Source organism: Allokutzneria sp. NRRL B-24872 (genome assembly GCF_002155965.1).
In the GTDB taxonomy this organism is placed as follows: Bacteria; Actinomycetota; Actinomycetes; order Mycobacteriales; family Pseudonocardiaceae; genus Allokutzneria.
This window is the reverse complement of record NZ_MUMH01000109.1, coordinates 1-52,217: the sequence shown is the minus strand read 5'-3', so window position 1 is coordinate 52,217 and position 52,217 is coordinate 1. Positions and strand designations below refer to the sequence as shown.

Genomic DNA, 52,217 nt, shown 5'->3' with positions numbered 1-52,217 from the left:
CGGGGCTGTCCTCGTCGGCGGCGATGGCCCCGGCGAGCCGGGAAACACCGCGCAGCACGGCGTCGGGCGTCACGGCGCGCACCATGCGGCGGAACCGGGGCCCGCGCGAGAGCCCCTTGCCGCCGATCACGTGCTGGAGGAACACCTCGCGGATCGCGCGCCGCGCCGGGCCAGGAGCGAGTTCGCCGACGTCGGGCAGGACGTTGTCGGTCGGAACGACGGTGCGCTTGGTGGCGTGCAGAGTCGCCAGAGCCTCCTGCCCCGCCTGGACGTTCCCCGCGAGGACGACGGGGCAGCGCAGGCGGTTCGCGGCGATGCGGTGCGCGTTGTGCAACAGCACGCGGGTCTCGCCACCGTCCGTGCCGCCGACGAGCAGCACGACGTCGGGGCGGCTCTCGCGGAGCGCGCGAATCCCGGAGCCGTCGAGCTCCCCGGCGGCGACGTGCACGACCTTCGCGCCAGCGGACAGGGCGACGCGGTAGCCCGCCTCGGCACTGACCATGCGTTCCTGGCCGACGACCGCGAGGCGCAGCCCACCACCCGCGGAGGAGCAGACCAGCGCCCCAGCGGGATCACCGCCGACGGCCTCCGCGACCGCCGTGATGCCGTTCATCACCTCGGGTGGCGTGGTGCGGTGCTGAGCGGTGCCGAGCAGGCTCCCGTCGTGGCCGATCAGCGCGCCCTTCGTCCACGTCGAGCCGACGTCGAGGCAGAGAACGGAATTCATGCCCGCCAACGTACTTGGTTGGCACTCCAACTCTGACTGGTTCAGGCTGTCCGCATGCACAGGACCATCGGCGGAGTCCCCGTGAGCGCGATCGGCCTCGGTGAGTGGCCGCTGTCGGACTCCGGCCGCCCCGGCAGGCAGACGGCGCTGGCGACGATCCGCGCCGCGCTGGAGGCGGGGGTGACGCTGATCGACACGGCGGACGCGTACTGCCTCGACCACACCGACTTCGGCCACGGCGAGGAGTTGGTGGCGGAGGCCGTCGCTGGCCGCGAGGACGTGCTGATCGCGACGAAGGCCGGGTGCACGCGGGAGCACGGCGGCTGGGGGCTGAACGGGTCGCCGGAGTACCTGAAGAAAGCCTGCGACGCGTCGTTGCGGCGGCTCGACGTTGAGGCGATCGGGCTCTACCAGCTGCACGCGCCCGATCCTTCGGTGCCGCTGAGCGAATCGGCTGGCGCGCTCGGCGAACTGCTCGACGCCGGGAAGGTGCGCACGGTCGGAATGTCCAATGTGGACACCGCGCAGATCCGAGAAGCCAACGAGGCGCTGGGCGGGCGATTGGCCAGCGTGCAGAACGAGTTCTCTCCGCGCGTGCGCTCGTCGCGACCGGAGCTGGAGCTGTGCGACGAGCTGGGCATCGCGTTCCTGCCGTACAGCCCGCTGGGCGGAGTCGGGGCGGCGGGCCGGATCGGCGGCGCCTTCGCCGAGGTCGCGAAGGCGCACGGGGTGAGCCCGCAACGGGTCTGCCTGGCCTGGGAGCTGGCGCAGTCGCCGGTGGTGATCCCGATCCCGGGCTCGCGCAGGCCGACGACCATCCGCGACTCGGCCGCCGCGGCGCACCTGCGGCTGACCGAAGATGAGTTGACCACGCTGGACAAGGAGTGACATTGCAGCAGCGCAGGATCGGCACGATCTCCGTCTCCGCGATCGGCCTCGGCGGCATGCCGCTGTCGATGCCGCCCTCCGGCAAGGCGATGCCGACGCGGGAGCAGGCCATCGCGACCGTGCACGCCGCGCTGGACGCGGGGATCACCTTCATCGACACCGCCGACGCGTACGCGGTGACGACGGCGGAGTTCGGGCACAACGAGGAGCTGATCGCGGCGGCGCTGAAGGGCCGCGACGACGTCTTGGTCGCCACCAAGGGCGGGCACACCCGCACGCCCGACGACGGCTTCGACCTCGATGGCAGCCCGGAGTACCTGAAGCGGGCCTGCGAGGGCTCGCTGCGCAGGCTCGGCGTCGAGGCGATCGGCCTCTACCAGCTGCACCGACCGGACCCGAAGGTGCCGATCGAGGAGTCCGTGAGCGCGCTCGCGGACCTGCTGGACGAGGGCAAGATCCAGCTGGCCGGGGTGTCGAACTTCAACCCCGACGAGATCCGCTCCGCCAACAAGATCCTCGGCGGCCGCCTGGCCAGCGTGCAGAACGAGTTCTCGCCGCGCTTCCGGTCGTCCCTGCCGGAGCTGGAGCTGTGCGACGAGCTGGGCATCGGGTTCCTGCCGTGGAGCCCGCTGGGCGGCATGGGCGGGGCGGCCGGCCTCGGCTCACAGCACGCGGCCTTCGCCGAGATCGCCGCCGAGCGCGGGGTCAGCGCGCAGCAGGTCTGCCTCGCCTGGGAGCTGGCGCAGTCGGAGCGGGTGATCCCGATCCCCGGGTCCTCGCGCCCGGAGACCGTCCGCTCCTCGGTCGAGGCGGTCCACCTCGTCCTCAGCGAGGAGGAGCTGGCCCGCCTCGACGCGTGATCACTTCTTCGGCTTGGCGCGCATGCGGCCGATGATGCCGGTGTCGTAGTCACCGCTGAGGAACTCGGGGTTCTCCAGCAGTTCGGCGTGGAAGGCCAGGTTGGACTTCGGACCGACGATCGTGAAGTCCGCGACGGCCTTCCGCGCCTTCTCCAGCGCGTCCGCGCGGTCGGCGCCGATGAGCACGAGCTTGGCCATCAGCGAGTCGTAGTTCGGCGTCACCACGGTGTCCGGGCCGTAGCCGGAGTCCACGCGCACGCCGTCGCCCTCGGGCTCGACCCACTCGGTGATCGCACCGGGGCCGGGGAAGAAGCGCTTGGAGTCCTCGGCGTTGATCCGCAGCTCGATCGCGTGCCCGGTGGACTTGAGCGCGTCCACGTCGAAGCCCGGCTCCAGGCCCGCGGCCACGCGCAGCTGCTCCTCGACGAGGTCCACGCCGAAGATCGCCTCGGTGATCGGGTGCTCGACCTGGAGGCGGGTGTTCATCTCCAGGAAGAAGAACTCCTTGGTGGCGGGGTCGAGCAGGAACTCGACGGTGCCCGCGTTGCGGTAGTCCACTGCCTCGGCGGCGCGCACGGCGGCGGCGCACATGGCGGCGCGCAGCGCGGCGTCCACGGCGGGCGACGGGGTCTCCTCGGCCACCTTCTGGTTGCGGCGCTGCACGGAGCAGTCCCGCTCGCCCAGCGCGATGACGCGGCCGTCGTTGAGCCCGAGGACCTGGACCTCGACGTGGCGCACGCTCGGGAAGAAGCGCTCGACGAACACGCGGCCGTCGCCGAAGGTGCGCTCGGCGAAGGCGGTGACCTTCTCGAACTCCGCGCGCAGAGCGTCCACGGCGGCGGCGGTGGCCATGCCCATGCCGCCACCACCGGCCGAGGCCTTGATCATCACCGGATAGCCGACGCGCTCGGCCTCGGCCACGGCTTCGTCCACTGAGGACACGGCGTCGGCGGAGCCGGGGGCGACCGGGACACCGGCGGCGGCCATGGCGGCACGCGCGGCGACCTTGTCGCCCATCGCGGAGATCGCGGCGGCGCCGGGGCCGACCCAGGCGATGCCCGCCTCCTGCACGGCGCGGGCGAAGTCGGTGTTCTCCGACAGGAAGCCGTAGCCGGGGTGCACGGCCTTGGCGCCGGTGGAGCGCGCGGCCGCGAGGACCTTCTCGGCGTTGCGGTAGGACTCGCCGATCGGGGCGCCGCCGAGCAGCACCGCCTCGTCGGCCTCGCGGACGAAGGGCAGGTTCGCATCGACGTCGGAGTGGACGGCGATGGTCCTGATGCCGAGCCTGCGAGCGGTGCGCAGGACCCGTCGGGCGATCTCACCGCGGTTGGCGACGAGAACGGATTCGAACATCGGTGCTCCTCGTGGGATCGATGAACAAGACGGCCGGGGCCGCCCACGCAGATTACGTGGACGACCCCGGCCGGTCGTTGTTCAGACCAGAGGTCAGGTCAGGAGTCGGACTTCTCCGACGCCGTCGTCTTCTCACCGAGCTGGACCTCGCGCGAGCGCAGCACCGAGTGGCGGGCGCCGTAGGCGAAGTACACGACCACGCCGAGCGCCATCCAGATCAGGAACCGGACCCAGGTCAGCGCCGTGAGGTTCAGCATCAGCCACAGGCAGGCGAGGATCGCCAGGATCGGCACCAGCGGGACCATCGGGGCGCGGAAGCCGCGCGGCAGCTCCGGGTGGGTCTTGCGCAGCACCAGCACACCGGCGGAGACCAGCACGAAGGCGAACAGCGTTCCGACGTTGACCATCTCTTCGAGGGTGCCGGTCGGGAAGAAGCCCGCCGCGATCGCCACGACGATGCCGACCAGAACCGTGGCGCGGACCGGGGTGCCGCGGTTGCCGGTGACGGCGAGACCGCGCGGGATCAGGCCGTCGCGGGACATCGCGAACAGCACCCGGCTCTGGCCGAGCAGCAGCACCATGACCACCGTGGTCAGGCCGGCGAGGGCACCGACCGCGATGATCTGCGACCAGTTGATCCCGAGCCAGTTGATGCCCGCGTCGGAGAAGGCCGTCGCCAGGTTCGCGCGGACCGCCTCGCCGTTGGGGCCGACCTTGTTCTTCAGCTCGGTGTACGGCCGGATACCGGTGATCACCAGCGAGACCGCCACGTAGAGCACGGTGACGATGGCCAGCGAGCCCAGGATGCCGCGCGGCACGTTGCGCTGCGGGTTCTTGGTCTCCTCCGCCGTGGTGGCCACGATGTCGAAGCCGATGAAGGCGAAGAACACCAGCGCCGCGCCCGCGAGCATGCCGTAGACGCCGAACTGCGAGGACTCCACGCCGGAGATCAGCGAGAACAGCGACTGCTCAAGACCGCTGCCGTGCCCGGAGGCCGCGGCCTCGGCGGCGGGCGGGATGAACGGCGAGTAGTTGTCGGTGTTGATGTAGCCGATGCCGACGGCGATCACCAGCAGCACCACGAACACCTTGATGGCGGTGATGACCTGGCTGACCCGCGAGGACATCTTGGTACCGAGGGCGAGCAGCACGCTGAGCGCGACCACGATCAGCACCGCGCCCCAGTCGAAGTCGAGCCCGCCGATCGACACGGTGGTCGAGGTGTTCAGGCCGAAGGAGCCCATCACCGTCTGGAGGTAGCTCGACCAGCCCTTGCCGACGACCGCTGCCGCGAGCGCGAACTCCAGGATCAGGTCCCAGCCGAGAATCCACGCCACGAACTCGCCGAAGGTCGCGTACGAGTACGTGTACGCGCTGCCCGCGACCGGCACCGTGGAGGCGAACTCCGCGTAGCAGACGGCCGCGAGACCGCAGGCGATCGCGGCGAGCACGAAGGACACCGTGACCGACGGTCCGGTCAGGTTGCCCGCTGTGCTCGCGGCGAGCGTGAAGATGCCGGCGCCGATGACCACCGCGACACCGAAGACCGTGAGGTCCCAGGCGCTGAGGTCCTTGCGTAGCCGCGTCTCCGGCTCATCGGTGTCCGCAATGGACTGTTCGATGGTTTTCTTGCGCCACAGACCAGACACGCCGGTCCTCCTTGACCCCTCGACGTGGGCGTCCCTCGACAGACACCCGCGATGTGCGGGCACACTGTACTGAGGGGTCAAGGCCCCATAGCTGATTCGGGTGAAGATTTAGGGAAGGCTTAGGAAAAGATCTTCACTTGGCGTTCTGGGCGGCCGCCGAGCGGTCGATGTCGGGCTCCAGGTAGATCAGCCGGGCCTCGGGAACCTTGGCCCGCACGCGGTGCTCCGCGTCGTTGATGGCGTCGGCCACGTCGTCGATGCTCCTGGTGCCGATCAGCGAGATCTTCGCGGCGATCAGCAGCTCGTCCGGGCCGACGTACTGGGTGCGGACGTGCAGCACGCGGTCGACCTTGCCGGCCTGCAGCTCCTCGATGATCACGTTGAGCACGTCGGGGTTGGCGCCCTCACCGATCAGCAGGCTCTTGGTCTCGCCGATCAGGATGACCGCGATGACGCCGAGCAGGACACCGATGCAGATGGTGCCGATGGCGTCCCACGTCGGGTCGCCGGTGGCGTAGGTCAGGCCGACACCGCCGAGCGCGAGGATGAGTCCGAAGAGCGCGCCCGCGTCCTCCAGCAGCACCACGGGCAGCTCAGGGGTCTTGGCGCGGCGGATGAACTGCCACCAGGTGGCGTCGCCCTTGATGGCACGGGATTCCACGATCGCGGTGCGGAAGCTGAAGGTCTCCAGGACGATCGCGACCACCAGGATGACCACCGCGACCATCGGCGAGTTCAGCGCCTCAGGAGCTTCCAGCTTGTGGATGCCCTCGTACAGCGCGAAGACCGAGCCCAGGGTGAACAGCAGCAGCGCCACGACGAAGGAGTAGAAGTACCGGTCGCGGCCGTACCCGAACGGGTGCTCCTTCGTGGCCTCGCGCCGCGCGGTCTTCTGGCCGACCAGCAGCAGGCCCTGGTTCGAGGTGTCCGCGACCGAGTGCACCGCCTCGGCCAGCATCGACGACGAGCCCGTGATGAAGAACCCGACGAACTTCGACACCGCGATGCCTGCGTTCGCCAGCAGTGCGGCCACGATCGCCTTGGTTCCGCCCCCAGCAGCCACTTCTGCTCCCCTGTTGTGGGTCCGAATTGTGGGTCCGAATTGTCGGGGTGACCTTAGGGCATGCGCCGAACGCCCGGTCAGTGTTCCCCTGAAGTGGCGCGGAAAACACGTGCGGCGGCCGCTCCGGCCGGGCCGATGTGCGCCTTGCCGTCGCTGGCCGACAGCCACGCGGACTCCCCGCGCTCCAGCACCAGCTCGTCGCCGTCGTGGGTGTGCAGGCGCACCGAGCCCTCCACGCAGATCACGATCTGCGGGCCCTCACCGCCCAAGGGGACGTCGCCGTTCGGCGCGTTGGCTGGCCAGTCCACACGCGACAGTTCGAACTCGGCGGCGGGCGTGCGGTAGACGGTCAGGTGCGGCTGCGCCTGCTCTCCGCGCAGCACCGGCATGTCACCGCACGAGAAGTCCAGCACCCGCAACAGTTCCGGCACGTCCACGTGCTTCGGGGTGAGCCCGCCGCGCAGGATGTTGTCGGAGTTGGCCAGGATCTCCACGGCGCTGCCCTGGAGGTAGGCGTGCAGGTTGCCCGCTGGCAGGTAGATCGCCTCGCCGGGTTCGAGCACCAGCCGGTTCATCAGCAGCGCGCACAGCACGCCCGCGTCGCCCGAGTGGCGCTCGCCCAGCTCCAGGATCGTCCGGCACTCCAAGGCGAACTCGCCGCGCTCGCGGAGGTGGCGCACGCAGGCGTCGAGCACCGGCGGCAGCAGCTCGTCCAGCGCGGTCTGCGGCAGCGTGATCCACGTGGTGAACAGGAACCGCAGGCCGTTCTCGGTGGGATCGGCGGCCAGCAGCTGTGCGTGCCCGCGCAGCTCCGGCACGTCCAGCGCGGCCAGCAGCCGCACGGTCCGCTCGGCCTCGCGGAACCCGGCGAGCGCGTGGAACTGCGACAGCGCGCACACCAGCTCGGGCTTGGCCGTGGGGTCGGGGTAGTTGCGGTTGGCCGCATCGCGCGGGACGCCAGCCCGCTCCTCGCGCTCGAAGCCCTCGGCGGCCTGCTCGGCGGAGGGGTGGGCCTGCAGGCTCAGCGGCTCCTCGGCCGCGAGCACCTTCATCAGGAACGGCAGCCGGCCGCTCCAGCGGTTCAGGCAGCCCTCGCCGAGCTGCCCGGTGGGGTCGGCGTTGACGGCCTCCAGCAGCGAGACCTCGGAGCCGTCCGGGCCGACCAGCCAGGACGGGTCGCCGGGGTGGGCGCCCATCCAGAGCTCGGCCTCCGGGTGGGGAGCGGGTACCGGCCGACCGAGCAGGTCCGCGATCACGGTGCGCGAGCCCCACGCGTACGGGCGCACCGCGTTGCGCAGTAGATCCACTCTTCCTCTCGCTCCCTACCTCGGCCGGGACCAGACTCTCAGAGCGCGGCCGGGGCCACGATCCCGGGGCCACCGAGGCGTCCGGCGGCGAGACCAAGGTAGAGGGAGGCGAGGTCGAAGCGCACTGCGAGCAACGCCGCACGCAGCGCCTCGTCCCCGGTGACCTCCTCGGCGGGCGCGATCACGTCGGCCCCGCGCAGCGACTCCGAGGCCGCCCGGCGCGCGGCGTCGGCGACCGGCCCCTGCGAGACGGCCAGCAGCAGCACGCGCGGCGGGACGCCCTCGTCGTCGTCCGGGTCGGCGAAGATGTCGGCCTGGCTGGTCGCGCTGACCGCGGCGCGGTGCAGCGCGGGCCGGATCACGGCCTGCGGGTAGCCCGCGACGTCCGCGACGACCCCCGAGAAGGAGGCCAGCGCGAGCGCCCCGTGCGCCGCGACGGCGGTGGCCGCGTGGTCGAGGCCCCACAGCAGCGGGGTCCGGTCGGCCAGCCGCAGCGCGAGGGACTTCGCCGGGTTGACGAAGGACTCGTGCATCGGGTGGTCGCGCTCGGCCTCGCGGTCGAGCTCGTCGGCCAGCGCCCCCAGGTCGGCGCGCAGCAGGCCGAGGGTGGAGAGGGTGATCAGCCCGGCGGCCAGCACCCTGGCGAAGCTCAGCGCCCCCGGCACCGGGATGCGCGGGGGCAGCAGCAGCGCCCGCCCGGCGGCGGCCTGGGCGACCGGGCCGTCCTCCGGGGCGGTGATGACCATGCGGGCGCCGCGCCTGGTGGCCAGCTCGACTGACTCGGCGAGCACGCGGTCACCGGGGTCGTCGGTGTGCGCGATCACCAGGTCCAGCGCGCCGACCCAGCCGGGCACGACGTCGGAGAGCACCACCGGCACCGGGCAGGCCGGGCCGAGCAGCGCGGCCAGCAGCTGAGCGCTCGCCGGCCCGACCCCCGGCCTGGTCAGCAGCACGAGGGCGCGCGGGCGATCGCGGCCGATCATCCGCTCGATGTCGCCCTCGGTCGCCGCCTCCTCGGTGGCGCGGACCTGGGCGCCCGCCATGGCGGCGGCGCGCAGCAGCCCGCCCCCGTCGACGGCCTGGAGCCTGCGCGGGTCGTCCAGCAGTGTGTCGTCGAGCAACACCGTCACGCCTTCGCCGAGTCCTCGGGGCCGCCCTCGGCCTCCTCGAGCAGCAGAACCGGGATGCCGTCGCGCACCGGGTAGCGCCGGGCGCACACGGTGCACGTCAGGTAGTCCGCCTCGGCGTCGTCCGGGGTCCCGGTGGCCAGGGCGCCGTGGTCATCGCCGGGGCACGCCAGGATCTCCAGCAGCTGGGCGTCGAGCTGTACGGCCATGTTCTCGTCTCCTCCAGCGGCTTCAGGCTCGGACGATCGCCAGAACGCGGTCGCGCAGCTCGGCGACGGCGTCGGCGGTCGGGGCCTCGATGTTCAGCCGCAGCAGCGGCTCGGTGTTGGACGCCCGCAGGTTGAACCAGGAGCCCTCGCCGAGGTCGACGGTCAGCCCGTCGAGCTCGTCGATCTCCACGCCGTCCCCGGCGAACGCCTCGCGCACGGCCTCCATCCGGCCCGCCTGGTCGGCGACGGTGGAGTTGATCTCGCCGGAGGCCGAGTAGCGGGAGTACTGCGCCATCAGCTCCGACAGCGGCTTGTCGGTCTCGCCCAGCGCGGCCAGCACGTGCAGCGCGGCCAGCATGCCGGAGTCGGCCCGCCAGAAGTCGCGGAAGTAGTAGTGCGCCGAGTGCTCGCCGCCGAAGATCGCGCCGGTCTCGGCCATCGTCTGCTTGATGAAGGAGTGCCCGACGCGGGTCCGCACGGCCTTGCCGCCGTGCTCGGTGACGATCTCCGGGACGCCCTTGGAGGTGATCAGGTTGTGGATGATCGTGCCGCCCGGGTCCTTGGCCAGCTCGCGCACGGCGACCAGCGCGGTGATCGCGCTCGGCGAGACCGGGGCGCCGTCGGCGTCCACCACGAAGCAGCGGTCGGCGTCGCCGTCGAAGGCCACACCGGCGTCGGCGCCGACCTCGCGGACCTTCGCCTGCAGGTCGACGATGTTCTTCGGGTCCAGCGGGTTGGCCTCGTGGTTGGGGAAGTTCCCGTCCAGCTCGAAGTACATCGGCAGGACCTCGACGGGCAGGCCGTCGAAGACCCTGGGCACCGTGTAGCCGCCCATGCCGTTGCCCGCGTCCACCACGATCTTCAGCGGGCGGATGCCGGAGAGGTCGACCAGCGTGCCGAGGAACTCGGCGTAGCCGTCGAGCATGTCGCGCTGGGACACGCTGCCCTTGGCGCCGAGGAAGCCGGGGACGCCGTCCTCGACCATCTGCCGGATCTCCGAGAGACCGCTGTCCTGGCCGACCGGCGAGGCGCCGGCGCGGCAGAGCTTGATCCCGTTGTACTTCGCCGGGTTGTGGCTCGCGGTGAACATCGCGCCGGGCAGCTCCAGCCGCCCCGAGGCGAAGTAGAGCATGTCGGTGCTGGCCAGGCCGATGTCGACCACGTCGACGCCCTGGCCGGTGACGCCCTCGGCGAAGGCGGCCGACAGCGACGGCGAGGAGTCGCGCATGTCGTAGCCGATCACCACCGCGGGCCCGCCGACGAAGCGGGCGAAGGCGGCGCCGAGGTCGCGGACGACGTCGACGTCGATCTGCTCTCCCACCACCCCGCGGATGTCGTATGCCTTCACGATGCCGGACAGGTCGCGCACGCCATCTCCAACTGGTCGGCTACGGGAGGATTTCCGTCAACGAACTGACGGCAGCAGCCTACCGGCGAGCGGTTGACGCTCCCCCGGCCACTCGGCACTCAGTGCTTCTGGTGCCCTATCGCTCGTCGTTGGGATCGGGCAGGACCCGGAGGTGGCCACGGCGTCCGGTGCCCACCGAGATCTCGGGGCGGTCGACCGGGCGGTCGGCCCGGCCCGCCTCGCGCACGGCCTCGGCCAGCGCGGTGAGATCGTCGACGGAGGGCTGCGGGACGGTGAACTCGCCCTCGTGCCGCACGACCTCCCAGCCGCGGGGGACCGTCAGGCGCATCGCGTGAACTTCGCACAGGTCGTAGCTGTGCGGTTCGGCGTAGGTGGCGAGCGGTCCGACCACGGCGGTGGAGTCGGTGTAGGCATAGGTGAGCGTGGCAACAGCCGGGTTGACACACCCGGTCCGCGAGCATTGCCTCACGCTGCGCACGATGGGGACGATAGCGCTTCACGGGGCGTGGCGTCGTCAGGCACGCTGATGACACACGGTGCTGCGGCCGACCGGCGTACTCTGCGGGCCGTGGTGACGGCTCACGGGGCACAGCGAGGAAACCGGCGACGGCGCGATCGGCACGGCCGGGGACTGCGGGGGCAGCTCTACCCCGCCAACCTGCCCGCGGCGCGCAGCCGCTCGGAGCGCTTCGACGCGGTGGTGCTGGAGGCCTTGGAGCCGATCGAGGCCCGTTGGCGCAACGAGCTGACCGAGCTCGACGTGGCCGTCGACGACGTCCCCGAAGTGCTCGGATCGGCCCCGGACGAGCTGTCCTGGGGCGAGGACGTGGTCGAGGACGGCAGCGTCCCGCTGGCCCGCCTGGTGCCCGCCGGGGTCGACAGCAGGGGTGTCCCGACCAGGGCCCGGATCGTGCTCTACCGCCGCCCGCTCGAAGCCCGCGCTCGCGACGGCGCCGACCTCTCCGACCTCGTCCACGACCTGCTGATCGAGCAGGTGGCCAGCTACCTCGGCCTCGATCCCGACATCGTCGACGGCGAGTGACCACCTAGGCATCCACCCCACACCCCACCGCGACCAAGATCACTCCGCTTTCCACCTGAATGACTCGTTCATGTGGTTGAACGTGCTGAACGAGTCATTCAGCGCGTTCAACCACACCAATGAGTCATTCAGCACGAAAGCGGGTGGGGAGGGCGGTGAGGAGGGCGAAGAGGGCAGCGAAGGCCTGGACGAGGAGCAGGACGTCCCGTGAACCGGTGGCAACCTCGACGCGGACGTCGACCTCGCGGCCGGGGAGGGTGAGCGCGACCTGACCGCCCCAGGCCCTGGTGAGGTTGGCGGGGTCGCCGTCGATCGACGCGCGCCAGCCGGGCTCGTCTAGGGCGGCGAGCACGAGCAGCCGCGCCTCCGCTCCCCGCGACACCCGCACGGCGACCGAGGGTGCTCCGCCGGGCACGGGGACCACGCCGAGGAGCTCCGACGGGGGCGGCGAGGTGGAGCGCGCGAGCACTCCGACGTCGGCGGGGAGCAGGACGGCGGGCGGCTGGACGCGGAGCAGGCGGAGCACGGGCCGGCCGTCGGAGCGCGCCGGAACGGTCGCCACGAGGTCGGCCGCGAACGCCTGGACGCGGCTCGCGGTCTCCGAGTCGGGCAGGACGACGAAGCGCACTCCGGCCGCCGCCGCGCGGGACACCGCGTCCCGCACCACGGGTTGGTCGAAGCTGGTGAAGCCGGCGGCCATCGCGGGGGTGCGCGGCCGAAGCTCAAGATCGCCGAAGCGCGGTGAGCGGCCCAGCACCAACGACGGCCGCTCGTCGACGATCAACTGCCAGGACGAGGTCGCGGCCAGCTCAGCGGCCTGGGCCTTGCCGAGCACCGCCTCCTCCCCCGCCCGCAACGGACCTTCGCGCCCCACGACGAGCGCGCCAACAGCGAGCCAGAGCAGCACCACGGGCGCGGCGAAGGCCAGCGGCCGCGCTCCGTGAGCCACTGCGGCGAGCAAGATCCACAGCAGCCCGCAGCCGACGAGGAGCAGCGGAGCGCCCGCGAAACCGGGCACGACCGCCACCACAACGGCGCCGAGCAGCACGAGCCCGACGCCTGGCAGCACCTCGCGGCGCGGGCACAGGACGACCGCGAGCAGGACCGCCGCGAGGAGCGCGAAGCCCACCCAGGGCGTGGCGCCGGGCCCGCCCGGGCTCAGCGCCGCGAGGGAGAGCGCGGAAGCCGACGGGCCACCGGGAAGCAGCACTTCGGGGTGTTGCACGACCACGGCGGGCCACGGCAGCAGCAAACCCAAGGGCAGCAACACGATCGCCGCCAACGTGAGCACGCGCCCACCCATGAGCACGAACGCGATCACCGCGACGACGAGCACCAGCACGTGGGTCAGCGGCGAGAACGCGCCGATCACCGCGATGCCGAGCGCAGTGCCCGAGGCGCGCGACAGCCAGGAGCCCGCCCCGGGCTGGCCAGCACCCACGACACCCGCGAGCACGAGCGGCAGGAACACGTGCACCACAACGACATCGAGCCTGCCCTGCGCCGTCGCGGCGGTCGCGGCGGGCAGCAGCGCGTAGCCCGCGGCAGCCACCGCGCGAACCCACCGCGCCACGCGAAGCCGCCGAGTCGCGAGGTACCCGGCGAGGCCGGACAGCGGCAGATCTCCGAGCAGCAGCACCGCGACGGCGACCGGCGGTCCTCCGAGCAGCGCGCCGAGCGAGCCCAGCACGGCGAGCGCGGGGGTCGCCGAAGCCGTGGTGCCGCCGCCGACCCCGTGCCAGCTCGCCAGGTAGTCCGACCACGTCTGCCCGAGATCACCGATCGGCAGCAGAGCGCCACCGGAGAGAACTCCGCCAAAACGGGCCGAGTGGATCGCCCAAGCGAGCAGGGCCAGAACGGCGACGAGCAGCACGGCCGGGGACAGCAGCACTTCGCGGACGACGCGAGCGCGATCGACCTCGACCACCACCAGCGCGGGAGCTTCGACGGAAGCGCGCGGCCGGGGGCTCGGCCGGAACGCGACGGGCTCGGGGACCTCCACGACGACGGCGCGCGCTGGGCGGCGCAGCCCGGCTGCCTGGCGTTTCGGCCGCCCGCCGCGCCCGAGTGCTCCTGCGGGGAGCGCGGACGGACCGGCCTGGGCCACCGGTGCCCAGGTCGGCAGGCGATCGGCGCGCGCGGGCAGCCTGCCGAGCGCGGCGTCGGCGCGCAGCCTGCTGCGCAGGAAGTGGATCAATCCGCCGCGGAAAGCGTTGCGCAGCCTGGTCAAGCGCGAGGTGAACAGTCCGCGAACATCGCGCGCGTCCGGATCTCGGTGAAAGCGTCGATCACGTCGAGCGGCGAGGAGCCCGGTTCGCCCGCTGAGCAGTCGCGCGGTCGCGCTCAGTTCCGCGCGCGCCTCGGAAAACCGCCGCAGCAAGGCGAATCCGATTCCGCGCAGCAGCCCGAGAATCGCCAACCGGGGCAGTCCGAGAAGGAACGACAACAGCGTGCCGTTGACCAGAACCGTGCGCAGACCGTGTTCCCGCCGTGCCCGCGTTGCGAGGAAACCGCGGGACAGTCCGGAATTCCGGTCGAGCGCGTCGAGCGAACGTTTGCCCTTCGACGCGGCGGCGGCGTGCCGGATTCGCGCGGCTGGCACGACGATCACCACGTACCCGGCGAGATTCGCCCGCCAGCCGAAATCGATGTCGTCACCGAACAGCGGCAACGCCTCGTCGAAGCCGTGCAGCTTCTGCCAGACCTCGCGGCGCACCAGCGCTCCGGCGGAGGACACGGCCAGTGCCTCGGTGTTCTGCTCGATCCAGACGCCGACCGTCCCGGGCTCGCCGTAGCGGCCCCAGTCCAGCTCGTCCGGCCCGAGTCCGGTCTGCCGGTGCCCGGAGGAGTCGGTGGAGACGCCCGCTTCGACCACCAGCCTGGGATCTGTCCACTCCAGACAGAGCGGGCCCAGCACGGCGGCGGACGGGGACACCTCGGCGACCGTCAGCAGCGCGGCGAGGCAGTCGGGTTCGGGCGCGCAGTCGTCGTGCAGCAGCCAGATCCACTGGCCGGGATCACCCCAGCGCTGCAACGCCGCGGTCACGGCGGCGGCGCTGGCGGCTCCGAACCCGGTCTCCCTCGGCAGCGTGAGAACGCCGTCGAGGGTCTTGTCGACACCGGTGCACGCGGCGCGCAGCGTTTCCGCTGTGCCGTCGACGGAACCGGTGTCCACGGCCAGGACGTGCCTCGGCCGCAGGGTGAGCGCGCGCAGTGCGGCGAGCGCGTCGTCGAGCCAGGGATCGGCGTCGTGGCAGACCAGGACGGCGAGCACCGGCGCGGTCCGCAGCAGCGGAGTACCGCGATCGACATGCGACAACCCCGCCACCGCATGGCCTCCCGCTGCCGAACGTGACCCCGAGCGCTTACGGGGTCACGTTACGGCGTCAGCACCGTCCGGCACTCAGGCGGTCAGCCCGTCCACCTGTTCGACGGCGAGGCTGCCGTCCATCAGGAGCACGTCTTCCGGCCGCTTCTTCAGCTTCCGCCGCTCGCGCTCGGACAAACCGCCCCAAATGCCGAAGCGTTCGTCGTGCGCGAGTGCGTATTCGAGGCATTCCGACCGGACGGCGCAGCCGCCGCAGATGCGCTTGGCCTCACGGGTGGAACCGCCCTTCTCGGGGAAGAACGCCTCCGGGTCCGTTTGCGCGCACAGCGCTTCTTCCTGCCAGTCGAACTCGTCATCGTCGCTCTCGAACAGGTCGGCGATGACCCCGATGCTCGTGGGCGCGGCTTCCCCCCGCGACCCCACGCGGTTTCCTTCGTCCTTCATCACGTCCGCCTCCTCGCCTTCCGCTCCCCGGTTGGCGGACCCATTCGCCCTCTCTCCCGGCGAATGACACCAATGTGATTACACCCGTGTGATGCAAGGGGGTCAAGCCAAGTACACACGACGGGGGACCCCCCATGCGGCTGGAAACGCCCACGCGGGCACGGGCAGACTGGCCGCGTGATCCGACAAGCGGTACGACCGAGCCCCCTGTTCCTGCTCATCCTGGCGATCACTGCTGTCGGCTGCTTCCTGTCTACTGTGGACAACCAGGTCGTCATGACCATCGGCATCGTGCTCACGGTTCTTGGGGGGTGGACGGCTTCTTTGTGCCTGCACGAGTTCGGGCACGCGTTCTTCGCCTACCGCGGGGGTGACCACTCGGTGGTGTTCAAGGGCTACCTGACCCTCGACCCGCGCCGCTACACCGATCCAGTGCTCAGCCTGCTGCTCCCGTTGCTCTTCCTGGCGATCGGCGGCATCCCGCTTCCCGGCGGCGCGGTCTGGATCAACCGGCACGCGCTGCGCGACAAGCGGGCTGAGTCCGCTGTTTCCCTTGCCGGGCCGCTGGCAAACCTGGTTCTCGGAATCGTTCTCGCACTGGCCGTGACGATCACCCAACCGGCACCGGGACTGGCCGCGGGGCTGTCCTACCTGGCGCTGCTGCAGGTGATGGCCTTCGTGCTGAACATCCTGCCGGTGCCCGGTCTCGACGGGTACGGCGCGCTCGAGCCCTACCTGCCCTACCGCTGGCAGGAGATGGGCGCGAAGGCCCGCCAGTGGGCGCCGCTGGTGCTGTTCGCGGTGCTGATCGGAATTCCGCCGATCGGCGCGGCGTTCCACAGCGTGTCCCAGGCCCTGTTCGGGCTCGTCGGCGGGAACGACCTCGCCGCGTTCCTGGGGCAGTACATGTTCATGTTCTGGCGTTGAGCCCGGCGCCGGGACCGCGCGTGCGAGGATGGCCCTTCGTGAAGGTCGTTGTGCTGGTCGGCGGTGTTGGCGGAGCCCGGTTCCTGCTGGGGGTGAAGGCCGCGCTCGGCATGCCCGCAGTCGGTGTCGCTGCCGGGGCGACCGAGTCCCCGCACCGGATCACGGCGCTGGTGAACACCGGCGACGACGTGTGGATGCACGGGCTGCGGATCTGTCCAGATCTGGACACCTGCATGTACACCCTCGGCGGCGGGATCGACTCCGAGCGGGGTTGGGGCCGGGCCGGGGAGAGCTGGACGGTCAAGGAGGAGCTGGCGGCCTACGGCGCCGACCCGACGTGGTTCGGGCTCGGTGACCGGGACATCGCGACACACCTGATCCGGTCCAGGATGCTGCGCGCGGGCTTCCCGCTCTCCGAGGTGACCGCCGCGCTGTGCGACCGGTGGCAGCCAGGGGTGAGCCTGCTGCCCGCCAGCGACGACCGCGTGGAGACGCACGTGGCGATCGACGACCCGGACTCCGGTGAGCGCCGCGCTGTGCACTTCCAGGAATGGTGGGTGCGCCACCGCGCCTCGCTGCCCGCGCACGCGATCGTCGCGGTCGGCGCCGACGAGGCCAAGCCCGCTCCCGGCGTGCTGGAGGCGATCGCCGAGGCCGACGTGGTGCTGCTCGCCCCGTCGAACCCGGTGGTCAGCGTCGGCACCGTGCTGGCGGTGCCCGGCATCAGGACCGCGCTGCGCGAGGGCAAGGCGCCGGTGATCGGGATCTCGCCGATCATCGACGGCAAGCCGCTGCGGGGCATGGCCGACGCGTGCCTGACCGCGATCGGCGTCGAGACCAGCGCGCAGGCGGTCGGCAGGCACTACGGCTCCCGGACCGCCTCCGCCGACGGGCTGCTGGACGGCTGGCTGGTGCACACCGGCGACCGCGCGGACGTTCCCGGTGTCCGGGTGGTGTCCGCGCCGATGCTCATGACCGATGTCGACGCCACCTCGGCGATGGTGGCCGAGGCGTTCTCTCTCGCGGGAGTGTCAGCGTGACCGAAACCACCGCCCCCGCCGACCACGCTTCGCCGAAGGTCGAAGTGCTTGCGGTCGAAGGGCTTCCGGAGTTCCGCCCGGGTGATGACCTGCTCGGCGCGATCACCTCGGCGGCGCCGTGGCTGCGCGAGGGCGACGTGCTCGTGGTGACCAGCAAGGTCGTGTCCAAAGTGGAGGGACGACTGGTCACGGCGCCCCGCGACAAGGAGGGCCGGGAGAAGCTGCGCAGGGAGCTGGTGCGCGCCGAGTCCGACGCCGTCGTCGCCCAGTTCCGCAGCACGCTGATCACCCGCAACCGCCTCGGCATCATCCAGGCCGCGGCCGGAGTGGACGCCTCCAACGTCGCGACCGACGAGATCGCGTTGCTGCCGGAGGACCCCGACGCCTCGGCTGCCGCACTGCGCGCGGGCGTCAAGGACGAGCTCGGCGTGGACGTGGCCGTGGTGATCACTGACACGATGGGCCGGACGTGGCGGATCGGCCAGACCGACGTCGCGATCGGCTCGGCCGGGCTGCCGGTGATCCACGGCTACCAGGGCAAGATCGACGCGCAGGGCAACGAGCTCGCGGTGACCATGATCGCCATCGCCGACGAGCTGGCCGCCGCCGGCGACCTGGTCAAGGGCAAGCTCGGCGGGACACCCGTCGCCGTGGTGCGCGGAATGTCCTATGTGGACGATGGGTCGACGGCACGGGACCTGTTGCGGCCGTTGGAAGAGGACCTGTTCCGGCTCGGCACCGATCTGGCCATCGCGCAGGGTCGGCGCGAGGCGGTGCTGACGCGGCGCTCCGTCCGCTTCTACGACCACGACCGCCCCGTCGACGCCGACGCGGTGCGCAGGGCGGTCGCCGCCGCGCTGACCGCGCCCGCGCCGCACCACACCCGCCCCGTGCGCTTCGTGTGGCTGCGCGACCGCGCGCTGCGGGCGAAGCTGCTCGACGCGATGACCGAGGCCTGGCGGGCGGATCTGACCGGTGACGGGATGACTCCCGAGCGCATCGAGCGCCGCGTTGGACGAGGCCGAATCCTTTACGAGGCACCGGAGATCGTGCTGCCGTTCCTCGTTCGCGACGGCGCGCACAGCTACCCGGACGCGCTCAGGTCCGAGGCCGAGCGGACGATGTTCACCGTCGCCGGTGGAGCCGCCGTGCAGGGCCTGCTCGTCGCGCTGGCGGCCGAGGAACTGGGCTCCTGCTGGGTTTCCTCGACGATCTTCTGCCCCGACGTGGTTCGGGGCGTGCTGGACCTGCCCGCGAACTGGGAGCCGCTGGGCGGCGTCGCGGTCGGGCACCCGTTGGACGGCGATCCGAGCCCGCGCCCGCCGCGCGAGCTCGCGGAAGGACTGGTCGAACTGTGAGCACGCTGCACGCGGACGTCGTCCGACGGTTGACCGACTGGGAGCCGCAGGACCACGCGCAGCAGTCGGTCAAGCACGCGATCCTCGCCTTCCTCGCCGCGCGCCCCGACGCGTGCGAACGTGCTTGCGCGCCAGGGCACATCACGGCTTCGGCGGTCGTGCTGGACGCGACGTCGGAGCACGTGCTGCTGACCCTGCACCCGCGCGTCGGCCGCTGGGTCCAGCTCGGCGGTCACTGCGAACCGGAGGACGACACCCTCGTCGCGGCGGCGCTGCGCGAAGCCACCGAGGAGTCCGGAATCCGCGGCCTGACGATCGATCCGCGCCCGGTGCACATCGAGGCGCACCCGATCACGTGCTCGCTCGGCGTGCCGACGCGGCACCTGGACGTGCGCTTCGTGGTGCGCGCTCCCGTTGGCGCGAAGCCGGTTCGCAGCGCGGAGTCCGTCGACCTCCAGTGGTGGCCGGTGGACGAGCTGCCGTCCGAGGTGGACTCGATCCCCGACCTGGTGCGCCGCGCGCTCGCGATGCGCTGAACCTGCGGTAGTGGGGCCGCGTGCCGCCTGGGGTCGGCACGCGGCCCTCTCTCCCTCCCTTACCCGGAGATCAGCGAGTGCAGCTGATCACCACGTTGGCGTGCCAGAACCCGACGCTGATCCGCGACGAGTCGGTGTGCACGGTCACGCACTGGCTCGCCGGGACGTAGCCCGCGATCGCCGCGTGCCTGCGCGCCGAGTCGAGGGCGCTGTTGATGGCGCGCTTCTTGTCCGAGCCGTAGTCACTGGCGTGGAAGTTCCGCGTCTCGGCGATGGTCGCCGCCTTGGCACCGGGACGCGTGCAGCTGATCACGGCTGAGCCGTCGTAGCCCCCACTGACCGGGAAGTACGACGTGCGCAGGACCGTGCACTGCGAGCGCGAGTACCCGGCCCAGGACGCGCGGTTGTACGCCGAGTTCAGCGCGCCCTCGATCGCCAGGCCCGGCGTGCTGCCGATCTGGCGGCCGTCGAAGAGCTGCGTCGCGGCAGCGCTCGGGCCCTGCTGGGCAGCGGGTGCGGCGATCGCGGGCGCGGCCGAGAAGGCAAGCGCGCCAAGGACAGTGGTGCTGAGAACGGCGCTCAGGACGAGCTTCTTCATGGTGGTTCCCCCTAAACTCAGATTTCCTCGATCCCCCGACCCCATCCATCTCAGCTTATGACACGTGTCAACGGAGACGAATGGCTGTAGCATCTTCATCCATCTGGGCTCATGGACGCGGGGAGGGATCGATGGTGGAGGACTCAGCGGCGGAGGACTCGGCGGCCGGGGTGCTGGCCGAGAAGATCGACCACCTGTTCCGCGTGGTCCGCAGGCCGAACGGGGACCAGCACAGCCACGAGGAGGTGGCGAAGGCGTGCCGGGAGGCCACCGGCGAGTCCTTCTCCGCGACCTACCTCTGGCAGCTGCGCACCGGTCGGCGGGACAACCCGACCAAGCGCCACCTGGAGGCGCTGGCCGAGTTCTTCCAGGTGCCGCCCGCCTACTTCTTCGACGACGAGAAGGGTGCGGCGATCGCCAAGGAACTCGACCTGCTCGCAGCCTTGCGCAACAGCGAGGTGCGGCGGATGGCGCTGCGCGCGGTCAACCTCTCCGAAGAGGGCCTTGGCACGGTGAACGACATCATCGATGCTATCGAGCGCAGGGAGGCCCAGCGCGGCACCTGAGCCAGGGGGAGGCTGAGTTCCGCATGCGGTCGAAGAGGTTCGCGCTGTGGCGCCGGTGCAGGCGCGTCGTCGGTGAGCTGGTGCTGCCCGACCCGTTCGACATCGGTGTTTTCGTGGAAACCCTTGCCGCGCAACGGGGGCGGCCGATCGAGCTGGTCGAGCTGCCGTCGCGCCCGGCCACCCCGTGCGGGGTGCTGGCGGCGACCGACCGGGCCGACTACATCTTCTACGCCGCCGACACGAGCGCGCTGCACCAGGAGCACATCCTCGTGCACGAGCTCGGTCACCTGCTCTGCGGGCACGTCGGCGACGAGGTTGTCGACGACGCCGTCTCGGCGGTGCTGACGCCCAACCTCTCCCCCGAGCTGGTGCGGCGGGTGCTCGGCAGGACCTCCTACGACGAGGAGAAGGAGCAGGAGGCGGAGCTGTTCGCCTCGCTCGTGCTGCACCGCGCCCGCCGTGGGCGCCGGCGGCCCCAGGGCGCGCACGGCCTCGGCGGGCTGGAGTCGATCTTCGAGGGGCGGCGCGGCGGTGATTGAGTTCCACCTGCCGACCTGCGCGCTGATCACGGGTGTCGTCGTGCGCAAACTGGTGGTCGCCCGCGCCAACCCGCCCGCGCCCGGACTCCGCCACCTGCTGCTGTTCCTGATGTGGATCGCCGTGAGCCTGGTGGTGCTCGCGCCGGAGACCGAGCGGCTGATCGTGCTCGTGCAGCCGATGCCGAACACCGCGCGACTGCTGGGGAACTTCGTCCAACTGCTCGCCGTCTACCACATGGTCGGCATCGCGTACTCGCCTCGGGCCGAGCGCCCACCGCGCGTCCTGCGCACGCTGCTGTTCGTGACGTGGGCGACCTTGACCGTCCTGATGTCGTTCTCCGGCAAGGACTTCTCGAAGAACATCTTCGCCGCCGCGATGTCCAATCCCGCGTTGATCGCGTACGGCCTGGTCTTCCTGTTGTACGCCACCGGCTGCATCGCGGTGTTCGTGCATGTGATCAGCCGCTACGCGCGGCAGTGCGAGCCCGGCCTGTTCCGCTCCGGCCTGGTGACGATCATCGCGGCGGCGGTGTGCAGCGCGTTGTGGGGTGCTTGGTCGTCGCTGCAACCGTTGCTGATGCTGGGTTTCGACCTCTCGCCGTCGCTGCGCGCGCCGGTGGACCGCGTGCTCGCTGTGGTATCGGTGCTGTTGTGGCTGGTCGGCTCGACGATGGCGTGGTGGGACAAGGTGTTGCGCCGCGTGGCCGCCCACCGGGGCTATCACGCGATTGGTCCACTGTGGACGGAGTTGACCGCCGCGCTCCCCCGCATCGCGCTGACCTCGCGGAGCAGGCTTCCGCGCAACGTGGAGTTCGCGCTCTACCGCAGGATCATCGAGATCAGGGACGGCGACCTCGCGCTGCGCCCGTTCGTGCCACCCCAGATCGACTCCTGGGTGCGCGAAGCAGCTCCGAGCGTCGATTCCCGGGAGCTGGCGGTGTTGGTGGAGGCTTGTTCGCTCGCCGCCGCGCTGGTGTCCCACGACGCCGAGTACCAATGGGGCTCACCGCACCGCGCTCCGCCTCGGGAAGATCCGTGTGTGGAGTCGGAAACCGCTTGGCTGACTTCGGTTTCCCGGGCTTTCACGGGCTCCCCGGTGGTGGCCGAGATCCGTGAGCGCACGTTCCGCGAGCTTCAGAACGCGCGGTAGTCGCGCGGGGAGTACCTCGGCCCGAACCTCGGGCGCCGCACCCCGGCTCCTTCCAGGTAGCGGATCGCCCGCTGCCGTTGCGGCGCATAAGGTTTCAGCAGCTCGTGCAGGTGCGCGTCGTCGATGTCGCGGCCCAGCAGGGCCCAGCCGACGATCTTCGCGAGGTGGAAGTCGCCGAAGCTCACCGCGTCCGGGTCGCCCCAGGCCCGCTGGGCGACCTCGGCGGCCGTCCACACCCCGATCCCCGGGATGCGTCTGAGCAGGTCTCTTCCTTGCACACCACGGAGTTCCGCCGCGCGCTCGAGCCGGTCCGCGACCGAGGCGGCGGCCAGCAGCGCGCGCCGACGACCTCCGTCCAGCCCGGCGCGGTGCCACTCCCAGTCCGGGATCGCGCGCACGCGCTCCGGCGTCGGCGGCGCGAACATGGGCTCGGGCGTGGGGCCGGGAGCTGGCTCGCCGAAGCGCGCACACAGCTCGCGCCACGTCCGCCACGCTTCTTTGCCGGTGACCTTCTGCTCCAGGATCGCGGGCAGCAGTGCGTCCCACACGCGCCGCGTCGAGCCCAGGCGCAGGTTCGGCCGCAACGTCCGAGCTTCGGCGATCAGCGGGTGGTGCGCGACGAAGCCGCTGTCGTCGTCGGAGGCTCCGAGCAGGTCAGGCAGGCCGTCGATCACCCACTCCGCGCCCGGCCCCCACGCGCGTGCCCGGATGTGCGCGGCTCCGCGTCGGATCGCGATGGTGGCTGTGCCGAGGGGCGTTGTGCAGGCCCGCCAGACAGTTCCGCGCGCGTCGAGCTTCCACGCCGGGTCGCCGTGGCCGCGTCGGTGCGGGCGCAGCAGTGCGACGGGATCGACCTCGAACCCCGGCACCCACTCCGTCTCGACCGCACTCGCCGCGCGCACGCGCAGCACGCTACCCGCCTCATTTGTAAAGATGCTTGCCGAATTGCTTGCGAGCGGGGAGAGTCATGCGATGCGACGTTCACTACGAGTGCTGGTCGCCGGATTGGTCGCGGCCAGCTCGATCACCCTGCCCGCCAGTGCCGCGGTGCGGGACGGCGCGGTGTTCAACGATCCGCGCACGCCGGGGCAGCAACGCGTCATCGTCGACCACCTGCGGTCCCTGATCAAGGGCGCCGCAGTGGGCTCGACCGTCTCCATCGCGATCTTCCACTTCAACGACGGCGGCGTCCTCGGTGATCTGGTGGCCGCGCGGGACCGTGGCGTGAAGGTTCGGGTCGTCTTGGACAGCAAGCACTCCGCGAAGCCCGCCGCCGTCGAGCTCGTGAAGAAGCTCGGCACCGACCGGTCGAAGCCCTCGTGGGCCGTCGTGTGCACCAAGGGGCGCGCGTGCATCGGCAACGCGGGCACGCCGATCATGCACAACAAGTTCTTCCTGTTCTCCGACACGTCGGGCTCGAAGAACGTCGTCGTGCAGGGCTCAGCGAACCTCACTCCGGGCAACACCACCAAGATGTGGAACAACTCGGTGACCCTCGCCGGGAACACCGGGCTCTACAACTCCTATCTGCGGTACTTCACGGATCTGGTGGCGCAGAAGAAGAACAACGACTACTTCCGCTCAGACCTCAGCGGCAACGCCAAGACCTACTTCTTCCCGCGCGCGGGCTCCGACACCATCACCAACGTGCTCGGCAACGTGGACTGCGCGGGCGGAACCATCATCCGCGTGGCGATGTGGAACTTCAGCCGCGACGGCATCGCCGCGAAACTCCGTTCGCTCGCGGACAAGAAGTGCCGCGTCGAGGTCATGCACACCAAGCTCGACACGGGCAGCGCCGGTCACTTGAAGAACCACCCACGGATCACCGTGAAGAAGATCCCCGGCAACCTCATCGTGCACTCGAAATACATGCTCATCGAGGGCACCTACGCGGGGCAGAAGCACAGCAAGTGGGTCTTCACCGGCAGCCACAACTACACCGACGCCGCCCTGCACCAGAACGACGAGGCGTTGCTGCGCCTGCACTCCGCGCCCCTGCACGACCAGTACCGCGCCAACTTCACCACCATGAAGACCTCGTAACCCCGCGCCGCAGCCCGGAGCGCCGCGTGGGTCTTACGTGCTGAATGACTCGTTGAGGTGGTTGAGCCGCCTCAATGACTCATTCAGCACGCTCAACCACACAAACGCGGCATTGGCGGAGGGTCAGGCGTCGGCGGAGAAGCGGAGACCGCCGTCGGGGAGTTGCACTCCGGGCCACAGGCGGACGCCGTCGCGCAGCTCGCAGTTCGCGCCGACGACCGCGCCGTCGCCGATCACCGCGTCCTGGACGACCGCGCCGTCGCCGATGCGGGCGTGCGCGCCGATGACGGAGCGCTCGACCACGGCGCCCGCGCCGATCACCGCGCCCTCGAAGACCACGGCACCGTCAACGCGCGCGTCAACGCCGAGCTGGCACCCAGCGCCGATCGTCGAACCACCGGTGACCGTGGCGCCTTCGCGCAGCACAGCGCCGTCGAGCACGATCGCCTCACCGGCGGGCCGGGGCAGAGCGGCCGACGGGGCGATGCCGCGCGCGAGGTCAGCGGAGCCCTGCACGAACGCCGCCGGGGTGCCGAGGTCGAGCCAGTAGGAGGCGTCGACGTGCCCCTGCACCCGCGCTCCGGCGGCGAGCAGCCCCGGGAACGTTTCGCGCTCAACGGAAACCTCGCGGCCCGCGGGGATGGATTCGAGCACCGATCGGCGGAACACGTAGCAACCCGCGTTGATCTGATCGGTCGGCGGGTTGTCGGTCTTCTCCAGGAAGGCCGTGACGCGGCCGTCCGCGTCGGTCGGGACGCAGCCGAACCGGCGCGGGTCCTCGACCTTTACCAGGTGCAGGGTCACGTCCGCGTCGGCTTCGCGGTGGGTGTTCAGCACGGCGCCGAGATCCACCCCGGACAGGATGTCCCCGTTGAAGATCATCGCGGTGTCGCCGCGCAGCCGGTCGGCCACGTTGCGGATGCCGCCGCCGGTGCCGAGCGGGACCTCCTCGACCACGTACTCCAGCTCAAGGCCCAGGTGGGAGCCGTCGCCGAAGTGCTCCTCGAAGACCTCCGCCTTGTACGAGGTGCCCAGCACGACGTGGGTGATCCCGGCTGCGCGGATGCGGGAGAGCATGTGCGTGAGGAACGGCACACCAGCGGTCGGCAGCATCGGCTTGGGGGCGGAGAGCGTCAACGGCCGCAGCCGGGTGCCCTTTCCGCCGACGAGCAGGACGGCGTCAACGCTCATGCTTCTCGCTCCTTGGGTGGCTGACGGATGCCCGGCGAACGAATACTCTGGCAGATGCCGAGCACGATAGGTTGAGGCCCACCAGGACCCGGCGGTAGGAGAGGTCAGCGAAATGGACCCCCGTGAACGCGCCGAGGAGCTGCTGGCGCGTGCCAGGGCACGAGGCTCCTTCGTCGTCACACCCGATGACGCCACCTCCCCGATGGACGCGGCCAGCACGGTGCAGATCCCGCGCATCGTGATCGCGGCCAACGACCCGCGCGGCTCCGACCCGGAGTCGACGATGGTGCTGCCCCAGGGCGGGCGCCCCGTGCGCTACCCGCAACAGCACCCCCAGCAGCGCACCGAGCAGTTCCAGCAGCCGCGCCAGGGGCAGCAGGGGCAGGGGCAGACGCAGCGGATGCCGCAGAACCAGCCGACGCAGCAGCTGCCGCACAACCCCCAGCAGCCGCCGCCCTACCCGCCGCAGCAGCGGACCGACCCCCACCCGCAGCAGCAGAACTGGTCCTAGCGCGCGCCGCGGACCTCGAGCTTCAGGCGCAGCGCCAGACCGGCCTTGATCGCCAGGCGGACGGGCGCCCAGAGCGGGCCGGGGTGCCGGTCGGCGAGGTAGCGGTAGGCGCTGTCGTGGTGCGCCGCCAGCATCTTCGGCTTGACCTTCGCCGTGGAGACCCCGCCGATGTGCACGACCTCGGCGGAGGGCACGTAGACGTTCTGCCAGCCCTTGCGGGTCAGCCGGTCGCCGAGGTCGACGTCCTCGAAGAACATGAAGTAGCGCGGGTCGAACCCGGCGACCGAGTCGAAGGCCTCGCGCCGCATCAGCAGGCACGAGCCGGACAGCCACCCCGCGACGCGCTCGCGGACGGCCTTGTCCTCCTGGCGGTACTGCTTGGTCCACGGGTTGCCCGCCCAGACCTTGCTGAACAGCGCGTGGCCGATGCCCCGCCCCAGCTCCGGCAGCAACCGCGCCGACGGGTACACCTCGCCGTCGGGTTCGCGGATCAGCGGCCCGAACGCGCCACCCCTCGGCCACCGCCGCGCCGCCGTGATCAGCTCGTCCAGCGAGCCGTCGCCCCACTCCAGGTCCGGGTTGGCCACCACGACCCAGCCCACCGAGTCCGGCAGCGCCGCCACCCCTCGGTTCGCGCCACCGCCGTAGCCCAGGTTGCCGCCCGTCGGCAGGAACTCGACGTTCTCCCGCTCAGCGGCCGCAGCCTCGGGCACCCCGTCCGTCGAGCCGTTGTCCGCGAGCACCACGCGCACGTCGCGGCTGGTCGCCTTGGCCAGCGTGTCCAGGAATCTGCCCAGGGTCTCCCCCGGCGAGTACGTCACCGTGATCACGCCGAGCTCGTCACCGTAGGACTTGGGTTCGCGGGTCACGGGGTCACATTCTGCACCTCCGCGCGAGCAGCGCTCCGACCGCTCCCGAGGCGCCGCGCCCGCGCCACCGCCGGGCTCCACCCCTCCCGCTCCGAGCACCCGGCCGCGTTCGCCGTGCTCAGCCGCACTCCGCGCGGGCGAGGGTGGCTTTCGCACGCTCGGAGGTCCCCCCGATTCCAGCATCGCTCCGAACGCCGACGCGCATCGAGCCTGGGGCACCACTCGGGCGGAACTCCGCTCACCGCCACGATGTGTCCACAGTGGACTGTTGTGTCCCCGATGTGGCATTCGTTTCGTCAGACGCAACCAATGCCGCATTGGTTACGCAGCTGTCGACCACGCGTGCGGGGGCGGACCGCGAGCGAACGGCCCGATTGGTGCGTTGAGCGCACTGAACGGGTCGTTCAGTGCTCCTCCCAAGTACCCGAAAGGGCCGTTCAGGGCTCCCAAGTACCTGAACGGGTCGTTCGGGGAGTTCAAGTACCCGAAAGGGCCGTTCGGGGCGTTGAAGTACCTGAGGGGGCGTTCGGGGCGAGTGCGGGTCAGCGGCCTCGGCGGTGGATGACGGCGGCGCGGGCGTAGGCCTCGCGGTGCTTGGCGGCGCTGGCGGTCCAGGTGAACTCCTTGGCGCGGAGCTGGGCGGCGGCGGACAGCGAAGCGCGGCGGTCGGGGTCGTCGAAGAGGTCGGCGAGGGCGGCGGCGATGTCCCCGGCGCCGACGCCGCAGTACGCGACGGCGTCGCCGCCGACCTCGGGGAGGCTGAGGCGGCGCGTGGTGAGCACGGAGGCCCCGCACGCCATGGCCTCCAGCATGGGCAGGCCGAAGCCCTCGCCGAGGCTGGGGTAGCAGACGAGCTGGGCGCCGCCGAGGAATCCGGCGAGGTTGTCGAAGGGCAGGTAGCCGGAGCGGATCACGCGCAGGCGGTGCGGAACGGAGTCCAGCGCGCGCTCGACCTGGCTGTCCCAACCGGGCTGACCGGCGAGCACGAGCGCGGGCGGGCTGGCGCGACCGCGGCAGGCCCTGGCGAAGCCGCGGATCAGCGCGGGAACGTTCTTGCGCGGTTCGAGGGTGCCGAGGAAGGCGACGTACTCGGAGTCGCGCAGCGACAGGTCGTCGCGGACGCGCTGCACCTCCTCCGGCGCGGGCGGGTGGAAGCGGTCGTGCTCGACGCCGTGCGGGGCGATGTGCAGCGCGTGCGGATCGGCGCCGGCGACGCGGATCAGCTCGGAGGCGGTGGCGCGGCTGGGCACCACGCAGACGGCGGCACGGCGCAGCGAGGTCCTGGTCCACGCGCGGAAGAAGCGGGCCTTCACGGAGGAGTGCAGTGTCACGTCGGTGAAGAACGTGGCGTCGTGCAGCGTGACGACGGACGCGACGGGATTGGCCAGCGGAGCCGTGTAGTGCGGCGAGTGGACCACCTGCACGTTGAGCTTGCGGACGAGCCCGGGCAGCGTGGCCTGCTCCCATGTGAGCCGCGAGGTCCTGGTCGCGACGGTCTCGGTGGCGACGACGACGCGCGCGTTCGGGGCGAGCTTGCCGTACAGCTCGGCGTCGCGCGGCTGGCAGACGACGGTGATCAGGGAGCCGTCAGCGTCCAGTGCGGCAACGAGCGCGTCGACGTAGCGGCCGACCCCACCGCGGTCGGCGGGCACGGAGGTGGCGTCGATGAGCACGCGGGGATCGGGGAACACCACCCGGGTAGCCTAATCCCGCTCGCGCTCGCACACGTCGGCATTCCGGGATTCGGATGCGGCCGGAACCAGGGGAAGACGATCAAAGACCTGATCAGGTGATCTTCGCCCGCGCGGCCGCGTAGCACCGCTGGTGCACTTGCCAAGCCAACTGCGCCGCGTTCTCCCAGCTGTAGTCCTGCGCGCGCAGCCTGCCCGCCTCGATCATCTCCCCCGCCCGAGCCGGATCGGTCAGCACGGTGCGCAGAGCGACGGCCAGGGCACCGGAGTCGTTCCTGGGCACGGAGATCCCGGCTCCGCCAGCCACCTCGACCAGCGCGGGCGCGTCGGAGTGGACCACGGGAACCCCGGCCGCCATGGCTTCGAGCACGGGCAGTCCGAACCCTTCGGCCTGGCTCGGAGCGACGAGAACCGAAGCCCCGTGCAGCAGCACTCCGAGATCCGCGTCGGACACCGCGCCGAGGTGCCGCACCCGCCCGGTTTCCAGTCCCGCGGCACGCGCGAGCGCCGTCAGGTCGACGCCGCCCCAACCTTGCGCGCCAACGACGAGCAGCGGAACGTCCGCGACATCGGCCAGCGCCTTGATCAGCACGTCAAGCCCCTTGCGCGGCTCAACAGTGCCCACTGCCAGCACATAGCGGCGCGGCACGTCGAGGCGCCGCACAACGGCTTCGCGGACAGCTTCGGACGGCGCACGCAGACTCGCCGGAACGCCTTCGCCGATCACCTGGACGTCCACCGAGCCCGGCGCGTGGCGGCGAAGATCATCAGCGACGGCGGCGGTCGGCACGACGATCGCGTCAGCACGTGAAACGGCACGCGTGATCATGCGCTGGTGCCAGCTCGCTCCACGCCTGGTCAGCGTCTCGGGATGAGTCCAAGGGACGGTGTCGTGCACGGTGACGACGAGGCTCCGGCCGAGCTTCGCCCGCGCAGGCGCCAGAGGGGTTGGTGCGTGCACGGAGTCGCCGCCCGGCCACAACGGCAATCCGCGCTCCCACGCGGCGGTCAGCGCCCTCCTGGGCAGGCTGAGCACGCGCGGCCCGTTCACGCCGGGGACGATCGCGGGGCCCGGGTCGGCGTGCCGTGCGACGACGGTGCTGACCTCCCAGTTCTCGGGCGCGGTCACGGCGAGCGCGCGCACCAGCTCCCTGGTGTACCGCGCGGTCCCGCCAGGCACGGGCGCCAGCAACTGCTCCGCCACCACAACCAACTCCGGCATGCGGGTACTTTCCCAGGGTGGGCGGTGTGCGGAGCACGGTGGTCGTCGTGACGTGGCGGGGGCGCGAGCACATCGAGGCGTGCCTCGCCGCCCTCCGCGCCCAGGATCGTCCACACAGGACACTCGTGGTGGACAACGCGTCCGACGACGGCACCGCCGAGCTGCTGCGCGACGTGGAGGTGTTGCGGCTCAACAAGAACGTCGGCTACGCGGGCGGGATCGCGGCGGCACTGCCCCGTGTGCGCACGGAGTTCGTCGCCTGGCTCAACGATGACGCCGCGCCCGAGCCCGGATGGTTGGGAGCACTTGAAAACGCGCTCGACGCGAGCCCGCGCGCGGCGGCGGCCAGCTCGGTCCTGCTCACCCCGGGCGGAGCGGTGCAGTCGACCGGGGTGCGCCTGACCCACGACGGCCACGGCGCGGACGTCGACCGGGAAACCGAAGAAGTCTTTGGTTTCTGCGGCGGAGCGGTGCTGCTGCGAACGCGAGTCCTCCGCGCGATCGGCGGCGTTCCGGCGGGCTTCTTCTGCTACTACGAGGACACCGACACCGCGTGGCGGCTCCGGCTCGACGGGCACGAGATCGTCGCAGCTCCGAGTGCGCGCGCACTCCACCTGCACGGCGTGAGCACGCAGCCCGGTTCGCGGAGCTTCCACCTGTGGAACGAGCGGAACCGCCTGCTCATGCTGCTGCGCTGCGCTCCGACACCGATCGCGTTGCGGCAGCTCGCGAAGTTCGCGGCGCTGACGCTCGTGCTGCCGCTGCGCAGGTCACGGCCGGACGCGCTGAACTTCTCCGTCCGGCTGCGGCTGCGCGTGCTCGGCGAGGTGCTGCTCCGCCTGCCGAGAACGCGGCGCTTCGCGACCTCCGCGCGGCGGCGCGAGGTCTGGGCGCGGTGGGCCGGTCAGACCTCGTAGCGCTCGACGCCGTAGTGCTCCGACAGCAACGCCTTGACCAGGCCGTTCGGGTCCTTCACCGGACTGGTCGGGTCGAGCGCCATCAGCAGCATCGGCTCGGCGGGCAGCCCGAGCGTCGTCGGCATCACGTAGTCGTGCACCGGCAGCACCTCGCCGCCGATGGACTCGTAGAAGGCCAGCGCGGTGCTGCGCGCTTCGTGCTGCGGCGACCCGGGGGCGGCGCGCTCGGGCAGCTGCGCCTCCCACAGCAGGCGGCGCGGGGCGACGTTGACCGCGAGGTACTCGGTCAGCTCGGTCCACATGCGCCTGCCGAGCCCTTCGCGCCTGCGGTCGCCCGCGATCGCGAAGTACCTGAGGAAAGTCCAACCCGATCGGGGGAGCACGCGGACGGCCGCGAAGCCCACCGGCTCCTCGCCGAACATCCCGGCGACGGCGATCCGATCGGAGCCCTTCCCGCCGTCGAGCTCGTCGATGGACAACCGCAGCCAGTCGGGATATGCCTGCTCAAAGATGTCCTGGACGACATCGAACTGGTCATCCGACAGCTTGTGCAGCGGCCGGATCCGAAGCTGGCCCATCACTGCCTCCCTACCTGGGTGCGCAGGTCACCATACGGTGAGCGCCAGATCACCTGGCGTTGCACCCGGCCCCCGTACTGATCAACGCCGGATAGGGCAGGCTTATGCCCTCGAACGGCACGGCCGGAAGGAGCCAGGAGCGTGCTCACGCCCAAGGTCTCCGTGGTGGTGGTCAACTACCGCGGGGTCGAGGACACCCTCACCTGCGTGCGCGCGCTGCGCACGGACCTGGACTACCCGAGCGACCAGCTGGACGTCATCTGCGTCGACAACGCCTCGGGCGACGGCTCCGCCGAGCGGCTGCGCGCCGAGCCGGGTGTTCGGCTGGTGCAGGCCCCGGCCAACCTGGGCTTCGCGGGCGGCTGCAACCTCGGCGTCCAGCACGCCAAGGGCCAGGTGCTGGCCTTCCTGAACAACGACGCCCGCCCGCACCGGAACTGGGCGCGCGCGGCGGTCGCGGTGCTGGCGGCGGACCGCACGATCGGCGCGGTCGCGGGCAAGGTGCTCGACTGGGACGGCGAGAAGATCGACTTCGTCGACGGCGGGCTGTCCTGGTACGGCGCGGGCTACAAGCTGCACGGCGGTCAGCCGGACGACGGCAGCCACGACGTGGCCAAGGACGTGCTCTTCGGCACCGGCTCCTCGCTGTTCGTGCGCGCGGAGGTCTTCCGCGAGCTGGGCGGCTTCGACGAGCGCTTCTTCATGTTCTACGAGGACGTCGACCTCGGCTGGCGGATGAACCTGCGCGGCTGGCGCGTCCGCTTCGAGCCGCGCTGCCTCGCCTACCACCGGCACCACGCGTCGATGTCCACTGTGGACAATTCGCGTGAGGCCTACCTGTTGGAGCGCAACGCGCTCGCGGCGCTCTACAAGAACGTCGAGGACGAGACGCTGGCGAAGGCGCTGCCCGCCGCGCTCGCGCTGACCGTGCGCAGGGCGACCGCGCGCGGCGGCGTCGACCCGGAGCAGCTGGAGATCACCCGCAAGCCCGAGGGCGCCGACCTGACGGCCCCGGTCGAGGTCCCCAGGATCACCCTCGCCGGGGTGCTGGCGATCGACCGGTTCGTCGAGATGATGCCGTCGCTCAAGGCTTCCCGCGAGGTCGAGCAGAAGGCGCGGCGCCGCTCCGACCGGGACCTGCTCCCGTTGATGCGCAACGCGATGGAGCGCGCGTCGCCGGAGATCCCGTACCTGCTCGCGCACGACGCGCTGGTGGAAACCCTTGGCGTTGACGAGATCTACGGCCGTCCGCGCAAGATCATGGTGATCACCGCCGACTCGATCTCGAAGAAGATGGCCGGTCCGGCGATCCGCGCGTGGAACATGGCCGAGGTGCTGGGCCGCGAGCACGAGGTCCGCCTGGTCACGCTGAACAAGCACTGCCAGCCGCCGGAAGCGCCGTTCCCGGTGCGCTACATCCCCCCGGCGAAGATGCACGAGCAGACGCCGTGGGCGGACGTGATCGTGCTGCAGGGCCACGTGCTGGAGATGCTGCCGTGGCTCAAGACCTCCGAGCAGGTCCTGGTCTGCGACGTCTACGACCCGATGCACCTGGAGCAGCTGGAGCAGGGCAAGGACCTCGACCCGGGCCAGCGCGCGCACGTGGTCGACGTGGTCACCACTGTGCTGAGCAACCAGTTGGAGCGCGGCGACTTCTTCCTCTGCGCCTCGGAGCGGCAGCGGCACCTGTGGCTGGGCCACCTCGGCGCGATCGGGCGGCTCACGCCGATGCTCTACGACGCCGACCCGACCGTGCGCTCCCTGCTCGCGGTCTCGCCTTTCGGCCTGTCCGCCAAGCCCGCGGAGCGCACCGGCCCGGGACTTCGGTCCACTGTGGACGGTGTCGGCGAGTACGACAAGGTCATCCTCTGGGCGGGCGGCGTCTACTCCTGGTTCGACCCGCTGACCCTGGTCAACGCGGTGGATCGCTTGCGGCACAAGCGGAACGACGTGAAGCTCTGCTTCCTCGGCATGCGCCACCCGAACCCCGACGTCCCCGAGATGGACATGGCCACCCAGACCCGGCGGCTCGCTGAGCAGCTGGACATCGTGGGGCGGCACGTGTTCTTCAACGAGGGCTGGGTGCCCTACGACGAGCGGCAGAACTGGCTGCTGGACGCGAACTGCGGCGTCACCACGCACTACGAGCACGTGGAGACGACCTTCGCGTTCCGCACCAGGACGCTGGACTACCTGTGGGCCGGGCTGCCGATCATCACCACCGACGGCGACGCGTTCGCCGACATGGTGCGCACCGAAGGGCTCGGCCTGGTCGTCCCGGCCGAGGACCCGCAGGCGCTGGCCGACGCGTTGGAGAAGGTGCTCTACGACGCGGAGTTCGCCGCGCGGTGCTCGGAGAACATCGCCGTGGTGCGGGAGCGGTTCACCTGGGAGCAGGTGTTGGCACCGCTCGTGGAGTTCTGCCGCAACCCGCTTCCCGCCGCCGACCGCAGGACGGGTGCTCCGGCGCCCGCCGTGCTGCCGGTCGGGGTGGCGCAGCGCGTGCGCAGGGACGTCACCCTGGTGAAGGAATACCTCGAAGCCGGTGGAGCCGCCGAGGTCGCCAAGCGCGCCTCCGGGCGTCTGCGCCGACTGGTGCGTGAGAGATTGCGGGGCCGTTGATGGCTGTCTTGCGGGTCCTGCTGGACGGAAACCCGTTGCTGGGCGACCGGACGGGCGTCGGCCGCTACACCTCCGCGCTGGCTGAGGAGCTGGCGTCGATGGCCGAGGTCCAGGTCCGCGCGGTGGCCTTCACCACGCGGGGCTGGCGGCAGCTGCGCACCGTCGTGCCGCACGGCGTGAAGGCTCGCGGTCTGCCGGTGCCCGCGCGGGCGCTGCGCGCGTGCTGGCTGAAGTCCTCGCTCCCGCCGATCGAGCTGTTCGCCGGGACCACGGATGTCGTGCACGGCACCAACTTCGTGCTGCCGCCGTCACTGCGGGCGGGCGGCGTGCTGACCATCCACGACCTGGCGTTCCTCGACGCGGCGGACGAACTGTCCCAGGTGGAGAGCGACCTGCCCGAGCTGGTCCGCGTCTCCGCCAAGCGCGCCGCCGTGATCGTCACGCCGACCCAGGCCGTCGCCGACGTCGTGCACGAACGGCTCCGCGTGCCCACGGACAAGATCGTCGTGACTCCGCTCGGCGTCGACCCCGCGTGGTTCGTGGCCCAGGCCCCGAGCCTTCCGCTGCGCAGGCGGCTGAAGCTGCCGGAGAGCTACGTGCTCTACGTCGGCGCGGAGAACCCCCGCAAGGGCTTGCCGAACCTGTTGAAGGCGCACGGTGCCAGTGCCGCGCTGCCGCCGCTCGTGCTCGCCGGTCCCGGTGCCGCGCGCGTGGACGGCGACGTGATCCGCACCGGCTACCTGTCCGAGCTCGACCTGCGCCGCGTGGTGGCCGGGGCGTCCGCCCTGGTCCTGCCGTCCCGCGACGAGGGTTTCGGCCTGCCCGTGCTCGAAGCGCTCGCGTGCGGCGTGCCCGTCGTGTGCTCCGACGTGCCGTCGCTGCGCGAAGTCGCTGGTGGACAGGCGATGCACGTCCCCGTCGGCGATGTCGAGGCGTTGACCGACGCGCTGGAGACCGTCGTCAAGGCTTCCGCCGACGCCGCCACCCTCGCCGCCCGCCGCACCCGTGCCGCCGAGTTCACCTGGCGCCGCTGCGCCGAACTCACCGTCTCCGCCTACCGCCGCGCCGCCCCCTGACCCAGGTCTTCGCACCTCCGCACCCGGCCAGGTTTCGCGTTTTGTCACGTTGTTGCGAATGAGAGCGCTCGCAAATCACAACACGTAGGGTGGTCTCAGGTGGCTGTTGCAACGAGGGCATTGTTCAGGGCCTGGGCGGGATTGTCCCATCCGAGGGTCTGGCGGGGGCGGGTGTTGAGCAGCCAGGCGATGCGGGCGCAGTCGGCGTGGGTGAGGTCACGGAAGTCGCTGCCTTTGGGCCAGAACCGACGGAGTAGGCCGTTGGTGTTCTCATTCGAGCCGCGTTGCCAGGGTGAGTGCGGGTCGCAGAAGTAGACCGGCAGCCCGGTAGCGACGGTGAACTCGGCGTGCCGGGCCATTTCTTTGCCCTGGTCCCAGGTCAGCGACCGGCGCAGGGTCTCGGGCAGGGTCGTGATCATCCGGGCCAGCTCGGCACTGACGATCTCGGCGGTGTGCTGTCCTGGTAGCGGGGCCAGCAGCACGAACCGGGAAGCCCGCTCGACCAGGGTGATCACCGCCCCCTTGCCCGGCGCGCCCAGCAGCAGATCACCCTCCCAGTGCCCGAACACCGCCCGATCCTCGACTTCAGCGGGACGATCGGAGATGTTGACCATATCGGGGATCGTGCCCCGATTATCATTGCGGCCCAACGGTTTCCGGCGCGTGCGGCCGGTATGCAACAACCGGGAGAGGGTCTTGCGCAGCTCGCCCCGGCCCTGCACGAACAGAGACTCATACACACCGAGATAGATCGTCTCGTGTGACACGCGCATGCCCTCGTCATCGGCGAACATCCGCTTCAGCATGACGCTGATCTGCCGCGGGGACCAGCCCGCCCCCAACAACACCGCCACCAGCAACCGCAACGCGTCATGGGTGGCCAGCTTGCCCGGCCGAGGCCGCCGCGCCCGCACCCCCGCCTCCCGATGCGCCTTCACCGCCCGATACGACCGCCCAATCCACCACCCGCGACGATTCACCCACCTCCGATTCGCCGCCAACTCCCGACACACAGTCGAGGGAGACCGCCCAATCCGACGAGCGATCTCCGAAGCCGACAACCGCGCCCCCACCCCCAGCGAGATCTCCTCCCGCTCCTCCAACGACAACCGAGCACCCGGCACCCCAACCACCTCCAACCAGCCACAACACCACCACAACACGGCGTTGCAACAACCACTGGAGACCGCCTAGCCAAAACGCGAGGACTACGGGCGCGGGCGGAGGAGGAGGCAGCCGGTGGGGTGGACGGTGGCGGAGTGCTCGGGGAGCACGAGGGTCGTGGAGTCCATCTCCACGATGATCGCGGGGCCGACGATCACGTTGCCCGCCAACAGTTTCGCCCGATCGTAGATGCGCGCGTCCACGGGGCGCCCGCCGTGCCAGATCTCGGTGTGCGCGACGAGCGCGGTCACGGGGACCTCCTCGCCGGGAGGCAGCGCAGTGGGCGCGACGTGCAGGCGCGGTCCCTGGGCGACGAGGTCGATGCGGACGAGTTCGGCGGACAGCGGGAAACCAAGCGCGCCAAGGGGATCGGCTGAGGCGAGCAGGGCGTCAGTGAGCTGGACGTGCGCCTCCCGGCCTTCCGAGCGGAGCACGGCCGAGCGGCACAGGGTCTGCTCGGCGCGGGTGACTCCGAGGTCTTCCAGGCGGTGGCACACGGACTTCTCCAGGTCGTCGACCAACGCCCTGAACTCACTGTCATCGATTTCATCGAGGGGACGGCGAACGATTGCAGTGTCCTCGTCGCGCAGGCCTGCGGTGGCGTCGCCGTGCGCGCACAGCACGCCAGGAGCGGGCGGGACGATCACCGGCCAGCTGCCGGTGAGCACGCCGATCGCGTTGGCGTGCAACGGTCCCGCACCACCGTAGGCGAGCAGCGCGAAGTCCTTGGGCTCGGCGCCCTGGCGCACGCTGACCAGGCGCAGCGCGGCGGCCATGTTCTCGTTGACGGTCTCGACGACCTGCTCGGCGGCCTCGAAGGAGCGCGAAATGCCAAGATCGTGCGCGAGGCCCTTCAACGCCCTGCGCGCGGCGGTGCGGTCGAGCATGATCTCGCCGCCGGCGAGCTTGCCGGGCAGGTGCCCGAGCAGCACGTTCGCGTCGGTGACCGTGGGCTCGTCGCCGCCGAGCCCGTAGGCGACCGGGCCGGGCCGCGCTCCGGCGGACTCGGGACCGACGACCAGGTCGCCCTGCTCGTCGACGAAGGCGATCGAACCGCCGCCAGCGCCGACGCTGCGAACGTCGACACTGCTGGTCCGGACCTCCAGCTTGCCGACGATGGCCTGCTTGGCGAGGCGGGGGCGGCCGTCGCGGACCAACGTGATGTCGGTGGAGGTGCCGCCCATGTCGAAGGTCAGGAAGTCGCGCAGCCCCAACTGCTCGGCGAACCAGCTCGCGCCCGCGACCCCGCCGACCGGACCGGACAACAGCAGGCCCAGCGGGTGGTCGGCGGCGCGGTCGGGCATGGTCTGCACGCCGTCGCCGCGCAGGATCGACAGCGGCGCGGTGATCCCCGCCGTGCTCAGCACGTCGCCGAGGTCGGCGAGGTAGCGGGAGACCGAGGGCCGGACGTAGCTGTCGGCGACGGCGGCGAGCGCGCGCTCGTACTCCTTGGGCTCGGCGATCACGCTGGCGGACAAGGAGATCGGCAGGCCGGGCAGCTCTTCGGCGGCGACCTCGGCGAGCATCCGCTCGTGCACGTCGTTGGCGTAGGAGTTGAGCAGCGAGATCGTCAGCGCCTCGATGCCGGAGCCGCGGAGCCCGCGCAGGGCCTCGCGCGCGCCCTGCACGTCCAGCGGGCGCACAACGCGCCCCTCGGGGTCGACGCGCTCCGCCACCTCGATGGTGTTCTCCATGCGCGCCAACGGTTCCGGCTTCGGCCACTGCACCCAACCGGCGAGCGGGCCGGGCAGGTAGGAGCGGGCGATCTGCAGCATCCTGCGGAAGCCGTGCGTGGTCACCAGGCCGACCCGCGCGCCCTTGCCCTGCAGGATCAGGTTGGTGGCCAACGTCGTGCCGTGCACCACCTGGCTGACCTCGCCGGGGGCGATCCCGGCCTGCTCGCAGACCAGCGCGATGCCCCTGCGCACGCCGAGCCCGGCGTTGTCGGGGGTGGAGGGAGTCTTGACGCGGAACGTGCGGCCGGTGGCCTGGTCGACCAGCAGCACGTCGGTGAAGGTGCCACCGACGTCGACGCCGAGGCGGTACCCCATGGCGTGTCTACTCCTCATCCCTCGACCGGCCCGCGAGCACCCGCCGCGCCGCCAGCACATGAGAACGCATCACCGACTCCGCCCATGCCGGGTCCCTCGCTCTGAACGCGTGCACCAGCTCGCTGTGGTGGGCGACGCTGCGCTGGAGGTCCTCATGGGTGTAGCGGTGAAAGGTCTGGAGCACAAGGGGCAGTTGGATCACGGCGTTGAGCATGGTGACCAGCCGGGTGCTGGAGGCGGCGCGCCGGATGATGCCGTGGAACTCGGCGTTGCACGCGGCGATCCGCTCCACGTCGCCGGAGTGCACGGCGCGCGCCATGTCCTGGCGCAGCTCGTCCATCCTGCCCAGCTCGCCGTCGGAGATCCGCGAGGCCGCCCGCGCCGCCGCGAAGGACTCCAGCAGGACGCGCAGCTCGTAGATCTCGTCCAGGTCCTCGTGCGACCAGCTGGTGACCCGGGCGCCGCGGTGCGGCAGCACCTCGACCAGGCCCTCGACCTCCAGCCTGCGCAGCGCCTCCCGGATCGGGGTGCGGCTGATCCCCAGCGCCTCGGCCAGCTCGACCTCGCCGAGCCGTTCACCGGGCGGGTAGCTGCCGTCCAGGATCGCCGTGCGCACGACCTCGTAGGCCTTCTCGGCCGCCAGAGCCACTTCAGTCACCACCGTCGTCGACGCGGTCGGTCCCCAGCCTACCGATCTTTTGTATGCAAATTAGAGTCCAATTCGGCTTGACACAACTGTCTGCGGAAATCAATCCTTCAACCAGCCAGGAAGTTGTATACAAGGGCGGGTCGATGCGCAGCGTGGAGTTGATCGAGGTCGGGCCCAGGGGCGGCCCGGGGAACGAGTCGCGCCCGCTCACCACCGTCGACAAGATCGAGCTCATCGAGTGCTGCGTGTCCGCCGGGCTCCGGCGGATCGAGGCCGTCAGCTTCGGCAACCCCGAGCGGGTCCCCCAGCTGGCCGACGCCGAGGACGTGATGGCGTCGGTCCCGAGGGTCCCCGGGGTTTCCTACGCCGGACTGGTGCTCGACCGCAAGGGCCTGCACCGCGCGCTGGAGGCCGGGGTCGACGAGATCAACGTGGTCGTGTCCACCACCGAGGAGTTCAGCAGGCGCAACCTGGGCGTCGGCGTCGAGGACGCGCTGCGGGCCTGGACGGAGATCGCCGCGGAGGCGGTGAGCACCGGCGTCCGGACCACCGTGACCATCGCGACGGCCTTCGGCTGCCCGTTCAGCGGCGAGGTCCCGCCGGAGGAGGTCATCGGCATCGCCCGCCGGATCGCCGAGGCCCGTCCCGACGAGATCTCCCTCGCCGACACCATCGGCGTCGGCACTCCCGACCAGGTGCGCGCGCTCGCCACCGGAGTGCGCGCGGTGGCGCACGGGGTGCCGCTGCGCGGTCACTTCCACAACACCCGCAACACCGGGTACGCGAACGCGCTCGCAGCGCTGGACTGCGGTGTCGCAAGCCTCGACGTGACCGTCGGCGGTATCGGCGGGTGCCCGTACACGCCGTCGCCGCACGGCAACATCGCGACCGAGGACGTGCTGTACGCGCTGGACCGCATGGGTGTGCGCACCGGCGTGGACATCGACGTGGTGCTGGAGATCTCCGCGTGGCTGTCCGAACGCACGGGGCGCGAAGTCCCGGCGCTCCTGGGCCGCGCGGGCACGTTCCCGCCAGTCACCTAGCGGGCGAAGATGCCTCGGATGAAGGAGAGCAGTCCGCCGAGCACCGCAGCGCCGCTCACCAGGATCACGCCGCCGACGATCACGTAGATCAGCGTCGCAGTCCACTCACCCGCACGGTCGCCGCCTTCGCGCTGATAAGACTCCGGTGCGGGCAACCACGAGTACGGCGGCGTGGTCACCCGAACAACGCGCACGGACTGCCCGATGTCCTTCACGGTCAGTTCGCCACCGTCGAACTCGCGGGTCTCGCGCGTGCCGTTCTCCCACGACACCTCCGCGGTGCACCGCGAGTACTTCCCGAAGCCGTTGGAGCCGACCGGTCCCACGTCCGCGCAGGACTGCGTGACGGCAGTGCCGCGCAGGTCGCTCGCGCTTGGGTTGGGCAGACGGTTGGCGGTGAGGGCGGTGTTGGCCAACAGGTAGCCCAGCGCGCCTACCACCACGATCATCAGCAGTGTGCCGGTGAGCTTGGTCCAGCCCGCTTTGCGCCGCTTGGGCTTGGACGTGGACTCCGCCTCGGGCTGCCTGCCCCACTTCGCCATGCGCGCGCTCCCCGGTGTCGCCGTCAGTACGTGATCAGGATCGCAGCGCTTCCCCGTGCTCCGCGAACGCAGCCGCCAGCGCTTCACGCCACGGGCGCAGCGGGCTCAGCCCAGCCTCCTGCCACGCGCGCGGCGACAGCACCGAGTACGCGGGCCGTGGCGCTGGACGCGGGAAGTCCGCCGTAGTGCACGGAGAAATGCGCGTGGGGTCCGCGCCGAGCTCTTCAAAGACAGCGCGCGCGAAGCCGTACCAGCTGGTCTCGCCACCGCCCGCCGCGTGCAGAACGCGCTGCTTCGGGCCCTCGGCGAGCGCGGCGAGCTCCAGCAAGCCACGCGCGAGATCGGCCGACCACGTCGGACAACCCACCTGGTCGCCGACAACGGTCAGCTTGTCGCGCTGGGCCTCCAACTTCGCCATCGTCTTCACGAAGTTGCCGCCGACCGCGCCGTAGACCCACGCCGTGCGCACGACCCACGCCTCAGCGCCTGAGTCGAGCACCGCGCGCTCCCCCGCGAGCTTCGTGCGGCCGTAGGCAGTGCGCGGCTCTGTCGCATCAGCGGGCTCGTAGGGGCTTGTGGCGTCTCCGGGGAACACGTAGTCCGTGGAGACGTGCAGCAACCGAACGCGCTGTTCGGCGCATGCGGCCGCGAGGTTGCGCGGGCCGTCACCGTTCACTTCGAGCGCACGGGCCTCATCGGTCTCCGCGGCATCCACGGCGGTGTAAGCAGCCGCGTTGATCACCACGGGCCGCAGACCCGCGTCGCGTGCCGTGGTGGCGAGCGAGCTGACGGCGTCGGCGACCGCCTCGGCGTCGGTGATGTCCAGTTCGGCGGAGCCGGGCGCGTGCACGAACCCGGCGCCCGCGGTCTCAGCCAGTGCGGAGATGTCCGCGCCGAGCTGACCGCGACCGCCGGGGACGAGGAGAGCGAAGTCGGTCACCGCGCCAGCCTAGAGCGCGGCGCGCTCCTTCAGCGGCTCCCACCAGGAGCGGTTGTCGCGGTACCAGGCGACCACGTCGGCGAGGCCCTGCTCGAACGGCACCTGTGCCGAGTAGCCCAGCTCGTTGCTGATCTTGGTGCAGTCCACCGAGTAGCGGCGGTCGTGGCCGAGGCGGTCTGCGACGGGCTCCACCATCGACCAGTCCCTGCCGGTCGCGGCGATCAGCTGCTCGGTCAGCTCGCGGTTGGTCAGCTCGGTGCCGCCGCCGATGTTGTAGATCTCACCGGCCCGGCCGCCCTCGGCGACGAGCTGGATGCCCCGGCAGTGGTCGTCAACGTGCAGCCAGTCGCGGACGTTGAGGCCGTCGCCGTAGAGCGGCACCTTGTGCCCGTCGAGCAGGTTGGTGACGAACAGCGGGATGACCTTCTCGGGGAAGTGGTAGGGCCCGTAGTTGTTCGAGCAGCGCGTGATGCACACCGGCAGCCCGTGGGTGCGGAAGTACGAACGGGCCAGCAGGTCTGAGGACGCCTTCGCCGCGGAGTACGGCGAGTTCGGCTCCAGGATGTGCTCCTCGGTCCACGAACCGGTCTCGATGGAGCCGTAGACCTCGTCGGTGGACACGTGCACGAACTTCGACACGCCCGACTCCAGAGCGGCCTGGAGCAGCGTCTGCGTGCCGAGCACGTTGGTCAGCACGAAGTCCGACGCACCGTGGATGGAGCGGTCCACGTGCGACTCGGCGGCGAAGTGCACCACGGTCGAGACGCCGACCATGACCTCGTTCACGAGCGCGGCGTCGCAGATGTCGCCCTTGATGAAGCGGTGGCGCGGGTGGCTCGCGACGGGGTCGAGGTTGGCCTCGTTCCCGGCGTAGGTGAGCTTGTCCAGCACCACGACCTCGGCCTCGGCGAAGACCGGGTAGGCGCCGGTCAGCACCTTGCGCACGTAGTTCGACCCGATGAACCCGGCGCCCCCGGTGACCAGTACGCGCATCGTCTCCACTCTCCAGTCCCCCATTGGGTGTACCCGCTGCCGCGAAGTCTGCCACGGGCCTGAACAGGGGTAGTGACTCTCGAAGCAACCCGATGGAAGGGCGGTACGTCCTCCCAAGACCGGGGAGTCGCCCGGCCAGGCGACAGCACGCCGTTAGCCTGGGAGGTCACAGGTGGCGTGACGCGAGCTGTTCGAGTGACGGGGAGGAGTGAGAGTGGACGACCGGCCGATGCGGCCCGGGGGAAATCCCAGGCGCGGGGTTCCGAGGAGCCAGCCCGGCAGGCCCACGCCCGGCCAGCAGGGACGATCGCAGCCTCCCGGCTCGGGTGGTGGCGGTCGAGGACGAGCCGTTCCCCCTCCCGCCGACCGGGTCCCGCCCGGTGAGCCGCCGCGCCGCCAGCCTCCCCGCCAGGGTGCTCAGCCCGCGGGCGCAGGGCGCTCGCGCGATGCCCGCGTCGTGCCGCAGGGACCGCCCCCGGCGCGCAAGACCGCTCGCGTGCGCTCCGAAGCTCCCCGCGAGCCGAGCGCGCGGACCACCAAGCGCTCGGCGGCGGCAGCGCCCGCGAGCGCGGCGGCTTCCAAGCGCAAGCTCCACCCGGGCAAGACCGTCGCGGCGATGGTCTCCGTGATCGTGTTGTGCGTCACCGGCTACGCGTGGGGCACGCTCAACGACTTCACCACCGACGACGTCACCGAGGCCCAGAAGGGCCCGAAGCCGCTGGACGGCGCGCTCGACATCCTGATGGTCGGGCTGGACAGCCGCACCGACGCGCAGGGCAACGAGCTGCCGGCCGAGGTGCTGCGCGAGCTGCACGCCGGGGCCAGTGACGCGGGCGGCAACACCACGGACTCGATGATCCTGGTGCACATCCCGGTCGACGGGAAGCCGGTCGGCATCTCGCTGCCGCGCGACTCCTACGTGGACATCTCGGGCGGCTTCGGCAAACACAAGATCAACGCCGCGTACTCGTTCAACAAGAACGCCGCCGCGAAGAAGCTGCGCGCCGCTGGCAAGAGCAAGCAGCAGGTCGAGCAGGAGTCCACGTCGGCGGGCCGCAAGGGCATGGTGGAAACGGTCGGCGCGCTCACCGGGGTCACCGTCGACCACTACGCCGAGGTGAACCTGGCCAGTTTCTACGAGATCACCAAGGCCATCGGCGGTGTCGAGGTCTGCCTCAAGGCCGCGACCAAGGACAGCATGTCCGGGGCGAACTTCCCCAAGGGCGTGCAGACCATCGAGGGCGCGCAGGCGCTGGCCTTCGTCCGGCAGCGGCACGGCCTGCCCAGCGACCTCGACCGGATCGTGCGCCAGCAGACCTTCCTCAAGTCGATGGCGAAGAAGGTCACCTCGGCGGGCACGCTGACCGACCCGGGCAAGCTGACCGGGCTGGTCAACGCCGTGAAGAAGTCCGTGGTGGTGGACAAGAACATGGACCTGCTCCAGTTCGCCCAGCAGATGCAGACGGTCATGTCGGGCGGGGTGGAGTTCAAGACCATCCCGATCGAGGGCGACATCAAGACCAGCGACGGCGACGCGCTCAAGGTGGACCCGAAGCAGGTCAAGGACTTCGTGGCCAACCAGACCAAGGAGCAGCCACCAGCGCCCTCGACGACACCGCCCTCCGGTGGTGGCGCGGCGACCGACAACAAGGCGATCACCGTCGAGGTGCGCAACGCCACCGGCGCGTCCGGACTGGCCAACGACGTGCTGGACGCCTTGGTGGCCAAGGGTTTCGCCAAGGGCAACGTCGACAACGCCGTCTCGCGGGCGAAGACCGTCGTGCGCTACTCCAGGGGACAGCAGGACTTCGGCAAGAAGGTCGTCGAGGCGCTCGGCGGCGGCGCGGTGCTCGAAGAGGACAAGGACCGGATGATCCCCGCGGGGACCGTTCGGCTGTTCATCGGCAAGGACTACTCGGGGCCCGGCAAGAAGAACAACGTGGCCGCGCAGCCGCTGCTGGAGCTGAACGGGCTCCGTCCGGCGGCGCCGAACCAGGGCCAGCAGACCGAGACCACGCCCGACGGCATCCCCTGCATCAACTAAAGGGCACGAACGGGTGGACTAAGAAGTACGGTGACCTGCGTGGAGCTGGCTAGCCTTGGGGTAGCGGCTCCCGCGGGCGTTCGGTCCCGGCGGAGCGGCCGCTTTTCCACGTTGTCCCGCCATTTCCGCTAGGAGGAGCACGTGCCGGACCGGCCGCGCCCGAACGAGGACGACGAGCCCGAGAAGTTCGTGCCGCTGGACCCCGCCGAACTCGACGCGCTCGACGAACCCGACGAGCCGTCGAGCGCGGAACCCGGGCGGGGCAGGGGGAAGCGGATCGCGGTCAACGCCGTCCGGGTGCTCACCGCGCTGCTGTCCGTTGCCGCGCTCGCGGTCAGCGGAGTGAGCTGGGCGACACTGGAACGCTTGCAGGACAACGTCAGCACGACCGACGTGGTGAACCAGCTCGGCAGCCAGCCGGGCGCGCCCCCCGCCCGCGACGGCGCGACGGACATCCTGCTGGTCGGCAGCGACAGCCGCACCGACGCGCAGGGCAACGAGCTGCCGCCGAGCGTGCTGCGCAAGCTGCGCACCGAGGCCAACGCCAGCCTCAACACCGACACGATCATCGTGCTGCGCATCCCGGACAACGGCGGCAAGGCGACCGCGATCTCGATCCCCAGGGACACCTACGTCGCGGTGCCCGGCTTCGAGGACGCCAAGATCAACGCCGCGTACGTGCTCGGCAAGAACCGGCGGCTCACCGAGCTGGACGCCCAGCGCGTGACCGACCGCGGCCGCCGCGAGCGCGAGTCCGACCAGGCGGGCAGGCTCGCGCTCGGCCGCGCGGTGCAGGAGCTGACCGGGCTGCGGATCGACCACTACGCGGAGATCAACCTGTACGGCTTCTACCTGCTGACCGAGGCGCTCGGCGGGGTCGAGGTGTGCCTGCGCCAGTCCACCAGCGACCCGGACTCCGGCGCGGACTTCCGCAGGGGCAGGCAGTCCATCGCAGGCGGGGACGCGCTCGCGTTCGTCCGGCAGCGCTCCGGCCTGCCGCGCGGGGACATCGACCGCGTCGTGCGGCAGCAGGTGTTCATGGCCGCCGTGGTGAAGAAGATGCTCTCCAGCGGCACGCTCACCGATCCGGCGAAGCTGTCCGCGCTGTTCGAGGCCGCGCGCAAGTCGCTGGTCTTCGACGAGGGCTGGGAGCCGCTGAACCTGGTGCGGCAGTTCCAGGGGCTCGCGGGCGGCAGCTTCGAGTTCCGCACCATCCCGGTGGTGAACATCAACGCGCGCAACGATCGCGGCCAGAGCATCGTGGCCGTGGACAAGAACGCGGTCCGGGCGTGGGTGAGCGGCCTCGTTGGTGGTACCCCGCCGAAGATGGCCGGGCGCGGTCCGCTCAGACTGGACGGCGGTGCCTCCCGCGCTGCGGCCCACCAGCCGAACACCAGCGAGGAGCCGATCACCGCGGACGGCATCCCCTGCGTGTACTGACCTCGCGACGAGTGGAGACGACCAGCTGATGAACGTCACCGAAGCCCTGTTCGCCCCGCTGATGACCGACTCGGCCAAGCCCCTGGTCAGCCACTACGACGACGCCGACGGCACGCGCATCGAGCTGTCGCGGGCGACGGTGGCGAACTGGGCGGCGAAGACGGCGAACTGGCTGCGGGACGAGGTGTTCCTGGAGCCCGGGGCGCGGGTGCTCGTCGCCCTGCCCGCGCACTGGCAGACCGTCGGCGTGCTGCTCGGCTCGTGGTGGGCGGGCGCGTCCGTGGTGACCGATCCCGCCGCCGGTGACTTCGAAGTCGCCTTTGTGCCGCAAGGGTTCGAGGTGGAGGCCGAGACCATCGCCGCGGTCGCGCTCGACCCGCTCGGCCGCGGTATCCGCAACCCCGAGCCCGGCACCGTGGACTACATCGGCGAGATCCGCGTGCACGGGGACTTCTTCCGGTCCTACGCTGTGGTTCCCGGCGAGCAGCCCGCGCTGAACGAGCTGAGCGTGGACGCGTTGGTGGCACTGGCCCGCGCCCGTGCTTCGGAGCAGGGCATCGCCGAGGGCGACCGCGTGCTCTCCGACCTCGACTGGCACTCCCCGGAGTCCATTGTGGACGGACTCGTCGCCGTGATCGCCGCGGGCGGCGCGCTGGTCCAGTGCACCAACCCCGACCCCGCCAAGCTCGCCGACCGCCGTCGCACCGAACGCATCACCGTCGACCTCACCACCTGACCCCGGCCACCGCACCGAACGGGCCGTTCGGTGCACTTCAAACGCACTAAACGACCCGTTCAGTGCGTTCAACGCGTCAGAGGAGCCGTTCGCGTAGGCGCGATGCGTGCGAGCGTGAAGGCACGGGTGGCGAGTGGAAAACCTTGTGCCGGGCGGAAATCGACCGCCCGGCACAACAAGGGTCACGCAGCAGGGGTCACACGATGACGGGGTCGCCCTTGCGCGCGGCGAGCACGGCGTCGACGGAGAACTTGCCGCCGCCGAAGCCCAGTGCCAGTGCGGCTAGCGCGAGCGTCATCACGAACTCGTAGCCGCCCGGCGCGAAGAAGCCGTTCTTGAAGTGGACGAAGACGCCCGCGCCGACCATCACCACGGCGAGCAGCACGCCCGCGACCGGCAGCAGGGCGCCGACGATCAGGGCGGCGCCGCCGAAGGTCTCGACCGTGGCGGCGAAGTAGGCGGACAGGGTCGGCATCGGGATGCCCATCTTGCCGAAGCCCGCCGCGGTGCCGTCGATGCCGCTGAACTTGGAGACTCCGTGCGCGATGAACACGATGCCGATGCCGATCCTGGCCAGCAGCAGCACCACGTCCCGCAGGGCGTGCACGAGCTTTCCCACAGTGGTTCCTTCCGTAGATCCTCCTTCGAGACCGTACAAATTTGAACTAAAGCCGACGTGAAGATGATCAAGCGTTCAATCAAATCCTGAATGAGCCCAGCCCAGGACGACGAAGGCCCCGGTCGCGGGGACCGGGGCCTTCCAGGAGCGGACTACCTCACTTCAGCAGCGCGCGGCTCATCACGACGCGCTGGATCTGGTTGGTGCCCTCGTAGATCTGGGTGATCTCTCACCAGGCCGGATGCGAGCTGGCCGTTCACGCCTGGAAAGGCCCTCTACCAGCGAGGATAGGTCTCGATAGTTCTCGGCGTTTCTCATGCCTGCCCGACATCTGACGGCCTGTAGACGGCCTGGAGTCGGGCTAGATCCATCTGCACGCCACCCCAACGTAAGGCCGATGCTCACGGCGGTTGGGGTGGTGTCGCACGTCAGCACCTAGCGCCCCTCCCCCGTTGGCCGTTGGCGCGAAGCGTCGGCGGGCGTCGATCGCCCCGGCCCCTCGACCAAGGTGGGGATCACGCGATCGTCACGGACTCGGGTAGCTGGAAGGGCCTTGGGCGTTGCACGCCGTCGGCGGCGGCGCCCCTCCGCCAGGCTGCGGGCCGCGCCTGCCCGGCAGGCGGCCGGAGCGGAGCGGGAGGCCGTCCTTTGCCGGGATGGATGCGGCTCCGGCTGCCAAGGCGACGGGCACACAGCGCCGCCGCTGGCGGCGCGCCCTTGATCCCGTAGAGCACAATTCGGCAAGGACTCACATCGACCGTTGTCGTGCTTTGGCTGATGCTTGACATCACTGATTCGGGCGGATTGCTTGGTAATCCCAGCTACTTCAGGGGGCCTGGTGCAATCGAATGGCCGTTAGCAGCGCGCACGAAGTCGCGCAGCGCTGTCACTTGGGCTTGCAGATCGAACACATCGAGGTGGCGTGGTTGTAGCATCGCCGTAACCGCGTCGGCGATGCCGACCTTGTCGAAAGTCGGACCGTCTGCCTTGCTCGGAAGTGGGTTCTCCCACTGGCCCACCGACCGATAATTCGACCTGGGGTGGACTTGCTCGACCGCAGCTTTCAAGATGTCGTCCGGTATGTAATTCTCGATGGTGTAGCACTTCGTGACCCACGCGAACCCGGGCGCCGGATAGTCCATCGCGAACTCGTCTCTAATCCGCGCCTTGGTCTTGCTAATATGCTTGCGGCCGCTCGTCCTATCTGAGTCGATAAGGACCGCGCTCGCCCGGTTGAGGCTCCGAAGGCTGATGAACTCCTCAAGCGCATCCTCGCTGACTGTAAGGTGCGCGAGGAGTTTCCCCCCGTAGAACATGACCGAGTAGTCGATGCCCTCCGCCAATCCCGGGTCGAGCAGTTTGAGCCAATGGCGGACATAAATCCGATCGGAGGGTCCCTCAACCCAGATGACACAATTCGCCTGGAGCAGGTCCGACGGACGGTACCCGAGGTCGTTGCAGATTCTGACCAGTTCGTGTGGACGTCGAGCGAGGTGGGAGACGCTGCCCTCGGTGGTGAGCCGCACATGGTAAGCGGTTGCGCGGGCGTCATCGAGGAGATGGGAAGAGTGGGTTGCAATGATGTATTGATTGTCTGTCTGGTCAGTGAGGTAGCGGACCAGCTTCTTCTGGAGAAGTGGGTGGAGGTTCGTCTCCGGCTCCTCGACGCAAACGAGGGATCCCGTGGTGACGGTGGCTGCTGCGGCCAGCACGATGACCTGTTCAACGCCGCTGCCAAGGCTGGACAGTGGAAGGACGCGTTGAGGCGTCTCGACCTGGATGGTCGAGTAGTCGTGCGGAATATTGAGCGAGGCGTCTGGGTCACCGAGCACGTTCTGCACGAACCGGTTGATAGCAGTCCACCGCGGCCGAGACTCTTCCCACTTGTCGTGCGAGGGGTTTTGGATCGATCCCAGGGCCCGGATAATGCCCCGACCCGAAAGCCAGTCGGGTTCAACGTCGTCAGTTGCCTCCACTCGGCGCGCGCTTGTGATCGTTACAACCTGAGGGAGTGACGAAAAGCCTCCAATTGAGGTCAGGAGGCGGCGCATCACGTCCGTAACATTGACGGCACCGCCCCCCAAAGAATCGAGAGCGGATCGGTAGTAGCGACTCCACTCTGGCCACTGACTGATGGCCTTCTCGATTCGAGAATCCGCAACAAAGAATTGGCCATTGCCCAAAATGTAGCGCGACCAATACCGACCTTCAGCCTCGCACAACAAGGACATAACGCCTTCTCGAAATTCAGCAAGTGAGTTGAAGCTCTGACGCACCCGGGGCTTTGTCGGATCCTGGTGTTCACCAAACGTTCCGAGCGCAATGGGGACGCCAACCTCCAGCGTCGTGACTGTCCGGAAACCGCGCGGGCGGTCGAGATCGCCCAGTACTGCATGACTAGGGAGTTCAGTATTCCCCTTGCTGCGCAGTTTGGGCATGACGTCCTGCAGAAACCGCAGCACGTTCGACTTTCCACTGTTATTTATTCCGGCCAGCACGGTTACCTTGGTCGCGAAATTAAACTCCTGCCAGGTCGCAAATGAGCGATACCCAGCAAAACCAATCCCCGACAGAAGCGGTTTGTACTCGACACTGGAATCCAACTCGACCCCCAAACTTGAGGTTCTCTGATCGTGCCAGAACCTACAACAGTGGACATCCGGGAAGAAATCTGCGGAGCGCTCACGCATTATTGCGCGCAACCTCCAGAACTCCGCCAACTCAACCTATTCTTCATCGGATCCCTCTCCCGCCACTTTGCGCTTGAGATGATCAAGATAACTACTTTTCGGCATCGAGCGTGTTCGAGGTCGCTTACCACTGTTAATTTCGCGCACGTACCTTGCTAGATGCTTTGGATTCTTTCCCGTCCAGCCGTTGGCGAGCGCCCATCCCTGCAACTCCTCACTGTCAAGTTCATAGCCAGCGTCGTGGAGAACTAGAAGAGTCCCTACTACCTGATCTTTCTCAAAGCCAGCAGCAATTGTATTGTTATGATTAACCGTGAGCGTCAGCCCCTTCATTGCTTCCTCGACCACTGGATCCACATCCGATGCCGAGACCTCCGCCCATACCTGCACATCACCCAAAACCTCCGCTTGCGTCGCCGTAACCCATGGCCGGACCCACTCCTCTACCCAAGCAGCCACACATAGAGCTTTTACCCTGCTGCCAGATCGGCTGATCTGGCCGAGCGCGTCCATGTCGGGCCAGACAGCGAGTACAGGTCCAGCGGAGCGTATAAAGCTTGCGCCGCGAGAGGTCACCACGTCTACGTCACGATAGGACGACCAATCCTGAAGCAGTCGACTATTTCGCAGGCTCGACCTTAGAGGAATAAAGAGTGTCAGAACATCGCCATCCTCCATTTGGTTGGCGCACCACAGAAAACCTAACTCAAGCCCCTCTTCGCCTCCTTCAGTAACAGCACACGGGTACTCGCCAGCCGCCTCGAACATTTCAGTCCCACCCATCCCGCAATTTCGTGATTGAGGCGAGTTTTCCGCAAACCGCCGACGAAGTGTCAGCATTTTTCACCAATGTTACCTATTTGCGTATGCGGGTGAGATGCAGAACGCCTAGTAGCGGCGAGCCTGGGTCAGGTCTCGAAGTAGGGCGTTCCGTGGTTGTCGAATCCGTGTTCGATCCGAAGGCGGGTCGAGGGGTGGATGTTGAGGTTCGCCAGGTCCTCGCGGGCTACCCAGTGGACTTCGCTGGACTCGTCGCTCGTGCGCAGCTCGCCACCGATCAGGCGGGCGCGGAAGCAGATGGAGAACTCCTGGCGGACCTCGCCGTCTGTGTACGCGATGACGTGCGCAGGGTCGGAGTAGATGCCGATGACGTCGGTGGGCTCGACGTCTACGCCGGTCTCCTCCTTGACCTCACGGATGACCGTGCGCCCGATCGGTTCCCCTACGTCTTGCCCGCCGCCGGGCATCGCGTACATGTTGTTGTCGGTGCGTCGAATCAGGAGCACGCGGCTGTGCTCGTCTTGGATGAACGCGGTGACGGCCACAACGATGCTGTTCGCCTGCGGGGCGTTCGGGTCCTTGTAGTGATCGGTGCGCGCCATGGGTCTTGCCTACCATTTGGGCGGCTTGGCGTCGTCCCAGACGCCCTGGAAGCTCTCCGCGTAGGTCTCGAAGAGGTCGCCGCCGGACAGTCGGCGGAGGTGCAGCACGGGGGCGTGCGCTGCCACGAAGCCGTGGACGTGGGTGTTGACCAACATCTCGTCGTCAAAGCGGTAGATCGAGTTGTAGAGCGTGGTCTTGTGGCACCTGATCTCCGCCGTAGAGCCATCCGCCAACGGCTTGAAGAACGTCAACGCGTTGCGGATCTTCGCCGCGAGCGTGCCCTTGCCGATGCCCTCTTCTTCGCCCCGTCGCGCTACCTCGCGGCTTGCCGGGTCACCGAGCAGGAGACGGATCTTCACGCCTTCGTCGGCCTTGCGGCGCAACGTCTTCAGCAGGCCAGGGTTGTCCAGCAGGAACATGCCCGCGTAGATCAAGATCGAGATGTTCAGCTTTGCCTGATCGAGAAGGTGCGTCCACACGTCTTGCGGGATTGAGTGGCGGTGCGCGTAGACCTGCACGACCTCGGAGTCGTTGATCTCCTTCTTGGCGCTCGCGGCGACCGCGTTCGGCCAGAGGTAGGTCTCGGTCTCCCTGAGCATGGACGCCAGGATGTGCCGGTGGCGCGGGTACGGAGTACGGTCCTGCGTCGTCCAGCGTTCGACCGTCTTCGGGTCGACGCCCGCCGCCTTCGCCACGTGGTCGAAGTTCAAACCGTTGCGTAGCAAGGCATCCCGCAAACGCTGGTTCGGCACGGCGTCTCCTCGAGTACATCTAGGGACAACTTCAAGGTAGCAAAGACATCTGTAGTTGTCCCCTCATGCGGTGCTCTTGTCCTGGTTTTCCGTCGAATGTGGCGAGTGTCGAGATGTTGGGCAGGTGGCCTGACCGGCACGAACAACAGGAGAACCACGATGGCGATCACAGGTGGGAGCAGGCTCCCGACGTCACATGACTTCGTTTTCCCGCGCGGAGCGCTGGTCATGGGCGTGGAACCGGTCCTCAAGTTCCAGTCCGCAGAGGACCGGGCCAAGGGCTTGCCGGTTGAACAGGAGAAAGACAAGGAGAACGGCCTCCTCGTGTGGTCGGTTCTGGTCATCGCCTAGGCCGTGTCCTGTAAGTG

General features: G+C 69.8%; 49 protein-coding genes. 20 read left to right on the top strand and 29 right to left on the bottom strand.

What is annotated here, in order from left to right; translation table 11 throughout:
- The coding region (locus CCN37_RS26415) for a glutamate mutase L (protein WP_210408208.1) at positions 1 to 727 on the bottom strand (727 nt) is incomplete at its 3' end.
- Positions 728 to 781: 54 nt separating this feature from the next.
- Here CCN37_RS26415 and CCN37_RS26410 point away from each other — a divergent pair.
- The gene (locus tag CCN37_RS26410) at positions 782 to 1,615 is read left to right on the top strand and encodes an aldo/keto reductase (RefSeq protein WP_086825852.1); all 834 of its coding nucleotides are present in this window, start codon (positions 782 to 784) and stop codon (positions 1,613 to 1,615) included.
- Positions 1,616 to 1,617: 2 nt separating this feature from the next.
- A complete protein-coding gene (locus tag CCN37_RS26405; RefSeq protein WP_086825850.1) occupies positions 1,618 to 2,475 on the top strand; it encodes an aldo/keto reductase in 858 nt (285 codons plus the stop codon).
- On the opposite strand, the gene CCN37_RS26400 is transcribed toward CCN37_RS26405, so the two are convergent.
- From CCN37_RS26400 to CCN37_RS26365, 8 genes are all read right to left on the bottom strand, one after another.
- A complete protein-coding gene (locus tag CCN37_RS26400) occupies positions 2,476 to 3,828 on the bottom strand; it encodes an acetyl/propionyl/methylcrotonyl-CoA carboxylase subunit alpha (RefSeq protein WP_086825848.1) in 1,353 nt (450 codons plus the stop codon).
- A 98-nt stretch (positions 3,829 to 3,926) separates the two neighbouring features.
- On the bottom strand, positions 3,927 to 5,477 hold the full coding sequence (locus tag CCN37_RS26395) for an amino acid permease (protein ID WP_210408207.1): 1,551 nt from the start codon (positions 5,475 to 5,477) through the stop codon (positions 3,927 to 3,929).
- Between the two features lie 133 nt (positions 5,478 to 5,610).
- Positions 5,611 to 6,540, bottom strand: a complete 930-nt coding sequence (locus CCN37_RS26390; RefSeq protein ID WP_086825846.1) for a cation diffusion facilitator family transporter — start codon at positions 6,538 to 6,540, stop codon at positions 5,611 to 5,613.
- Between the two features lie 77 nt (positions 6,541 to 6,617).
- Positions 6,618 to 7,847 carry a mannose-6-phosphate isomerase, class I gene (gene manA / locus CCN37_RS26385; RefSeq protein WP_086825844.1) on the bottom strand — a complete coding sequence of 410 codons (1,230 nt, stop codon included), beginning with the start codon at positions 7,845 to 7,847 and terminating at the stop codon, positions 6,618 to 6,620.
- Between the two features lie 38 nt (positions 7,848 to 7,885).
- Complete coding sequence (locus CCN37_RS26380) at positions 7,886 to 8,968, bottom strand: SIS domain-containing protein (protein ID WP_086825871.1); 1,083 nt, start codon at positions 8,966 to 8,968, stop codon at positions 7,886 to 7,888.
- Positions 8,969 to 8,973: 5 nt separating this feature from the next.
- Positions 8,974 to 9,183, bottom strand: coding sequence for a Trm112 family protein (locus CCN37_RS26375; protein WP_086825841.1), 210 nt, complete (start codon positions 9,181 to 9,183; stop codon positions 8,974 to 8,976).
- Between the two features lie 22 nt (positions 9,184 to 9,205).
- Positions 9,206 to 10,552 (bottom strand): phosphomannomutase/phosphoglucomutase, encoded by a 1,347-nt coding sequence (locus CCN37_RS26370; RefSeq protein ID WP_086825839.1) that lies wholly within the window; start codon positions 10,550 to 10,552, stop codon positions 9,206 to 9,208.
- A gap of 115 nt (positions 10,553 to 10,667) precedes the next feature.
- Positions 10,668 to 11,021, bottom strand: coding sequence for a DUF3499 domain-containing protein (locus tag CCN37_RS26365; RefSeq protein ID WP_086825868.1), 354 nt, complete (start codon positions 11,019 to 11,021; stop codon positions 10,668 to 10,670).
- Positions 11,022 to 11,120: 99 nt separating this feature from the next.
- On the opposite strand from CCN37_RS26365, the gene CCN37_RS26360 reads away from it, so the two are divergent.
- Positions 11,121 to 11,594 carry a metallopeptidase family protein gene (locus tag CCN37_RS26360; RefSeq protein ID WP_371505046.1) on the top strand — a complete coding sequence of 158 codons (474 nt, stop codon included), beginning with the start codon at positions 11,121 to 11,123 and terminating at the stop codon, positions 11,592 to 11,594.
- A 124-nt stretch (positions 11,595 to 11,718) separates the two neighbouring features.
- Here CCN37_RS26360 and CCN37_RS26355 read toward each other — a convergent pair whose 3' ends face one another.
- Positions 11,719 to 14,913, bottom strand: coding sequence for a glycosyltransferase (locus tag CCN37_RS26355; RefSeq protein ID WP_246843322.1), 3,195 nt, complete (start codon positions 14,911 to 14,913; stop codon positions 11,719 to 11,721).
- A gap of 84 nt (positions 14,914 to 14,997) precedes the next feature.
- The gene (locus CCN37_RS26350; RefSeq protein WP_371505043.1) at positions 14,998 to 15,369 is read right to left on the bottom strand and encodes a WhiB family transcriptional regulator; all 372 of its coding nucleotides are present in this window, start codon (positions 15,367 to 15,369) and stop codon (positions 14,998 to 15,000) included.
- A 174-nt stretch (positions 15,370 to 15,543) separates the two neighbouring features.
- Here CCN37_RS26350 and CCN37_RS26345 point away from each other — a divergent pair, with 174 nt between their 5' ends.
- Genes CCN37_RS26345 through CCN37_RS26330 form a run of 4 tightly spaced genes read left to right on the top strand, consistent with a single transcriptional unit; the run spans position 15,544 to position 19,227 of the window.
- Complete coding sequence (locus CCN37_RS26345; RefSeq protein ID WP_086825837.1) at positions 15,544 to 16,293, top strand: site-2 protease family protein; 750 nt, start codon at positions 15,544 to 15,546, stop codon at positions 16,291 to 16,293.
- Positions 16,294 to 16,331: 38 nt separating this feature from the next.
- A complete protein-coding gene (cofD, locus tag CCN37_RS26340) occupies positions 16,332 to 17,333 on the top strand; it encodes a 2-phospho-L-lactate transferase (protein ID WP_086825835.1) in 1,002 nt (333 codons plus the stop codon).
- Positions 17,330 to 18,691 carry a coenzyme F420-0:L-glutamate ligase gene (locus CCN37_RS26335; RefSeq protein ID WP_086825833.1) on the top strand — a complete coding sequence of 454 codons (1,362 nt, stop codon included), beginning with the start codon at positions 17,330 to 17,332 and terminating at the stop codon, positions 18,689 to 18,691. The genes cofD and CCN37_RS26335 overlap by 4 nt, the downstream gene beginning before the upstream one ends.
- Positions 18,688 to 19,227, top strand: coding sequence for an NUDIX hydrolase (locus CCN37_RS26330; protein ID WP_086825831.1), 540 nt, complete (start codon positions 18,688 to 18,690; stop codon positions 19,225 to 19,227). The genes CCN37_RS26335 and CCN37_RS26330 overlap by 4 nt, the downstream gene beginning before the upstream one ends.
- 70 nt (positions 19,228 to 19,297) lie before the next feature.
- On the opposite strand, the gene CCN37_RS26325 is transcribed toward CCN37_RS26330, so the two are convergent.
- Positions 19,298 to 19,825 carry a hypothetical protein gene (locus CCN37_RS26325; protein WP_086825829.1) on the bottom strand — a complete coding sequence of 176 codons (528 nt, stop codon included), beginning with the start codon at positions 19,823 to 19,825 and terminating at the stop codon, positions 19,298 to 19,300.
- A gap of 131 nt (positions 19,826 to 19,956) precedes the next feature.
- Here CCN37_RS26325 and CCN37_RS26320 point away from each other — a divergent pair, with 131 nt between their 5' ends.
- Genes CCN37_RS26320 through CCN37_RS26310 form a run of 3 tightly spaced genes read left to right on the top strand, consistent with a single transcriptional unit; the run spans position 19,957 to position 22,080 of the window.
- Positions 19,957 to 20,391 (top strand): helix-turn-helix domain-containing protein, encoded by a 435-nt coding sequence (locus tag CCN37_RS26320; RefSeq protein WP_086825827.1) that lies wholly within the window; start codon positions 19,957 to 19,959, stop codon positions 20,389 to 20,391.
- A gap of 23 nt (positions 20,392 to 20,414) precedes the next feature.
- Positions 20,415 to 20,930 carry an ImmA/IrrE family metallo-endopeptidase gene (locus CCN37_RS26315; RefSeq protein WP_086825824.1) on the top strand — a complete coding sequence of 172 codons (516 nt, stop codon included), beginning with the start codon at positions 20,415 to 20,417 and terminating at the stop codon, positions 20,928 to 20,930.
- Entirely contained in the window at positions 20,923 to 22,080 is a 1,158-nt protein-coding gene (locus tag CCN37_RS26310) for an MAB_1171c family putative transporter (RefSeq protein ID WP_086825821.1), read from the top strand. Before CCN37_RS26315 ends, CCN37_RS26310 begins: the two co-directional genes overlap by 8 nt.
- Here CCN37_RS26310 and CCN37_RS26305 read toward each other — a convergent pair.
- The gene (locus tag CCN37_RS26305; protein WP_086825860.1) at positions 22,065 to 22,982 is read right to left on the bottom strand and encodes a DNA-3-methyladenine glycosylase; all 918 of its coding nucleotides are present in this window, start codon (positions 22,980 to 22,982) and stop codon (positions 22,065 to 22,067) included. The genes CCN37_RS26310 and CCN37_RS26305 overlap by 16 nt on opposite strands.
- Positions 22,983 to 23,052: 70 nt before the next feature.
- Here CCN37_RS26305 and CCN37_RS26300 point away from each other — a divergent pair, with 70 nt between their 5' ends.
- Positions 23,053 to 24,126: a phosphatidylserine/phosphatidylglycerophosphate/cardiolipin synthase family protein gene (locus CCN37_RS26300; protein ID WP_168200865.1), complete on the top strand. Its 1,074-nt coding sequence runs from the start codon at positions 23,053 to 23,055 to the stop codon at positions 24,124 to 24,126.
- 123 nt (positions 24,127 to 24,249) lie between these two features.
- Here CCN37_RS26300 and CCN37_RS26295 read toward each other — a convergent pair whose 3' ends face one another.
- Complete coding sequence (locus CCN37_RS26295) at positions 24,250 to 25,317, bottom strand: sugar phosphate nucleotidyltransferase (RefSeq protein WP_086825818.1); 1,068 nt, start codon at positions 25,315 to 25,317, stop codon at positions 24,250 to 24,252.
- A 112-nt stretch (positions 25,318 to 25,429) separates the two neighbouring features.
- On the opposite strand from CCN37_RS26295, the gene CCN37_RS40125 reads away from it, so the two are divergent.
- A complete protein-coding gene (locus CCN37_RS40125; protein WP_086825816.1) occupies positions 25,430 to 25,828 on the top strand; it encodes a hypothetical protein in 399 nt (132 codons plus the stop codon).
- Here CCN37_RS40125 and CCN37_RS26285 read toward each other — a convergent pair.
- From CCN37_RS26285 to CCN37_RS26275, 3 genes are all read right to left on the bottom strand, one after another.
- Positions 25,825 to 26,697, bottom strand: a complete 873-nt coding sequence (locus tag CCN37_RS26285) for a glycosyltransferase family 2 protein (RefSeq protein WP_246843321.1) — start codon at positions 26,695 to 26,697, stop codon at positions 25,825 to 25,827. The two genes, CCN37_RS40125 and CCN37_RS26285, sit on opposite strands and share 4 nt — an antisense overlap.
- 542 nt (positions 26,698 to 27,239) lie before the next feature.
- Entirely contained in the window at positions 27,240 to 28,370 is a 1,131-nt protein-coding gene (locus CCN37_RS26280; protein ID WP_210408210.1) for a glycosyltransferase family 1 protein, read from the bottom strand.
- 112 nt (positions 28,371 to 28,482) lie between these two features.
- Positions 28,483 to 29,610, bottom strand: coding sequence for a glycosyltransferase family 1 protein (locus tag CCN37_RS26275; RefSeq protein WP_086825810.1), 1,128 nt, complete (start codon positions 29,608 to 29,610; stop codon positions 28,483 to 28,485).
- 17 nt (positions 29,611 to 29,627) lie between these two features.
- Here CCN37_RS26275 and CCN37_RS26270 point away from each other — a divergent pair, with 17 nt between their 5' ends.
- Complete coding sequence (locus CCN37_RS26270; RefSeq protein WP_086825807.1) at positions 29,628 to 30,527, top strand: glycosyltransferase family 2 protein; 900 nt, start codon at positions 29,628 to 29,630, stop codon at positions 30,525 to 30,527.
- Here CCN37_RS26270 and CCN37_RS26265 read toward each other — a convergent pair.
- Complete coding sequence (locus CCN37_RS26265) at positions 30,515 to 31,105, bottom strand: GNAT family N-acetyltransferase (RefSeq protein ID WP_086825806.1); 591 nt, start codon at positions 31,103 to 31,105, stop codon at positions 30,515 to 30,517. The two genes, CCN37_RS26270 and CCN37_RS26265, sit on opposite strands and share 13 nt — an antisense overlap.
- A 141-nt stretch (positions 31,106 to 31,246) precedes the next feature.
- Between CCN37_RS26265 and CCN37_RS26260 the strand changes: the two genes are divergently transcribed.
- Together CCN37_RS26260 and CCN37_RS26255 are read left to right on the top strand one after the other, a co-directional pair.
- Positions 31,247 to 33,727 (top strand): glycosyltransferase, encoded by a 2,481-nt coding sequence (locus tag CCN37_RS26260; protein ID WP_086825804.1) that lies wholly within the window; start codon positions 31,247 to 31,249, stop codon positions 33,725 to 33,727.
- Entirely contained in the window at positions 33,727 to 34,803 is a 1,077-nt protein-coding gene (locus CCN37_RS26255; protein WP_086825802.1) for a glycosyltransferase family 1 protein, read from the top strand. The genes CCN37_RS26260 and CCN37_RS26255 overlap by 1 nt, the downstream gene beginning before the upstream one ends.
- Before the next feature lie 95 nt (positions 34,804 to 34,898).
- Here the strand turns inward: CCN37_RS26255 and CCN37_RS26250 are convergent, their stop codons facing one another.
- From CCN37_RS26250 to CCN37_RS26240, 3 genes are all read right to left on the bottom strand, one after another.
- Positions 34,899 to 35,927, bottom strand: coding sequence for an IS30 family transposase (locus tag CCN37_RS26250; protein WP_086825800.1), 1,029 nt, complete (start codon positions 35,925 to 35,927; stop codon positions 34,899 to 34,901).
- Between the two features lie 84 nt (positions 35,928 to 36,011).
- On the bottom strand, positions 36,012 to 38,018 hold the full coding sequence (locus CCN37_RS26245) for a hydantoinase/oxoprolinase family protein (protein ID WP_086825798.1): 2,007 nt from the start codon (positions 38,016 to 38,018) through the stop codon (positions 36,012 to 36,014).
- 7 nt (positions 38,019 to 38,025) lie between these two features.
- Positions 38,026 to 38,676 (bottom strand): GntR family transcriptional regulator, encoded by a 651-nt coding sequence (locus tag CCN37_RS26240; protein WP_210408205.1) that lies wholly within the window; start codon positions 38,674 to 38,676, stop codon positions 38,026 to 38,028.
- A gap of 134 nt (positions 38,677 to 38,810) precedes the next feature.
- On the opposite strand from CCN37_RS26240, the gene CCN37_RS26235 reads away from it, so the two are divergent.
- The gene (locus CCN37_RS26235) at positions 38,811 to 39,710 is read left to right on the top strand and encodes a hydroxymethylglutaryl-CoA lyase (RefSeq protein ID WP_086825795.1); all 900 of its coding nucleotides are present in this window, start codon (positions 38,811 to 38,813) and stop codon (positions 39,708 to 39,710) included.
- Here the strand turns inward: CCN37_RS26235 and CCN37_RS26230 are convergent.
- From CCN37_RS26230 to rfbB, 3 genes are read right to left on the bottom strand one after another with little or no spacing between them, the layout of a single operon-like run.
- Positions 39,707 to 40,252, bottom strand: coding sequence for a DUF6346 domain-containing protein (locus CCN37_RS26230; protein ID WP_086825792.1), 546 nt, complete (start codon positions 40,250 to 40,252; stop codon positions 39,707 to 39,709). The genes CCN37_RS26235 and CCN37_RS26230 overlap by 4 nt on opposite strands.
- A 34-nt stretch (positions 40,253 to 40,286) precedes the next feature.
- Complete coding sequence (rfbD, locus tag CCN37_RS26225; RefSeq protein WP_086825791.1) at positions 40,287 to 41,192, bottom strand: dTDP-4-dehydrorhamnose reductase; 906 nt, start codon at positions 41,190 to 41,192, stop codon at positions 40,287 to 40,289.
- Positions 41,193 to 41,201: 9 nt separating this feature from the next.
- Positions 41,202 to 42,185: a dTDP-glucose 4,6-dehydratase gene (rfbB, locus tag CCN37_RS26220; RefSeq protein ID WP_086825858.1), complete on the bottom strand. Its 984-nt coding sequence runs from the start codon at positions 42,183 to 42,185 to the stop codon at positions 41,202 to 41,204.
- 457 nt (positions 42,186 to 42,642) lie between these two features.
- On the opposite strand from rfbB, the gene CCN37_RS26215 reads away from it, so the two are divergent.
- From CCN37_RS26215 to CCN37_RS26205, 3 genes are all read left to right on the top strand, one after another.
- Positions 42,643 to 44,229, top strand: coding sequence for an LCP family protein (locus CCN37_RS26215; RefSeq protein ID WP_143261814.1), 1,587 nt, complete (start codon positions 42,643 to 42,645; stop codon positions 44,227 to 44,229).
- Positions 44,230 to 44,370: 141 nt separating this feature from the next.
- The gene (locus CCN37_RS26210; RefSeq protein WP_246843319.1) at positions 44,371 to 45,669 is read left to right on the top strand and encodes an LCP family protein; all 1,299 of its coding nucleotides are present in this window, start codon (positions 44,371 to 44,373) and stop codon (positions 45,667 to 45,669) included.
- Between the two features lie 28 nt (positions 45,670 to 45,697).
- Positions 45,698 to 46,405, top strand: coding sequence for a TIGR03089 family protein (locus CCN37_RS26205; RefSeq protein ID WP_086825787.1), 708 nt, complete (start codon positions 45,698 to 45,700; stop codon positions 46,403 to 46,405).
- A 196-nt stretch (positions 46,406 to 46,601) separates the two neighbouring features.
- Here CCN37_RS26205 and CCN37_RS26200 read toward each other — a convergent pair whose 3' ends face one another.
- The 5 genes from CCN37_RS26200 to CCN37_RS26180 form a co-directional block, all read right to left on the bottom strand.
- Entirely contained in the window at positions 46,602 to 47,024 is a 423-nt protein-coding gene (locus tag CCN37_RS26200) for a DoxX family protein (RefSeq protein ID WP_246843318.1), read from the bottom strand.
- 821 nt (positions 47,025 to 47,845) lie between these two features.
- Complete coding sequence (locus CCN37_RS26195; protein WP_143261813.1) at positions 47,846 to 49,714, bottom strand: AAA family ATPase; 1,869 nt, start codon at positions 49,712 to 49,714, stop codon at positions 47,846 to 47,848.
- A gap of 36 nt (positions 49,715 to 49,750) precedes the next feature.
- Positions 49,751 to 50,482 carry a hypothetical protein gene (locus CCN37_RS39190; protein WP_143261812.1) on the bottom strand — a complete coding sequence of 244 codons (732 nt, stop codon included), beginning with the start codon at positions 50,480 to 50,482 and terminating at the stop codon, positions 49,751 to 49,753.
- Positions 50,483 to 50,622: 140 nt separating this feature from the next.
- A complete protein-coding gene (locus CCN37_RS26185; protein WP_086825780.1) occupies positions 50,623 to 51,096 on the bottom strand; it encodes an NUDIX hydrolase in 474 nt (157 codons plus the stop codon).
- Positions 51,097 to 51,105: 9 nt separating this feature from the next.
- Positions 51,106 to 51,849 carry a DUF5919 domain-containing protein gene (locus tag CCN37_RS26180; RefSeq protein WP_086825778.1) on the bottom strand — a complete coding sequence of 248 codons (744 nt, stop codon included), beginning with the start codon at positions 51,847 to 51,849 and terminating at the stop codon, positions 51,106 to 51,108.
- Between the two features lie 159 nt (positions 51,850 to 52,008).
- On the opposite strand from CCN37_RS26180, the gene CCN37_RS26175 reads away from it, so the two are divergent.
- Complete coding sequence (locus CCN37_RS26175) at positions 52,009 to 52,200, top strand: hypothetical protein (protein ID WP_086825776.1); 192 nt, start codon at positions 52,009 to 52,011, stop codon at positions 52,198 to 52,200.
- Positions 52,201 to 52,217 lie beyond the last annotated feature (17 nt).

Coding starts and splice junctions, on each gene's coding strand:
- CCN37_RS26235 (WP_086825795.1), top strand. CDS start 38,811: ATGCGCAGCGTGGAGTTGATCGAGGTCGGGCCCAGGGGCGGCCCGGGG.
- CCN37_RS26245 (WP_086825798.1), bottom strand. CDS start 38,018: ATGGGGTACCGCCTCGGCGTCGACGTCGGTGGCACCTTCACCGACGTG.
- CCN37_RS26265 (WP_086825806.1), bottom strand. CDS start 31,105: ATGGGCCAGCTTCGGATCCGGCCGCTGCACAAGCTGTCGGATGACCAG.
- CCN37_RS26295 (WP_086825818.1), bottom strand. CDS start 25,317: ATGAGCGTTGACGCCGTCCTGCTCGTCGGCGGAAAGGGCACCCGGCTG.
- CCN37_RS39190 (WP_143261812.1), bottom strand. CDS start 50,482: ATGTTCGAGGCGGCTGGCGAGTACCCGTGTGCTGTTACTGAAGGAGGC.
- CCN37_RS26410 (WP_086825852.1), top strand. CDS start 782: ATGCACAGGACCATCGGCGGAGTCCCCGTGAGCGCGATCGGCCTCGGT.
- CCN37_RS26255 (WP_086825802.1), top strand. CDS start 33,727: ATGGCTGTCTTGCGGGTCCTGCTGGACGGAAACCCGTTGCTGGGCGAC.
- CCN37_RS26275 (WP_086825810.1), bottom strand. CDS start 29,610: ATGCCGGAGTTGGTTGTGGTGGCGGAGCAGTTGCTGGCGCCCGTGCCT.
- CCN37_RS26205 (WP_086825787.1), top strand. CDS start 45,698: ATGAACGTCACCGAAGCCCTGTTCGCCCCGCTGATGACCGACTCGGCC.
- CCN37_RS26195 (WP_143261813.1), bottom strand. CDS start 49,714: ATGCGTGAGCGCTCCGCAGATTTCTTCCCGGATGTCCACTGTTGTAGG.
- CCN37_RS26230 (WP_086825792.1), bottom strand. CDS start 40,252: ATGGCGAAGTGGGGCAGGCAGCCCGAGGCGGAGTCCACGTCCAAGCCC.
- CCN37_RS40125 (WP_086825816.1), top strand. CDS start 25,430: ATGGACCCCCGTGAACGCGCCGAGGAGCTGCTGGCGCGTGCCAGGGCA.
- CCN37_RS26185 (WP_086825780.1), bottom strand. CDS start 51,096: ATGGCGCGCACCGATCACTACAAGGACCCGAACGCCCCGCAGGCGAAC.
- CCN37_RS26320 (WP_086825827.1), top strand. CDS start 19,957: ATGGTGGAGGACTCAGCGGCGGAGGACTCGGCGGCCGGGGTGCTGGCC.
- rfbB (WP_086825858.1), bottom strand. CDS start 42,185: ATGCGCGTACTGGTCACCGGGGGCGCCGGGTTCATCGGGTCGAACTAC.
- CCN37_RS26315 (WP_086825824.1), top strand. CDS start 20,415: ATGCGGTCGAAGAGGTTCGCGCTGTGGCGCCGGTGCAGGCGCGTCGTC.
- CCN37_RS26175 (WP_086825776.1), top strand. CDS start 52,009: ATGGCGATCACAGGTGGGAGCAGGCTCCCGACGTCACATGACTTCGTT.
- CCN37_RS26325 (WP_086825829.1), bottom strand. CDS start 19,825: ATGAAGAAGCTCGTCCTGAGCGCCGTTCTCAGCACCACTGTCCTTGGC.
- CCN37_RS26300 (WP_168200865.1), top strand. CDS start 23,053: ATGCGACGTTCACTACGAGTGCTGGTCGCCGGATTGGTCGCGGCCAGC.
- CCN37_RS26400 (WP_086825848.1), bottom strand. CDS start 3,828: ATGTTCGAATCCGTTCTCGTCGCCAACCGCGGTGAGATCGCCCGACGG.
- CCN37_RS26375 (WP_086825841.1), bottom strand. CDS start 9,183: ATGGCCGTACAGCTCGACGCCCAGCTGCTGGAGATCCTGGCGTGCCCC.